Below are 57,546 nucleotides of genomic sequence, written 5' to 3'. Positions count from 1 at the left end.
TCCCCCGTAGCCCTCAAGCCACGGGTGGGGGTCCCCAGCCCAGCGGTAGCTGGGTGGGTACCACCATGACCCCGTCGCCGTATTGGACGTGATGTTAGCCACATGATTGATGCGGCGTCAGCACCTCGTATCGGACAACTGGCCGGATGGCGCAGGGCTCCGCCCCTCCAAGTGGAGGAAGGCGGGGCCCTTTGGCGCCGTACGGGGACCGGATCCGCGTCAGCCTTCCGAGGTCAGCGCCTTGGTCACTTGACGCGCCTGGTTGTCCAGGCCCCGGGCGTTGGGGTGGACGAAGGTACAGGCCTCGCCGGTACCGGGGATCTTGCTGCATGCCTCCGAAGGCGGGTCGGTCTGGTCGCCGTCACCCGTGAGGTTGTCACGGATCCCATACATCCACTTCTCGTGCCCGCTCTCGCACACCCCGTGCTCCACGCTGGGGCCGTATACGTCGACGTAGGTCGTGCGTGGCTTGTCCGCGTGCCTTTCGAGCAGGCCGTTGAGGTCGCCTTCGAGCCCGTCCAGCCAGGGCATATCGCCCTTCTTGATGCTGCCGAGCTGGTTCCAGTGCAGGAAACTGCAACCGGAGTTGTCCGGGACGATGGCGGGATAGCCGACGACGGCCACCTTCGCGTGCGGCGCGTGGGCGTGGATCGCCGACATCATGTGGCCGAAGTCGCGGTCGAGCGCGGCGAACTTCTCGTTCAGCCAGCCCTCCCCCGCACCACCGTTGGTGTAGTACTTCGTGCAGGGCGTGGTCTGAAAGGGCTGGGTGATCCCCAGCTCGATGCACTTGGTCACGATGGCCCCGAAGCCGAGGGAGTTACCGCCGATGCCGACGGTCACATAGTCCGTGTCGGGGGACAACGCCTCGATCTGCGGGTCCTGTTCGTCCCAGCCGTCCGGGGGCGGGATCGACGGCGGCCCGTAGATCTTGGAGGGCGGCTGGGGCGCCAGGACCCCGTCGATCACCTCGGCGGCCCCGCAGGTCACATCCGTCAGCTCGAACCCGAGCTGCTCGGCGACCTGGTGGGGGTAGTTGCGCGCGGAGCGGCCACAGCCGTCGCTCGCGTCCCAGGGGCGGACGAACACTCCGGCGCTGTACGAGTCGCCGAGCGCCACGTACTCGGGACGGTCCACCGCATCGGCCGGGGTCCCGGACGCCGGCGGAGCGAGGGCGGATCCCATCAGAGCGAGGGCGGCGACCCCGGCCAGGGCGAGCCGGAAGTGTGCGGGCATGCGAAATCTGGTCATCTGCACGTCCTTGGTGTCCGCGCCACGGCCTGTCCGACTGGCGCTCATCACCGAACGTACCGGAGAATTACGGAGAGTTACCGACCTGGATTTTCAAACCCCACCTTCAGGTGGGCCCGGCGCACAACCGCGCCCCCGCCGCTCGGAGTGAGCGACGGGGGCGCGGTGGGAAGCTGCGAGCGGGTCAGCGCCCGGCGCGGTTGACCGCGGAGACGACGGCCTTCAGCGAGGCACGCGTCGTGTTCGCGTCGATGCCGATGCCCCACAGCACCTTGTCGCCGATCGCGCACTCGATGTACGAGGCGGCCTGCGCGGAGGCGCCCTCGCTCATCGTGTGCTCCTGATAGTCCAGCAGGCGCACATCGATGCCGATGCCCTGGAGGGCGTCGAAGAACGCGGAGATCGGACCGTTGCCGGAGCCCGTCAGGACGGTGTCCTGGCCGTCGACGACCGCCTCGACGGTGAGCGCGTCGATGCCGTCGCGGTCCGTCGTGGTCTGGCCGGTCTTGACCTGGACGCGGCCCCACGGGTTCTCGGGGTTGGGCAGGTACTCGTCCTGGAAGACGGACCAGATGGCGGCCGGGGTGACCTCGCCGCCCTCGGCGTCGGTCTTCTCCTGGATGATCCGGGAGAACTCGATCTGCATCCGGCGCGGCAGGTCCAGCTTGTGGTCGTGCTTCAGGACGTAGGCGATACCGCCCTTGCCGGACTGCGAGTTGACGCGGATGACGGCCTCGTAGGAGCGGCCGACGTCCTTGGGGTCGATGGGCAGGTACGGCACCGCCCACTCGATCTCGTCCACGGTCCTGCCGGCGGCGGCCGCCTCGGCCTCCATGGCGTCGAAGCCCTTCTTGATGGCGTCCTGGTGGGAGCCGGAGAAGGCGGTGTAGACCAGGTCGCCCGCGTAGGGGTGGCGCGGGTGGACCTCCATCTGGTTGCAGTACTCGCTGGTGCGACGGATCTCGTCGATCTGCGAGAAGTCGATCTGCGGGTCGACGCCCTGGGAGAACAGGTTCATGCCCAGCGTCACCAGGTCGACATTGCCGGTGCGCTCGCCCTGCCCGAACAGACAGCCCTCGATACGGTCCGCACCCGCCATGATCGCCAGCTCGGCGGCGGCGACCGCGGTGCCCCGGTCGTTGTGCGGGTGTACGGACAGGCATACGTGCTCGCGCCGGGACAGGTTGCGCGACATCCACTCGAAGCGGTCGGCGTGCGTGGACGGCGTCGAACGCTCGACGGTGGCGGGCAGGTTCAGGATGATCTCGCGGCCCTCCTCGGGCTGCCAGACGTCACAGACCGCCTCGCAGACCTCCAGCGCGAAGTCCAGCTCGGTGTCGGTGAAGATCTCCGGGCTGTACTGGTAGCCGAAGATCGTCTCGTTGCCGAGGATCTTGTCGGCGTACTCCATCACCAGCCGCGTGCCGTCCACCGCGATCTGCTTGACCTGCTCCTTCGAGCCGCGGAAGACGACCCGGCGGAAGGTCGGGGCGGTCGCGTTGTACAGGTGGACGGTGGCGCGGTGGGCACCCCGCAGCGACTCCACCGTCCGCTCGATCAGCTCCTCGCGGGCCTGCGTCAGGACGGAGATCGTCACGTCCTCGGGGATCGCGCCCTCTTCGATGATGGAGCGGACGAACGCGAAGTCCGTCTCCCCGGAGGACGGGAAGCCGACCTCGATCTCCTTGTAGCCCATGCGCACCAGCAGATCGAACATCTCGCGCTTACGGGCCGGCGACATCGGGTCGATCAGCGCCTGGTTGCCGTCCCGCAGGTCGGTCGAGAGCCAGCGGGGCGCGACGGTGATGCGGTTGTCCGGCCACGTGCGGTCGGGGATGTCCACGGCCTCGTAGCGGCCGTACTTGTGGATCGGCATCCCGGAGGGGCGCTGCAGCTGCGTCGCGTTGGTGACCGGGGTACGGCGGCCGACGGCATTGGCTGCGGGGCTCGACGGATTCGTCATGGTGCGTGGGGCTCCTCGTATGTCCGCGGGGTTCCCCTGCTCCGTAGGAGCTCGGGGAAGGCCGACGGGGCGAAATTCGCAACACCGAACTCCGCGGGGAGGGGGTCGGCCTACGACTACAGGCCCTCGCCGCGGCAGCTAAGGAGAAGCAGCCCGAAACGCATGATGCACAGCACCCTAGCTGAGGTACGCCCTGAGTGGCGGGTGCGTATCAGTATGCGGGACCGGACCCGACTTTACGGCCGAAATGCGATGAACCACACATATTCGGGAATCTCGACGGCAGGCAGTGACACCGGGACTACACAGTGCCACCGTTTGTCCATGGACCTCAACGACTCGGCCAAAAAGGCCACCGCCTCCGCCACCCCGAACTCGCCCGTCTTCTGCACGATCATCCCCCCGCACATCCTCGACAATCTGGCCCAGTCCGACGACCCCGCCCGGCACGAGCCCGCCCGCCGCACCCTGGAGCACGACCATGTCCGGCGCACCCTGCGCCGCGAGATCGCCGCCCGCGGCCTCACCCCCGGGGAGCCCGACGCCGGCGCCGACAAGCCCAACCGCACCATCTACGACGCCGAACACCGGGCGCACCTGCCCGGGAAGAAGGTCCGCTCGGAATCCGACGGCCCCTCCCAGGACGCCTCCGTCAACCGCGCGCACGCCGGCCTCGGCGCCACCTTCGAGCTCTACCTCAAGATCTACGGCCGTAAGTCCATCGACGGCGCCGGCCTGCCGCTCAACGCCACCGTCCACTACGGCGAGAAGTACGACAACGCCTTCTGGGACGGCGAGCGGATGGTCTTCGGCGACGGCGACAACGACCTCTTCCGGGACTTCACCATCCCCGTGGACGTCATCGGCCATGAGCTCACGCACGGTGTCACGCAGTACACCGCCAACCTCGACTACCAGGGCCAGTCCGGCGCCCTCAACGAGTCCGTCTCCGATGTCTTCGGCACCCTGATCAAGCAGTACGCCCTCGGCCAGACCGCCGAGCAGGCCGACTGGCTGATCGGCGCCGACCTGCTCGGCCCGAACGTCACCGGCACGGCCCTGCGCTCCATGAAGGCCCCCGGTACGGCGTACGACGACGACGTCCTCGGCAAGGACCCGCAGCCGGCCGCCATGAAGGACTACGTCCACACCACCGACGACAACGGTGGCGTACACATCAACTCCGGCATCCCCAACCACGCCTTCTACCTGTTCGCGACCGCCGTCGGCGGCAAGGCCTGGGAGCGCGCGGGTCAGGTCTGGTACGACGTCCTGACCGGCGGCAACCTCGCCAAGGACGCCCAGTTCGCCGACTTCGCGGCGCTCACCATCGCCGCCGCCCACGCCCGCTTCGGCGCCGGCGAGCACGAGGCGGCGGTGAAGGCCTGGACGCAGGTCGGGATCACCCCGAAGTAGCGGGAGGCACGGCCGGGGCGGGGGCGCGGCCAGGAGGCGCTCCCGCCCCGGGCACGCTTACCGTGGGCCTAGGGGGTAGGAGCCCGTCGTAAGGACGTCGAAGGACGCCGGAGGAGCCCGATATGCGTATTCATGTCCACCGCACCGGTGGCTTCGCCGCCATCGACCGCCGCGCCGAGGTCGACACCTCGGACCGCCCCGACGCCGCCGACTGGCAGACCCTTGCCGAACAGGCCGTCGCCACCGCCCACAGCGAGCCCCCCGTCGGTGTCCCGGACGGCTTCAGCTACCAGATCACGGTCGACGGCCGGACGGTGTACTGCTCCGACCCCCGTCTCACGGACGAGCAGCGCACGCTGATCACACGAGTGATGAAGGAGGGCTCATAGCCCAACTTCCGTTTCACGCCCACCTCTTGACACTGTTACCGCCGGTTACAAAGATCCAGGCATGACTACCGTGCCGGCGTCACCCCTGCCCCGATTCCCCCGCGACTTCGAGTGGGGGGTGTCGACATCCGCCGCGCAGATCGAGGGCGCGGTGGAGGAGGACGGACGGGGGCGGTCCGCCTGGGATGTGTTCGCCGCACAGACGGGGCGGATCAAGGACGGGTCGGACGCCCGGGTGGCGACCGACCACTACCACCGGTACCCGGAGGATGTGGAGCTCCTCAAAGGGCTCGGGGTCGGGGCCTACCGGTTCTCGGTGGCATGGCCGCGGGTGGTGCCGGACGGCAGCGGGGCGGTCAACAAGGCCGGGCTGGACTTCTACGACCGGCTGGTGGACGCGTTGCTGGCGGCGGGGGTCAAGCCGGTGCCGACGCTGTTCCACTGGGATACCCCGCAGGCGCTGGAGGAGCGCGGCGGATGGCTCATACGGGAGACGGCCGAGCATTTCGCGGCGTATGCGGACGTGGTGGCGGGGCGGCTCGGAGACCGGGTGGAGCGCTGGATCACGCTCAATGAGCCGGCCGAACTGACCCTGCTGGGCTACGGGTTGGGGCAGCATGCGCCCGGGCGGGAGTTGCTGTTCGACGCCTTGCCCGCCGCACATCACCAGCTGCTGGGGCACGGTCTGGCCGTGCAGGCGTTGCGGGCCCGCGGGGCCACGAGCATCGGGATGGCCAATTCGCACGGGCCGACCTGGGCGGCTTCGGCAACGGAGGCGGACACGGCGGCGGCGGACCTCTACGACCTGCTGCTCAACCGGTTGTTCGCGGAGCCGGTGCTGCTGGGGCGGTATCCGGACGAGGAGCTGGCCGGGCTGTTGCCGGGGCCGGTGGCGGACGACCTGAAGGTCATTTCGGAGCCGTTGGACTGGTACGGCGTGAATTACTACCAGCCGACGCTGGTGGGAGCCCCGGACCCGGAGGGAGCCGGCACGTCCCACTTCGGGGGGATCCGGCTGCCGGCGGAACTCCCCTTCGCCCCCAGGGAGATCGAAGGGTATCCGCGGACGGATTTCGGATGGCCGGTGGTGCCGGAGGCGCTGACCGAGCTGCTGGTGTCGTTCCGGGAGCGGTACGGCGACAGGCTGCCGCCCGTCGTGATCACCGAGAACGGCTGCTCCTACGAGGGGATCGAGGATGCGGAGCGCATCGCGTATCTCGACGGTCACCTCAAGGCGCTGCACACGGCGATGGCGGCCGGGGTCGATGTGCGGGGGTACTTCGTCTGGTCGCTGCTGGACAACTTCGAATGGGCGGAGGGGTACGCGCGGCGGTTCGGGCTGGTGCATGTGGACTACGCGACCCAGGTGCGTACGCCCAAGGCGTCGTACCACTGGCTGCGGGATGCGCTGCGGGAGCAGGCCCGGGGATGAGCGGTGCAGCGGCTCCGGACGCACTCGCGGAGCCGTCGGAGCGGGTCGGGGGCGGCTGGACCGCCACGCTGTCGCTGGCGAACGGCGCCATCTGGGTCGGGTGGTACGGGCCGCTGCAGATACTGCTGGCCCTACAGGCCGCGGAGCTCGCGCCGCCGGGGATGCCCAAGGAATCGGTGCTGGCGTGGGTGACGGGGATGGGGGCCGTCGTCTCGATGGTCTGCAACCCGTTGTTCGGGGCGCTGTCGGACCGTACGACCTCGCGGTTCGGGCGGCGTACCCCGTGGATCGTGGCGGGCGTGCTGGGCGGGGCCGCCGCCCTGGTGCTGCTGGCAGGCGCAGGCACGGTGCCGGTGATGGCGGTGGGGTGGTGCCTGGTGCAGCTCACCCTCAACGCGGCGTTCGCGGCGATCACCGCGGCCGTGCCCGACCGGGTGCCGCACCGGCAGCGCGGAGCGGTGGGCGGATGGCTGGGGGCCGCGCAGATCCTGGGTGTGGTGGCCGGTACGGGGCTGGCGACGCTTGCCGGCGGGGTGGCCTGGGGGTACGTCGCCTGCGCGGCCTTCGCGGTGCTGGGCACCCTCCCGTACGTGCTGACGCACCGGGACCCGGTGCTGCCGGCCGAGCGGCGGCCGGCGCTGACCGGGCGGGCCTTTCTCGCCGGGTTCTGGATCAGTCCGCGCCGCCATCCCGACCTGGGCTGGGCCTGGCTGACCCGGTTTCTGATCAACCTCGGGAACTCGCTGGCGCTGCTGTATTTGCTGTACTACCTGCGGGATGTGCTGCACCGGCCGGACCCCGGCGGCGGGGTGCTGCTGCTGACCGCGGTCAACGGTGTGACCTTGCTGGGCACGGTCGTCGTCGGAGGGATCTGGTCGGACCGGATCGGGCGACGGCAGCCGTTCGTACGGTGGGCGGGGGTGATCATGACGGGGGCCACGGTGCTGCTGGCCGTATGGCAGACCTGGGCGGGCGCGCTGTGTGCCGCGGCGCTGCTCGGGGTCGGGTTCGGCGTCTTCACCTCCGTCGACTTCGCGCTGATGACGGATGTGCTGCCGGCCGCCGCGCACCGCGGCAAGGACCTCGGCGTCATCAATATCGCCAACTCGCTGCCGCAGGTGGCCGCCCCGGCGCTGGCCGCGCCGATCGTGCAGCACCTCGGCGGCTACCGGGTGCTGTACGGCGTCGCGGCGGCCGTCGGGCTGATGGGGGCGTTGCTCGTACGGAGGATCCGGGGCGTGGCGTGAGGGCCCCCGGGGCCGGGCGCGGAAGCCGGCCGGCCCCTGGAAGCCGAACAGCGGCCGTCCGTCCTCAGAAACCCAGCTTCCGCAGCTGCTTGGGGTCCCGCTGCCAGTCCTTGGCGACCTTGACATGCAGGTCCAGGAAGACCGGCGTACCGAGCAGCGCCTCGATGTGCTTGCGGGACTTGGTGCCGACCTCCTTCAAGCGCTTGCCCTTGGGGCCGATGATGATCCCCTTCTGGCTGGGGCGCTCGATGTAGACATTGGCGTGGATGTCGAGAAGCGGCTTGTCGGCGGGGCGGTCCTCGCGCGGCAGCATCTCCTCGACGACCACCGCGATGGAGTGCGGCAGCTCGTCGCGTACGCCCTCCAGCGCGGCCTCACGGATCAGCTCGGCGACCATGACCTGCTCGGGCTCGTCGGTGAGGTCGCCCTCCGGGTAGAGCGCCGGGCCCTCCGGGAGGAGCGGGACGAGCAGGTCGGCGAGGAGCGACACCTGGGTGTCACCGACCGCCGAGACCGGGATGATCTCGGCCCACTCGATGCCCAGCTCCTTGCCGAGCTGGTCGATGGCGATCAGCTGGGCGGCCAGCGCCTTGGAGTCCACCAGGTCGGTCTTGGTGACGATGGCGACCTTGGGGGTCTTCTTGATCTCGGCCAGCTCGCCGGCGATATAGCGGTCGCCGGGGCCGAGCTTCTGGTCGGCGGGCAGACAGAAGCCGATCACATCGACCTCGGACCAGGTGGTGCGGACGATGTCGTTCAGCCGCTCGCCGAGCAGGGTGCGCGGCTTGTGCAGGCCAGGGGTGTCGACCAGGACCAGCTGGGCCTCGGGGCGGTGCACGATGCCGCGCACCGTGTGACGGGTGGTCTGCGGGCGGTTGGAGGTGATCGCCACCTTCGTACCGACGAGAGCGTTCGTCAGGGTGGACTTGCCCGCGTTGGGGCGACCGACGAAGCACGCGAAGCCGGACCGGTGCGGGGCGGAGGAGTCTGTACGAACGCTCATGGCGCCCATTCTCCCCGATCCCGGCCGCCACTCCGACCACCCGGCCCCGGCCCCGGTCGCGGGCCCCGCAGACGGACCCTGCCGGGGCGGCCCTCCGGTGCCGGGCGGCCGCCCCGTCGCCGCCGTACGGCTACCGCGCGGGGTTACGCGTCGCCCGCCGGGACGGTGCTGCGCAGGGTGCCGTCGAGGCCGGCTACCAGGACGGGCGTCGCGGGGCCGCCGAGGTCCCGTACGGCCGCGCGGTCCGCGTCGGAGGCGCGCTCGGCTTCGGTGACCACGGCCGCGGCCTCCAGCGACGTGGCGCCGCTGGCGACGGCCATCGCGACGGCCGTCTGCACTGCGCTGAGCTGCAGCGAGTCCAGGGCGACGGTGCCGGCGACATAGGTGCGGCCGGTCTCGTCGCGTACGGCGGCGCCCTCGGGCACACCGTTGCGGGCCCGCGCCGAGCGCGCGAGCGTGATGATCTTGCGGTCTTCGGGGTCCAGCGGTGCGGCTTCGCTCATACGGGCGAGCATATGCGGGCCCTCGGGGGACGGGGGGCAAGGGGCGGGCGAGGGGCGGTCACCCCGCCACCGAGTACATGCCCCCGCGCCGGCCCTCCGGCGAGGTGAGCCACTCCAGCTTCGCCGCGGTGTCCGTCTCCGGGCGCGGGTTGTGCAGCACGATGTTCAGGTCGGGCCGGACCGGGATCCGCAGCTGGGTGGTCTCGAAGAGCAGCGCGCCGACCAGCGGATGGTCCATCTCCTTGTGGAGCTGGCCGCCGTCCTGCACATCGCCGCGCGCCCACAGCCCGGCGAACTCCGCGCTGAGCGAGGCGGTCTCGCGGACGACCGTCTCGAAGCCCTCGTCACCGGGCCGCGCCGAGCAGGCGGCACGGAACTGCGCGACGACCAGCGGCGCGTTCGCCTCCCAACTGGCGGCCCGCGCACGGTAGACGGGGTCGGTGAAGAACGCGATCAGGCAGTTCAGCGAGGTGCCCGGGCGGCCGTGGCCCAGGACCAGATGCGCCGACTCGTTGTAGGCGATGGTGTTCCAGTACGGGTCCATGATGTGCGCCGGGAACGGCATCCAGGCGTCGATCAGCCGCTGCAGGCCCGCGCACACATCCGTCAGCCCCAGGCCCGGGTCCTCGGCGTCCTGCCGCAGCGGCGGGTTCAGCCCCGCCAGGACGTACAGATGCCGTCGCTCGGCGCCGCTGAGCCGCAGTACCCGGGCGACCGAGTCCAGGACCTGCGGCGAGACGGTGATGTCGCGGCCCTGCTCCAGCCACTGGTACCAGGACGCGCCGACCCCGGCGAGAACGGCGACCTCCTCGCGGCGCAGCCCCGGCGTACGGCGGCGGCCGCCGTCGGGCAGGCCCGCCTCGGCCGGGGTGACCCGGGCCCGGCGGCTCATCAGGAAGTCACGCAGCTCCTGTCGTCGGCGTGAGGTGTCCTGGACGGCAGCGTTCGAGGCAGCATTCGAGACCACGTTTCTCCCCCTGTCGGCGTGGCTGGTGGTGCGGACACCACGATAAGTTCCCGCTCCCCACGCCGTATTCCGGGGCCGCAAGCTCTTTGCATGCCGATAACCGACACCTCACTTGGCCCCGATACACAGACGGGCGCGCCGGTCGCCGCCCCCGCCGCCGCACCGGTCGCCGCGCCCGCCGCGCGGATGACCCCGCGCGCCAAGCTCATCCTGCTGCTGCTGTGCGCGGCGCAGTTCATCACCGCGCTGGACTTCTCCATCTTGAATGTGGCGCTGCCCGTGCTCGGCAAGGACCTGGGCATGGACCAGGCCGATCTGCAGTGGGCGGTCACCGCTTTCGCGCTGCCGTCCGGCGGCTTTCTGCTGCTGTTCGGCCGGATCGCCGATCTCTTCGGGCGGCGCAAGCTGTTCCTCGTCGGGCTCGCACTGTTCACCGCGGCCTCGGTACTGGCCGCGCTGGCGTGGTCCCCGGCGGCCTTCCTGGCCGGGCGCGCAGTCCAGGGTCTGGGTGCGGCGATCATCGTGCCCACCGGGATGTCGCTGCTGACCACCACCTTCGCCGAGGGGCCGCAGCGCGAACGCGCGCTGGGCATCAGCGGCACCGTGCTCTCGATGGGCTTCACCATCGGCATGGTGCTGGGCGGGGTGATGACGGACGGGCTGGGCTGGCGCTCGACCATGGGCCTGCTGTCCGTGGCCGGGGTGGCCGTACTGGCCGCGGCGCCGGCGCTGCTGACCGAATCCAGGCATCCGGAGCGGCCGCGGATCGATGTGCCCGGCGCGGTCACCGTCACCGGCGGACTGCTGTCGCTGATCTACGCCCTGTCGACCGCCGCCGAGCAGGGCTTCGGCCACCCGGACGTCATCGTGACGCTGGTCGTGGGCCTGGCGCTGCTGGTCGCGTTCGTCGTCGTCGAGTCACGGGCCGACCAGCCGCTGGTGTCGCTGCCGATGCTGCGCCGCCGTACGGTCGCCTGGGGCAATCTGGCGGGCCTGACGACCTTCTCGATGATGAGCACCGTCATCTTCCTGCTGACGCTCTACCTCCAGGAAGTGCTGCGGCTGTCCGCCTTCCAGACCGGGCTGGTCTTCGGTGTGCAGGGCGTGGTCTCGGCATTCGCCGGCGTCGTCGCCCCGAAGGTCATCGGCCGGCTCGGCGCCCGCCGCACCCTGCTCATCGGGCTGCTGCTCCAGGCCGGTTTCACGGCCACGCTGCTGGGCCTGGGCACCGACACCGGCATGTGGCTGGCCCTGGTCGGGGTGACCTTCGCCAGCCTCGGCCACCTGTGGGCGATCATCTCGTACGGCGTGACCGCCACCTCCGGCGTCCCGGACGCGGAGCAGGGTCTGGCCACCGGCCTGGTCACCAGCTCGCAGCAGGTGGGCATCACCATCGGAATTCCGCTGCTGAGCGCGGTCGCCTCGGCCCATATCGCGGCGCTGCGGGCGGACGGCAGCGGCTTCGCGGCCGCCACGCTCGGTGGCATCAAGCTGAGCCTGGGCCTGGACGCGGCACTGGTCGCGGTGGTCGCGGTGCTGGTGGCGGCCGGGCTGCGGACGGCTCGTGGGACGCGCCGCGGCTGAGCTGCCACGGCGGAGGAAGAGCGTGGGTGGTTGCCCCGGTCCCCCGTGGCCGGGGCAACCTGCGCCGCAAGATTTCTCTCACGCATGGCAGTCGCCTTTCGGAAACCACCTGAAGATCCTTCCACGGCGCGCACCACAGAATCCAGTTCCACCGGAAATGGCTTGCAGAACATTTCTGCTGCACTGGAGATAAGTAGCTGCGCACACAACACGACAGCGAGAAATATTCCCGATTCCGTGCGGAACTACCGGGGAATTACCCGGGGAATTCCTTTGGGAGTTCAGCCGGCGGAGCGGCCGCCCGTCGACGGCTCCTCGGACTCGCCCGCGCTCGTTGTCCGCACCGGCTCGCACAGCACCGTCACGATCTTGTTGCGGCGGCCGGCCGGCGATTCGGCGGTCAGCCGCAGCGCCTTCAGATCCGGGTCGGAAGCGTCGTCGGAGAGGTCGACCTCGGCGGTGGCACCGGCGATCGGGACCCGGCCGAGGAGCTTGGCGAGCAGTCCGCCGACCGTCTCCACGTCCTCGTCGTCCAGCTCGGTCAGGCCGTACAGCTCGCCCAGGTCACCGATGTCCAGCCGGGCGGTGACGCGATAGCGGCCGTCGCCGAGATCCTCGACGGGCGGGAGTTCGCGGTCGTATTCGTCGGTGATCTCGCCGACGATCTCCTCAAGGATGTCCTCGATGGTGACAATGCCGGCCGTGCCGCCGTATTCGTCGATGACCACCGCGACATGATTGCGGTCCTGCTGCATTTCGCGCAGCAGATCACCGGCGTTCTTGGTGTCGGGGACGAAGACGGCGGGGCGCATGGCCGTGGAGACCAGCTCGTTCTCGGCGTCGCGGTTGATGTGAACCTTCCGCGCCAGGTCCTTGAGGTAGACGATGCCGACGATGTCGTCCTCGTTCTCACCGGTCACCGGGATACGGGAGAAGCCGGAGCGCAGTGCGAGGGTCAGCGCCTGACGGATGGTCTTGAAGCGCTCGACGGCGACCAGGTCCGTACGCGGCACCATCACCTCACGGACGAGGGTGTCGCCGAGCTGGAAGACGGAGTGCACCATCCGGCGCTCCTCGTCCTCGATCAGCGACTCCTTCTCCGCGAGGTCGACCAGCGAGCGCAGTTCGGCCTCGGAGGCGAACGGGCCCTTGCGGAAGCCCTTGCCGGGGGTGAGGGCGTTGCCGATGAGGATCAGCAGCTGGGGAATGGGGCCCATGATGCGGGCCAGCGGCAGCAGCACATAGGCGGCCGCGGTGGCGGTGTTCAGCGGATGCTGGCGGCCGATCGTCCGCGGCGAGACGCCGACGGCGACATAGGAGACCAGCACCATCACGGCGGTGGCGACGGTCAGCGCCTGCCAGGTCTTATCGAACGAGCGCAGACAGGCGTAGGTGACCAGGACGCCCGCGGCCATCTCGCAGCCCACCCGCACCAGCAGCGCCACGTTGAGATAGCGGGTGGGGTCGGCGGCGACCGCGGCGAGCTTGGCGCTGCCGCGGCGGCCGGACCGGACGGCTTCCTCGGCGCGGAAGCTGGTCGTACGGGCCAGACCGGCCTCCGCACAGGCGGCGAGCCAGGCGATCACGACGAGCAGGACCGCGACCGCGATCAGCTGGGTGGTCATGGCGGCGCCGCCCGTCAGGTGACGGTGGGGGCCGGTGACGGGCCGGTCAGGCCCCGCTCGGCGCGCCAGCCGTCGATGATCGCCGCCTGCAGACCGAACATCTCGGCCTTCTCGTCCGGCTCCTCGTGGTCATAGCCGAGGAGGTGCAGCACACCGTGAACGGTCAGCAGCTGGAGCTCCTCGTCCATGCTGTGCCCGGTCGGGGCCTCCTCGCCCTGCTTCTTGGCGACCTCCGGGCACAGCACGATGTCACCGAGGAGCCCCTGCGGGGGCTCCTCGTCGTCCTTGGCCGGCGGACGCAGCTCGTCCATCGGGAAGGACATGACATCGGTCGGTCCGGGCAGGTCCATCCACTGGATGTGGAGCTGCTCCATGGCCTCGGCGTCCACGACGATGACGGACAGCTCGGAGAGCGGGTGGATACGCATCCGGGCCACGGCGTAGCGGGCGACGTCCAGGATTGCCTGCTCGTCGATGTCCGTGCCGGACTCGTTGTTGACGTCGATGGACATGAGGGCGTTGCTTCTCGCTTCTCGGTGCTTGCTCGATGGGTGGGTGGCGCCTGCCGGCCGTGCGCCCGGCCGGCCGTGACCTCACGGCCGGCGGGACTCACTTGCCGTTGCGGCTGTCGTACTTCTCGTAGGCGTCGACAATACGGCCGACCAGCTTGTGCCGGACCACGTCCTGGCTGGTGAGCAGGGAGAAGTGCACATCTTCGACGCCGTCCAGGATCTCCCGGACCTGGCGCAGACCGCTCTTCGTGCCGCCCGGGAGGTCGACCTGGGTGACATCGCCGGTGACGACGATCTTCGAATCGAAGCCGAGGCGGGTGAGGAACATCTTCATCTGCTCGGCGCTGGTGTTCTGCGCCTCGTCGAGAATGATGAACGCGTCATTGAGCGTCCGGCCGCGCATATAGGCCAGCGGCGCGACCTCGATCGTGCCCGCGGCCATCAGGCGCGGGATGGAGTCGGGGTCGAGCATGTCGTGCAGCGCGTCGTAGAGCGGGCGCAGATACGGGTCGATCTTCTCGTAGAGGGTGCCGGGCAGGAAGCCCAGCCGCTCGCCGGCCTCGACCGCGGGACGGGTCAGGATGATCCGGTTGACCTGCTTGGCCTGCAGCGCCTGCACGGCCTTGGCCATGGCGAGATAGGTCTTGCCGGTGCCCGCCGGGCCGATGCCGAAGACGACGGTGTGCTTGTCGATCGCGTCGACATAGCGCTTCTGGTTGAGGGTCTTGGGACGGATCGTCCGGCCACGGTTGGAGAGGATGTTCTGGGTGAGCACCTCGGCGGGCGTCTCGCTCACCGCGCCCTCGCCGTCCTCCGCCGCGCGCAGCATGGCGATGGAGCGTTCCACTGCGTCCTCCGTCATCGGTTGTCCGGTGCGGAGCACCAGCATCATCTCGTCGAAAAGGCGCTGGACGAGGGCGACTTCGCGGGCGTCGCCGACAGCGCTGACTTCGTTGCCCCGGACATGGATGTCGGTCGCCGGGAAGGCTTTTTCGATCACGCGCAGAAGCGAGTCTCCGGAGCCCAGGACCGTCACCATCGGGTGCTTGGCCGGAACGGTGAACTGGGCGCGCGCCTGCGGTTGCGTAGGTGTCTGAGTCATAGGGCGGCTCGGTGGCCTGCTCAACCCCCATCCTTTGCTCATCAGAGGTGCCGGCAGCACTCGACTCCTTGGGATACAAGAGTACGACGGGGCACTGACAAGCCCGAGGGCTTTTCCGCGGGGGCGGGGCAGCCGGCCGCAGCGGGACCGTGCCGGTGCAGCTCAGGCCGGGCGCCGGAAGCCGATCGTGGGGACCGCGCGGGCCAGCGGGGCGGGCCGGTAGGCCGCCGGCAGCACCTGGTCCAGGAAGGCGTACTGCCGGCGCAGCACGCCCGGGGCACCCGCTTCGTACGCCCTTACCTGCTGCCACCAGGCGGCGATCTCCGCCCACCCCGGCGCGGACAGCGAACCGCCGAATTCCTGCACGGACAGCGCGGCGCTCAGCCCCGCGAAGGCCAGCCGGTCGGCGAGCGGCCAGTCGGCCAGCGTGCCGGTGACGAATCCGGCGACGAAGACATCGCCGGCGCCGGTCGGGTCCAGCGCCTCCACGGCGATGGCCGGCACCTCGGCGCTCTCGCCACTGCGCCCGTCCACCGCATAAGCCCCCTCCGCGCCCAACGTGACGACCGCGAGCGGCACCAGGTCGGCGAGCTTGTGGGCGGCGGCGCGCGGGCAGTCCGTGCGGGTGTAGCGCATCGCCTCCTCGGCGTTGGGCAGGAACGCCTCGCAGTGTTCGAGATCGGCGAGGTCGGCGGGGTCCCAGCGGCCGCTGTCGTCCCAGCCGACATCCGCGAAGATGCGGCTGCCGCGGCTCGCCGCGCAGCCCAGCCAGCCCTCCCGCCGGCCCGGTACGAGCGAGGCGATGCAGGCGCGGGACGGCGGCGGGCAGCCCGGGGCGTGCTTGCCGTCGAAAGCGAAATCGGGCGGCGGCGCCTCATGGCCGTGCGAGACCATCGTGCGCTCGCCCTCGTACGCCATGGAGACGGTGACCGGGGAGTGCCAGCCGGGGACGGTGCGTGACAGCGCCAGGTCGATGCCCTCGCCCTGCTCCAGCGCCTCCCAGCAGTACTCGCCGTACATGTCGTCGCCGAAGGCCGCGGCAAGAGAGGTGCGCAGCCCGAGCCGGGCCAGCGCGGTGGCCATATTGGCGACGCCGCCGGGGCTGGAGCCCATACCGCGGGCCCAGGATTCGGTGCCGCGGACCGGCGCGGAATCCAGGCCGGTGAAGATGATGTCCAGGAAGACCGTGCCGGTGAGATAGACATCGGTGCGCGGATCGCCGTCGGCGCGCACCTCGGCGAGCGGATCCAGGGCCGGTGGCACTGCGGCCGGGCCCGCGGGCGGATGGACATCGCGTCGGCTGCTCACCGTGCTCGCCCCTCTCGTATCGGCACGTGCCGCCAGTGTGCCTGATGCTGCGGTACGTTCCGCCCCATGAGGCTCACGATTCTCGGCGGTGGCGGTTTCCGGGTGCCGCTGGTCTACCGCGCGCTGCTGGACGACCCGGCAGGCTCCGTCTCCGAGGTGGTGCTGCACGACACCGATCCGCGCCGGGTGGCGGTGATCGCCGATGTGCTGACGCGGCTGGCGCAGGGGCATCCGGCGCCGGTGCCCGTACGGGTCGCGAAGGGGCTGGACGATGCGCTGGCCGGCGCCGACTTCGTCTTCTCGGCGATACGTGTGGGCGGTACGGCCGGCCGGATCCGCGACGAACGGATCCCGCTCGCCGAGGGCGTGCTCGGCCAGGAGACGGTCGGCGCGGGCGGTGTCCTCTACGGCCTGCGGACGATCCCGGTGGCGCTGCACATCGCCGAGCGGGTCGCGGCGCTCGCCCCGGGCGCCTGGGTCATCAACTTCACCAACCCCGCGGGCATGGTCACCGAGGCGATGTCCCAGGTGCTCGGCGACCGTGTCATCGGGATCTGCGATTCACCCGTGGGGCTGGTGCGCCGGGCGGCGCGGGCGGCCGGCGCGGACCCGGCGGCCTTCGCGGACGGCCGGCTCGGCTACGACTACGTGGGGCTCAACCACCTCGGCTGGCTGCGGTCGTTGACGCTGGAGGGCACCGAGCTGCTGCCGGGGCTGCTCGCCGACGACGCGGCGCTGGGCTCCTTCGAGGAGGGCCGGCTGTTCGGCGCGGACTGGCTGCGCATCCTGGGCGCGCTCCCGAACGAGTATCTGCACTACTACTACTTCCGCCGCGAAACCCTCGACTCCGTACGGGACACCCCCGAGACCCGCGGCGAGTTCCTCGACCAGCAGCAGGGCGGCTTCTTCGAGCGGGCCGCGGCGGCCGGCGGCCCGGACGCGGCGTACGCGCTGTGGGAGCGGACCCGCCTGGAGCGCGAACAGACGTATATGGCGCACAGCCGGGAGGCCAGCGGCGGCTGGCAGCGCGACAGCCACGACCTGGAGGGCGGTGGCTACGACCGGGTGGCGCTGGCCCTGATGCACGCCATCGTGGGCGACAGCGGCACCCGGCTGATCCTCAACGTCCGCAACGGCACGACGGTGCCGCAGCTGGCGCCGGACGCGATCGTGGAGACGGTGTGCGAGGTGGGCGCGCACGGCGCCCGTCCGCTGCCGTGTGCGCCGCTGCGCGAGGACCAGTTGGGGCTGATGTTGCAGGTCAAAGCGGTGGAGCGGGCGGCGGTGGAGGCCGCGACGTTCAAGGACCGGGGCGCCGCGCTGCGGGCGCTGGCGCTGCATCCGCTGGTGGACTCCCCCGCGGTGGCCGCCCGCATTCTGGAGCGGGCGGCCGACGAGGCGTGAGACCGGGCCGGCGGGAGCCGGGCCCCCGTCCCTGCCCGGTTGCTGCCGCTCAGTGGCCGCGCTTGAGCCACTCGTCCAGGTGCGGCGCCTCCTCCCCGATCGTCGTCGGATCGCCGTGTCCGGTGCGTACCACCGTCTCCGGCGGCAGGGTCAGCAGCCGGTCCCGGATCGAGGCGACGATCGTCGGGAAGTCCGAGAAGGACCGGCCGGTGGCACCCGGGCCGCCCTGGAAGAGGGTGTCGCCGGTGAAGACGGTGCCCAGGTCGGGGGCGTAGAGGCAGACTGCGCCGGGCGCATGGCCCGGGGTGTGCAGCACGGTCAGATCCGTACCGGCAATGGTCAGGACCTGCCCCTCCGCCAACTCCGCGTCCGGCGCCGTGTCCGGGTGGGTCTGCTTCCACAACGGCAGGTCTGCGGGGTGCAGATGGATCCGGGCGCCGGTGCGGTTGGCCAGCGCCGGGGCGGCGTCGATGTGGTCGTTGTGGGCATGGGTGCAGATGATCGCGCGCAGCGTCCGGCCGTCGAGGGCCTGGAGGATGGCGTCGGCGTCATGGGCGGCGTCGATGACGATCGCCTCTTCGTCATCGCCGACGATCCATACGTTGTTGTCGACGTCCCAGGTGCCGCCGTCGAGCGAGAAGGTTCCGGAGGTGACCAGGTGGTCGATGCGGGCCGCCATCAGAACGTCACCACCGAACGCAGGACATCGCCCGCATGCATCCGCTCGAAGGCCTGCTCCACGTCCTCGATGCCGATGGTCTCGGTGACGAAGGCGCCGAGGTCGATGCGCCCCTGCTGGTGGAGATCGATCAGCATCGGGAAGTCGCGGGAGGGCAGACAGTCGCCGTACCAGGAGGACTTGAGGGCGCCGCCGCGGCCGAAGACGTCCAGCAGGGGAAGTTCCAGGGTCATCTCCGGGGTGGGGACGCCCACCAGGACGACGGTCCCGGCCAGGTCGCGGGCGTAGAACGCCTGCTTGTACGTCTCGGGGCGGCCGACCGCGTCGATGACGACATCCGCGCCGAAGCCGCCGGTCAGCTCGCGGATCGCCTCGACGGGGTCGGTGGTGCGGGAGTTGAGGGTGTGGGTGGCGCCCATGGAGCGCGCGGTCTCCAGCTTGCGGTCGTCGATGTCCACCGCGATGATCTTGGCCGCACCGGCCAGCCGGGCACCCACCACGGCCGCATCACCGACGCCGCCGCAGCCGATCACGGCCACCGAGTCGCCCCGCCCGACGCCGCCGGTGTTGAGGGCGGCGCCGATGCCCGCCATCACCCCGCAGCCCAGCAGCCCCGCCACCGCGGGCGAGACCTCCGGGTCGACCTTGGTGCACTGACCGGCGGCGACCAGCGTCTTGTCGGCGAAGGCGCCGATGCCGAGCGCGGGGCTCAGCTCGGTGCCGTCCTTCAGCGTCATCTTCTGCTGCGCGTTGTGCGTATCGAAGCAGTACTGGGGACGCCCGCGCAGACATGCCCGGCACTGTCCGCACACCGCCCGCCAGTTGAGGACGACGAAGTCGCCCGGCGCCACCTCCGTGACCCCGGCACCGACCGACTCCACCACCCCGGCCGCCTCGTGGCCGAGCAGGAACGGGAAGTCGTCGTTGATGCCGCCCTGCTTGTAGTGCAGATCGGTGTGGCACACCCCGCACGCCTGGATCTTCACCACGGCCTCGCCGGGACCCGGATCCGGCACCAGGATGGTCTCCACCCGGACCGGTTCGTTCTTCCCCGGCGCAATGACGCCGCGCACTTCCTGTGCCATCGGAACAGCCCCTTTCAAAGATCACGTACGGGACCACTGTGGCGCACTGCCACTAGCCGTGCCTCACCGTACGCGGGCGGGGCGACCGCGCACAGGACCCAGGCCGGGTCCATGATCTCCGCTGCCCGGTCGCCGGCCGCGCGCCCGCTCGATGCGCCCGCCGCCGCGGATCAGCGCGACGCCGAGGGCCTCGGGGGCGGGCCCGCCCCGGGGTCACCAGCGCGGAACGGTGGGGGCGGTCCAGTGCGGGTCGGCGAGGCGCATGGCGGCGGCGTCGTCGCGGTCGCGGTGGCTGCCGTCGTCGGCCAGCCAGCGGCGGTGCAGCGTGGCGAGCCGCTCGTGGTCGAGTTCGACGCCGAGGCCGGGGGCGTCGCCGACGTCCAGCCCGCCGTCGCGGAAGGTGAGCCGCTCGGTGAGGACGTCCTCGGTCTGCCAGGGGTAGTGGCTGTCGCAGGCGTGGTCGAGGTGGGGCACGGTCGCCGCAACCTGGGTCATCGCGGCGAGGCTGATGCCCAGATGGGTGTTGGAGTGCATGGACAGGCCGACGCCGAAGGTGCGGCAGACGGCGGCGAGTTCACGGGTGTTGCGCAGCCCGCCCCAGTAGTGGTGGTCGCAGAGCACGACCTGGACGGCGCCGCGGGTGAAGGCCCCGGCGATCTCGTCGAAGGTCGTGACGCACATATTGGTGGCGAGCGGGAGCGGTGTGGCGGCGGCCACCTCCGCCATCCGGTCCGTGCCGCTCGCCGGGTCCTCCAGGTATTCCAGGACGCCTCGCAGCTGGTCCGCAACCGTCAGCGAAGTCGCCACCGTCCAGGCGCCGTTCGGGTCGAGCCGCAGCGGCTGTCCGGGGAACGCGGCGGCCAGCGCCTTGACCGCCGCCACCTCCTGCGCGGGTTCGAAGACCCCGCCCTTGAGCTTGAAGGACGTGAAGCCGTAGGTGTCGGCGAACCGGCGGGCCTGGGCGACGACGCCGGCCGGGTCGAGCGCCGCGCCCCAGTCGTCGCGCTCGCCGCGGCCGCCCGGGTGCTCGGCCCACCGGTAGAAGAGATAGGCGCTGTACTCCACGCGGTCGCGGACCTTGCCGCCGAGAAGGGCATGAACCGGCAGTCCGGTGGCCCGGCCCCAGGCGTCGAGGCAGGCGACCTCGAAACCGGAGAGGACGGAGAGGCGCAGCTTGTCGGCGGTCTGTACGCCGCGCAGCCCCCCGACGTCCACGGCGTCGGCACCGGTCGCGGCCGGCGAGTCACCGCACACCTCGGCGGCGAGGGCGGGCAGCCCGTTCAGATCCGTGACCGACCGGCCGATCAGCGCAGCGGCCAACGGGCGGGCCAGATCAAGGTACTTGGTGTCCCCGTAGGTCTCGCCGAGCCCGGTGGCGCCGCCCTCGGTGATCAGCTCGATGATCAGCCGGGGGGTGTACGGCTGATGTACTCCCTGGGTGTTCAGCAGCGGCGGATCGGCCACCAGGATCGGGGTGAGCCGGACCTCGGTGATGGTGAGGCCGTGCTTGGAGTCGGTCATCCGGGGCTCCTACGAGGTCGAGGGCGCTGGTTCCCTGCGCCTGTGCGCGTGTGCCACTGTCCCGCTGTTTTCATATGTAGATGGTGTCTACAAATGCAGAAGGAGGTTACGGAGCGCGCTTCCCGGCCGTCAATACCCGCGACCGCACCGGCACAGGGTCGCGACGGGCCCGCCCCGCCGAGCCTTTACCAACCGTTGAATCTGCGCGCGTAGATACAGAAATGAGGCTCTGTTAGACCTACCTGAGTCCACACTCATGCCAGTTGAAGGAGCCGCGCATGCCCCGTCCCGCCCTCTCCCGCCGCGCCCGCCTCGGCGCCACAACGGTCGCCGCCGTCGTCGCCGGTACCGCCGTGTTCGGCATCGGCCAGGCCACCGCCGAACACTCCGTGCCGCGCACCGACAAGGAGATCCCCAACCTCACTCAGGTGCAGGACAAGATCAAGGCGTACTACGGCGACACGGTGACGGCCGACGGAGAGCACTACGCCTCCCCGCAGAGCAACTACGCCCGCCAGGTCCGCGGCATCGAGGCCAAGGCCCGCACCTATCTGTCCAAGGCGCTCGCGCGGCACTCCAAGGACGGCAAGCAGGCCAGGCCCGCCATCGTCCTCGACATGGACGACACCACCCTGCTCACCTACAACTACGAGCTCCAGGTGGGCTTCCACTTCACCCCGGAGAGCCAGGACAAGTACCTCGCGAACACCGACATGGACCCGGTCTTCGGCATGGACCGGCTCGTCAACTGGGCGCACGACAAGGGCGCCGAGGTCTTCTTCATCACCGGCCGCAAGGAGGCGCAGCGCGACTGGAGCGTGCGCAACCTCAAGAACGTCGGCTACGGCGTGCCGCTGGACCGCACGCACGTCTACCTGAAGGACAAGGAGCACCCGCCGGCGTACCTGCCCTGCGGTGCCACCTGCACGACCGTCGAGTACAAGTCGGGCACCCGCAAGCACATCGAGTCCCTCGGCTACAACATCGTCGCCAACTTCGGGGACCAGTACAGCGATCTGAACGGCGGCGCCGGCGACCGGACGTTCAAGCTGCCGAACCCGATGTACTTCCTTCCGTAGCCGGAGCCCGTAGCCGCAGCCCGTACGCCGGGCGCTCAGCGCCGTTTGGGCAGGGGCACGCGCAGCAGGTCCTGGGCGATGGTCAGTTCGCCGGTGTAGCCCGCTGCGCGTGCCTGCCGCTCGAACTCCATCGGGTCGGCGTAGCGCTGCGAGAAGTGCGTCAGCACAAGATGCCGTACGCCCGCCTTGGCAGCCACTTCCGCGGCCTGCCCGGCGGTCAAGTGGCCGTGGTCCACCGCCAGTTGGATGTCCTCGTCCAGGAACGTCGACTCGATGACGAGCATGTCCACCCCCTCCGCGAGCGCATGCACGCCCTCGCACAGCCGGGTGTCCATGACGAACGCGAACCGCTGGCCGGGGCGCTCCTCGCTCACCTCGTCGAGGGTGACGCCGTTCAGCTCGCCGAGCCGCTGGAGCCGCCCGATGTCCGGCCCGGTGATGCCGTGTGCCGCCAGCCGCTCCGGCAGCATCCGCCGCGAGTCCGGCTCCACGAGGCGGTAGCCGTAGGACTCGACGGGGTGCGAGAGCCGGCGCGCCTCCAGGACGTACGACTTCGAGCGGTCCAGCTCACCGTCGACGGCGACCGGCCGCTGGACCAGCCGGACCGTCTCGCGGTACGCGGTGGCATAGCGCAGCCGGTCGAAGAAGTGCTGCCCGCTGGCCGGGTAGTGCGCGGTGATCGGGTGCGGCACCCAGTCCAGGTTGATCCGCTGGATCACCCCGGCCAGGCCCAGCGAGTGGTCACCGTGGAAGTGCGTGACGCAGATCCGGTTGAGGTCGTGGGCCGCGACCCCTGCGCGCAGCATCTGGCGCTGCGTCCCCTCGCCAGGGTCGAAGAGCAGCCCTTGGCCGTCCCACCGCAGCAGATAGCCGTTGTGGTTGCGGTGCCGGGTGGGTACCTGGCTTGCGGTGCCGAGGACGACCAGTTCACGTACGGACACGATCGGTTATCCGGGGGGCCACTGGAGGCCGCGGCCGCCGAGCACGTGCAGATGTGCGTGGAAGACGGTCTGGCCCGCGCCGGCGCCGGTGTTGAAGACGACCCGGTAGCCCCGGTCCTCGACCTTGTCCTCGGCGGCGACCTCGCGGGACTCACGCAGTATGTCGGCGATGACCTGCGGTTCGGCGACGGCGAGGGTCGCGGCGTCCGGGTAGTGCACCTTGGGGATCACCAGAACGTGCGTCGGTGCCTGGGGGTTGATGTCGCGGAACGCGACGGTGGTCTCGGTCTCCCGGACGATGGTCGCCGGCACCTCCCCTGCCACGATCTTGCAGAACAGGCAGTCGGCCTGCGGTTCTCCCGCCACCGGTGGCTCCTCCCGGGTCATCCGTCCTACGCACGGTGCGTACGGCCTCGGATGCTACCGGGCGACCCCGACGGGGCGTTGCAGCGGCCGTGGGCCGGAGGGGCGGCTCCCCGTCCCACCTGCCCGTGCGCCGGGAGGGGCGCCCCGACCCGGCCGGGGGCGGATCGGCAGGGCGCGGGGCCCGAGGATCACTAAGCTGGCCCGCAGAACAGCTTTCGCCCACAACCGGGAGTTATGCACCATGGCAACCACGCGCACCGCCAAGACCCACTGGGAAGGCAACCTCCTGGAGGGCAAGGGCACCGTCGCCCTGGAGTCCTCCAAGGTCGGTACGTACGACGTGAACTGGCCCGCCCGCGCGGAGCAGCCCAACGGCGTCACCAGCCCCGAGGAGCTCATCGCGGCGGCCCACTCCTCCTGCTACTCCATGGCCTTCTCGCACGGCCTGGCGGGCAAGGGCTACACCGTCGCGGCCCTGGACACCCAGGCCGATGTCACCTTCCAGCCCGGTGAGGGCATCACCGCCATCGCGCTGACCGTCAGGGCCAGCGTCCCCGGTCTGTCCGAGGAGGAGTTCCAGGCGGCGGCCCAGGACGCCAAGGCCAACTGCCCGGTGAGCCAGGCGCTGGCGGGCGTCAAGAACATCACGCTGGACGCCGCACTGGTCTGACGGGAGGCCGGCCGGGTCCGGCCCCTGTGTGTGAACGGCGGTGCGCCGACGGGCCTCTGAGGGCCGGTCGGCGCACCGCCGCGTTGTCAGTGGGGCATGCCACGATCTTTTCGTACGGACGGCACAACGCCGCTCCGTGGACGGCCGCACGCCCGCTCCGCGAAGGGATCCACCACGTGACCACCAGCTCCTCCACCGCGCTCCGCCAGGCACTGCGGCTCGCCGGCCCGGACACCGCCGATGCGCTGGCCGAGCGGCTGCGCCCGGAGCTGCTGGCCGCGCTCTCCGACCGGTTCGGGCTGCCGGAAGAGGTCGTGGCCGAGCTGGTCGGACCGGGCGGCGCCTCGCTGCGCGCCGCGATGGCCGCCGACCACGAGGCGTTCCTCCTGCGGGCGGCGGAGACCGGCGACCCGGCGATCGCCCGTGCCCTGTGGGACGCGCGGTACCGCCCCGCCTCGCAGCACCCGCGGCGTGTGAAGGACATCCCGGGCCTGCTGGCGGCGGTTCTGCGCGCCGCCGACCCGTCGGACCCGCGCTGGTACGAGGAGGACGGGCTCGTTCCGCTGCTCCAGGAGGAGGCGACCGGAGTCGAGCTCGCACCGGCGCTGACCGGCCCGTTCCCCGCGCTGATCGCCTACTCCCTGGTCCGGCTGGCGCCGAACCTCCCGCTGCCGGCCGCGCTCGACGCCGGTATCGCCCTGGTGCAACTGGCCGGTGGCGAAGGGCTCGCCGCGTTCGTCCGTGCCGTCGAGGAGGCCCCGGACATCGATCTGGGCCACCCCGGGCTGCTGGATCTGATGCGGTCGGCCGCGGCCGCCGCCGACCCGGAATCCTTCCTGCGCGAGCGCCGGCCGGCCGGCGAGTGGACCGACCCCGCCGCGTTGCAGGCGCTGCTGATGGTCCGGGACGGCCACGGCTCTCCGGCGAAGCCCGACGGCCTCGACTGGGAGCTCGTCCGGCGCGAGCACGCCCGCCTGCCCTTCGGGACGGAGACCCGTCATGGCTCAAGGCATCGGAGCGGCAACCGGCTGCTCGGGCTCATCGGGTGGGAGGGCTGCCCCCACGACCTGGTCATGGAGAGCTTCCGCGAGCACCCGATGATCACCGCGCGGCTCGCCGCCGAGCTGCCCTTCGAGGCGCTGGTGGGGGCCGAGGCGCGGGCGGGCACGCTGCGCTTCGAGGAGGTTCTCGGGCGCGGCATCCGCGAGGGCCGGCTGTCCGTGGACCGCGTCCTGACCGAAGTGACGCCGGCGGCCGAGGTGCTCCGTTCCCTGCCGTACGACCACGAGCCGACCCGCAAGGCCCTCGCCGCCCTGGCCGACCGGCTCGGCACGGACCCGGTCAACTGGCTGACGTGCTACGCGCGGACGGGGCGCGCCCGGGGCAGCGTCGCCGAGCTGATCGCCGACGCCGCCTCGGCCACCTCCCGCAAGAAGCGCAACACCACCTGGCCGCATCCTCTGGAGGCGGTGTTCCCCGCAACCGCCCCCGAGGCGTCCCGGGCCGCGTTCCTCCGCCTCTTCGAGTGCGCCTCCCAGGAGGCGCAGATCGCCGTCGTACCGCACTTCGACGCGCGTGCCGTGCAGCACCTCCTGGTGTACGGCGAGCCGGCCCCGGCCGTCCGGGACGCGGTGGTGGCCGCCCATGGTGTGTCGGCGCCGGTCTCACAGGCCTCCACCGACTCCCTCTCCCCCGAGGAGCTCGCCCACCTCCTCGATCTCGACGAACCGCGGGTGGACGCCGCTCTCTTCCTCCACTGCCGCATCGACCAGCGGGAGCGGGAGCGGATGCTCGCCGGCCGGCTGCGCGGCGGAGGCACCCGTACCGTCCCCGACGAGCTGCTGCGGGCGCTGGACGAGGTCAACCTCGGCCATTACCGGCACTGGCTCGTCGCGGGCCTGGAATCCGGTGACCTGGGCGTGGCCCGCAAGCTCATGGAGCGGCTGAAGCTCCGGATACCGGCGGCCCGGCTGCGGCTGCTGATCGCCGTATGGGAGCGCAGCGGGCCGGACGCGGTGCGCGAGATCCTGGCGATGGACCGGCTCCCGGTCACCCTGCGCCGGCAGACCGAGCAGGCCCTCGATGCCCCCGACGGCCTGGCGCGGCTGCGCGCCCGACTGGCCGCCGAGGAGGACCCGGCCAAGCTGGTGGCGTTCCTCAACAAGACCCCGGCCTACGACGCCGGCCAGCAGCCGCACAAGCTGACCGGCGACGGCATCGTGCTCCCCTGGGCGGCGCTGCGGGAGGCGTACCGGTCCGGCGAGCTGACGCGCGGGCTCCCGGAGGCGCTCGCGGAGCGCGCCGACTGCCCGCGCGAGCTGCTGCTGGAATTCCTGGCCCACACCCCCGAGGACAGTCACTACCACCACTCGTGTATCCAGCCGGCCCTCGACCGCGGCGCGCTCACCCCCGAGGACCTGCTGACCCGCTCGGCCCCCGCGCGAACGGCCCTGTCCCACCTCATACGCGCCCTCGACTCCCCCGGCCGGCAAGAAGACCGGCAGCAGCTCCGGGCGTACGCCGCTGCGCTCACCGATGAGCATCTGGGCACCGACGTCGAGGCCTGGACGGTCTGCCTCCGGCTTCTGCCGACGTTCGCCGGCAGCCTCACGGAGCTGGTCGCGACGGCGGGCGCGATCGTGCGACCGGCCGACTGAGCGGCGGCACGGCCCTTCGGGGCGGTCCCGCGACAGGCTCTTGGACCTATCGGCCATGGTCCGCCCGACAGGCTCTCGGGCCTGTCCGGTGGATCAGTGCCGGACAGGCTCTAGTTCCAGCGCCCCGTGCGCCCCAGCAGGAGGGCCGTCGCCGCGGTGCCTGCCGTGGAGGTGCGCAGGACGGTCGGGCCGAGGCGGTAGGGCTGGGCGCCGGCCTCGGCGAAGGCGGTGAGCTCCTCCGGGGAGACGCCGCCCTCGGGCCCGACGACGAGCACGATGCGGCCGGTGGCGGGGAGTTCGGCGGTGGCGAGCGGGGAGCTGCCTTCCTCGTGGAGGACGGCGGCGAAGTCGGCGTCGGCGAGCAGCGCCGCCACCTGCTTCGTCGTCAGCGGGTCCGCGACCTCGGGGAAGGTCAGCCGGCGCGACTGCTTGCCCGCCTCGCGGGCGGTGGCACGCCATTTGCCCAGCGATTTGGCGGCCCGCTCACCCTTCCACTGGGTGACACAACGCGCCGCCGCCCAGGGCACGATGGCGTCCACACCGGTCTCGGTCATCGTCTCGACGGCCAGCTCGCCCCGGTCGCCCTTGGGCAGCGCCTGGACGACGGTGATCGTGGGGTTCGGCGGCTCCTCGGTGCACAGCTCCGCGACCGCGACGGTGAGCCGGTCCTTGCCCTCCACGGCGGCGACCGAGCCCTGGGCGCCGACGCCGTGGCCGTCCGTCAGCACCACCTCTTCACCGACCCGCAGCCGGCGCACCGACACCGCGTGCCGGCCCTCGGGGCCGTCCAGGGTCAGCGTTCTGCCTGCCCGTACGTCCGCGAGCGAGTCGACGAGGAAGACCGGCGCGGTCATGAGGCGCTGCCGGCGTGAGGGAGGTTCAACGCGGCGCGCGCGGCGTCGAGTTCGGCCGCCAGGACCTCCATGAGCTGCCCGGCGGGCAGCTCCCGCGCCAGCCGGTGCCCCTGCCCCGCCCAGAGGTTCAGGCCCTGCGCGTCGCCCGCCTTGGCCGCGGCCTTGCGCACGGTGGAGGTGAGGTAGTGGACGGCAGGATAGGCGGCGGGCGCGTACGGGCCGTGCTCGCGCATGAAGCGGTTCACCAGCCCGCGGGCCGGCCGCCCGGAGAACGCCCGGGTCAACTCGGTATGGGTGAACAGGGGGTTGGTCAGCGCCTGCTTGTGCAGCGGATTGGCACCCGACTCGGGGGTGGCGAGGAAGGCGGTGCCCAGCTGCGCCATCGACGCCCCGGCGGCCAGCACCGCCGCGATCTGCGCCCCGCGCATCAGTCCGCCCGCGGCGATCACCGGGATCTGCACGGCCTCACGGACCTGGCCGAGCAGCGCCAGCAGCCCCAGCCCCGCGCCGGTCCCGTCCGCATGCGGATCGTCCCGGTGGGTGCCCTGATGGCCGCCCGCCTCCACGCCCTGCACACACACCGCGTCCGCGCCCGACCACTGCGCGGCCTGTGCCTCGGCCGCCGTGGTGACCGTGACGACCGTGTACGTACCGACCTTGGCGAAGGCGTCGAGGACGGCGCGCGAGGGGCAGCCGAAGGTGAAGGACACCACCGGCACCGGGTCTTCCCGCAGGATGGCGAGCTTGGCCTCGTAGCCGTCGTCGGTGGGCCCGTCGGTGTCACCGAGCTCGGTCTCGTACCAGGTGGCCTCGCCCGCGAGCTGCTCACGGTAGACCTCGACGACGGAGCTGTCGGCCAGGGTGGGCTGCGGCATGAAGAGATTGACGCCGAAGGGCCGGTCGGCCAGCCCGCGCAGCTGTTTGATCTCCTGATACATGCCGTCGGCGGTCTTGTAACCGGCGGCAAGGAAGCCGAGACCGCCGGCGCCGCAGACGGCGGCGGCAAGCTCGGGTCCGGAGCCGCCTCCCGCCATCGGGGCCTGCACGATCGGATAGCGGCAGAGATCGGTCGGTGCGGTGGGCATGAGCACATCGTGTCACGCCCACCGCCTCGTCCCGAACCCGGGCGGGCTTGACCTACCGCCCGGTATGGCGTCCTCCCGGGGTCACTCCCCGGGGCCATCGGCGCCCGGTCTACCGCCCGTTGAACGCGTCCTTGAGGCGCGAGAAGAGCCCCTGCTGCCCCGGCTGAAACTGCCCGGTGGGCCGCTCCTCGCCGCGGAGCTTGGCCAGCCGGCGCAGCAGCTCCTCCTGCTCGGGGTCGAGCTTGGACGGCGTCTGCACCTCGACATGGACGATGAGATCGCCACGGCCGCCGCCGCGCAGATGCGTCACCCCGCGCTGGTGCAGCGGGATCGACTGACCGGACTGGGTGCCGGGCCGGACGTCGATCTCCTCCACCCCGTCGAGCGTCTCCAGCGGACACTTCGTGCCCAGTGAGGCCGCCGTCATCGGGATGGTGACCGTGCAGTGCAGATCGTCGCCGCGCCGCTGGAAGACCTGGTGCGGCAGCTCATGGATCTCGACGTAGAGATCGCCGGCGGGGCCGCCGCCGGGGCCGACCTCGCCCTCGCCCGCGAGCTGGATGCGGGTGCCGTTGTCGACACCGGCCGGGATCTTGACCGTCAGGGTGCGGCGGGACCGGATCCGTCCGTCGCCGGCGCACTCGGGGCACGGCGTCGGCACGACCGTGCCGAAGCCCTGGCACTGCGGACACGGCCGGGACGTCATGACCTGGCCGAGGAAGGACCGGGTGACCTGCGAGACCTCACCGCGGCCGCGGCACATGTCACAGGTCTGCGCCGAGGTGCCCGGCGCCGCGCCCTCGCCACTGCACGTCGTACACACGACGGCGGTGTCGACCTGGATGTCCTTGGTGGTGCCGAAGGCCGCTTCGTTCAGCTCGATGTCGAGCCGGATCATGGCGTCCTGGCCACGGCGGGTGCGCGAGCGCGGTCCGCGCTGCGAGGCCGTGCCGAAGAACGCGTCCATGATGTCGGAGAAGTTGCCGAAGCCCGCCCCGAAGCCGCCCGCGCCCGCGCCGCCGCCCGCCTGCGAGAGGGGGTCGCCGCCCAGGTCGTAGACCTGCTTCTTCTGCGGATCCGACAGGACCTCGTAAGCGGCGTTGATCTCCTTGAACCGCTCCTGGGTCTTGGGATCCGGGTTCACGTCCGGGTGCAGCTCGCGCGCCAGCCGACGGAAGGCCTTCTTGATCTGGTCCTGCGAGGCATCGCGGCCGACACCGAGGACCGAGTAGTAATCCGTGGCCACTTACGACTCCGCGAGGATTTGTCCGACGTAACGTGCCACTGCGCGTACCGCTCCCATCGTTCCGGGGTAGTCCATGCGGGTCGGTCCGACCACGCCGAGTTTGGCGACTGCCTCGTCGCCCGAACCGTAGCCGACCGCGACGACCGATGTGGACGTCAGGCCTTCATGGGCATTCTCATGCCCGATACGTACGGTCATGCCCGAGTCCTTGGCCTCCCCGAGCAGCTTGAGCAGCACCACATGCTCCTCAAGAGCCTCCAGCACCGGCCGGATGGTCAGTGGGAAATCGTGACCGAAGCGCGTGAGATTGGCGGTACCGCCGATCATCAGCCGCTCTTCGGTCTCCTCCACCAAAGTCTCCAGCAACACCGACAGCACTGTCGAGACCGTGCCGCGGTCGTCCTGCTCGAAGGACTCCGGGAGATCCTGCACCAACTGCGGAACATCCGCGAACCGGCGCCCCACGACCCGGCTGTTGAGCCGCGCCCGCAGATCTGCCAAGGAGGTCTCACCGAACGGCGTCTGGCAGTCGATGAGCCGCTGCTCGACCCGTCCGGTGTCCGTGATGAGTACGAGCATCACCCGGGCCGGGGCCAGCGCCAGCAGCTCGACATGGCGGACCGTGGACCGCGTCAGGGACGGGTACTGCACGACCGCCACCTGCCGGGTCAGCTGCGCCAGCAGCCGGACCGTGCGGCCGACGACATCGTCGAGGTCGACGGCGCCGTCCAGGAAATTCTGGATCGCCCGCCGCTCGGGGCTGGACAGCGGTTTGACGCCGGCCAGCTTGTCGACGAAGAGGCGATAGCCCTTGTCGGTCGGGATCCGCCCGGCGCTCGTGTGCGGCTGGGCGATGAATCCCTCGTCCTCCAGCGCCGCCATGTCGTTGCGGATGGTGGCCGGGGAGACCCCCAGCTGATGGCGTTCGGTGAGCGCCTTGGAGCCGACCGGCTCCTCCGTTCCGACATAGTCCTGAACGATGGCGCGCAGCACCTCCAGCCTGCGTTCACTGAGCATCCCGCGCACCTCCAGTCCGGCCGTCCTGCCGTCTCGTCTCTTCCTGGCACTCACCCGGGCCGAGTGCCAGACCCGGAGCCAGTGTACGGCCGGGTAGCACGGCCACGGCAAGGGCGGCCGCGCGGAGCACTCACCCGATGACCGTGTTCGGTCGATCTGTCGGGCAACGCTATCGCGATGGAGCTAGCGTCTCGGTATGCACACTGCTTGGGAAGAGGCCGGTTGGGAAGGGCTCGGTGAAGGTGTCGCCAGGCGCCGGATGCCGGGCTGGGACGAGACGATCGGCGTGATCGCCGGTGCCACCGGCGTCATGATCGTCGATACCGGGGCGACCATCCGCGACGGCGCGGATCTGCGCCGCGCGATCCGCGGCGTGCTCGGCCGGGAAGTGACGCATGTCGCGCTCACCCATCCGCACTTCGATCATGTGCTGGGCACCGCCGCCTTCGCGGGCGTCGAGGTGTTCGGCGCGGCCGGCCTCGGTGATCTGCTGCGCCGCGGCAAGGACGAGCTGCGGCACGACGCGATGCGGCACGGCGTCGACCGGGACGCCGCAGCCGAGGCCGCCGATCTGCTCGTCGCCCCGCACCACCACGTACACGGCCAGCTGACCGTCGAGCTCGGCGACCGGCAGGTGCTGCTCGCCAACGTCGGCCCCGGTCACACCGCCCACGATCTGGCCGTCCTGGTGCCCGGCAAACACGGCGCCCCGGAGATCGTCTTCTGCGGTGACCTGGTGGAGGAGTCCGGCGAGCCCAGCGCGGGCCCGGACGCGCTGCCGCAGCAGTGGCCCGCCGCTCTGGACCGGCTGCTCGCCCTCGGAGGCGAGGACGCGGTGTACGTCCCCGGCCACGGCGCCGTGGTGGACGCCCGCTTCGTCCGCGCCCAGCGCAACGCCCTCGCCACCCGCTTCGGCGTCACCCCTTCCTGAACCCCCTCCTGCCCCCGCCCCCGACCCGGACAGACAGGCCCCCATGCACAGCAAGCGCTACAGCCCCGACCTCACCCCTGCCTGGAAGAAGCAGCGCCCCGCCCCCGAGGTACCGGCCGACCCCGACCTGGTCGTCGAGGAGGTCGGCTCGGGCTTCTGCGGCGCCGTGATCCGCTGCGAGAAGACGGCCGAGGGCCCGACGGTCACCCTGGAGGACCGCTTCGGCAAGCACCGCGTCTTCCCGATGACTCCGCGCGGCTTCCTCCTGGAGGGCAAGGTGGTCACCCTCGTACGCCCGCAGAACCGGCCGGCGCCGAGCGGTCCGGCCCGTACGGCGTCCGGCTCACTCGCCGTCCCCGGCGCCCGCGCCCGGGTCGCACGCGCCGGGCGCATCTATGTGGAAGGCCGGCACGACGCCGAACTGGTCGAGCGGGTGTGGGGCGACGATCTGCGCATCGAGGGCGTCGTCGTGGAGTACCTGGAGGGCATCGACGACCTCCCGGCGATCGTCCGCAGCTTCTCCCCCGGCCCGGACGCCCGCCTCGGCGTCCTCGTCGACCATCTCGTGCCCGGCTCGAAGGAGTCCCGTATCGCCGCCGAGGTGACCGGTGATCATGCGCTGGTCGTCGGCCACCCGTACATCGACGTCTGGGAGGCGGTGAAGCCGTCCTCGGTCGGGATTCCCGCCTGGCCGACCGTTCCGCACGGCCAGGACTGGAAGACGGGGGTGTGCCGGGCGCTGGGCTGGCCGGAGAACACGGGCGCGGCCTGGCAGCGGATCCTGTCGTGTGTGCGGTCATATAAAGATCTGGAGCCGCAACTCCTCGGGCGGGTCGAGGAGTTGATCGACTTTGTTACGGCCGGCGGTGGCGCCTGACGTCGGCGAGGGTCCGGAACTCGCTGGTGTCGAGCACGAAATCCAGCTGATCCAACGGCACGGGGTCGCCAAACTTGTAGATCGACTGCGACCGATAGTCGGCGGTCTCCCCCGTGCCAATGGGCCCGGTGAGCAGGACGCAGTGGGCCACGATGGGATCGATGATCAGGTAGATGGGAAGCTTGCCTGCCGCGTAAATCGAGCGCTTGATGACATAGTCATGATCAACGCTGGTCTTGGAGACAACCTCGACGACCATTCTGATCACCTCGGGCGGCATCAACCGCCCGGAGTCCGGTCCGGATCCGCGTTCCACCAGCACGAGGTCTGGCTGGGGCTCGCTTGACTCTTGCGGAAGCGCGACATCCTGGGTTTGCAGACGCCGCCACTTCTTCCTCGGAAATTGGTCCACGACAGCTTCCACGATGTCGTTGTGGACCACATCCGGCCCCGCCATCATCACGATATTCCCCCGGAGGAGCTCGATCTTGATGCCCTCGGGAACGTCAAGATTCTCGAAGAGCTTCATCATCCGGCGTTCATCCACAGCGGTCATCTCCGTGGCCTCCGTTTCCCGTCGCCGTATATACGGCACAGGCTAGGAACAGCCTAGGCGGGGCCGCAGGCCCATCGCATCGGTTCACTCGTTCGAGAATCAGTCCACCAGATCCCGCACCACGGCGTCAGCAAGCAGCCGCCCGCGGAGTGTCAGTACCGCCCGGCCCTCCTCGTAAGGCCCGGCCTCCAGCAGCCCCTCCCCCAGCGCCCGCTCCGCGGCCCGCGCCCCCGCCGGGGCCAGCAGGTCCAGCGGGCAACCCTCCGACAGCCGCAGCTCCAGCAGGATCCGTTCGACGCGGCGGTCCTCGTCCGCCAGGAGCTCACGGCCGGCGCCCGGGGAGCGTCCTTCGGTGAGGGCCTGGGCGTAGGCGCCGGGGTGCTTGACGTTCCACCAGCGGACGCCGCCTACGTGGCTGTGGGCGCCGGGGCCCGCGCCCCACCAGTCGGCGCCGGTCCAGTACAGCTCGTTGTGGCGGCAGCGGGCGGCCTCGGTGGTGGCCCAGTTGGAGACCTCGTACCAGGTGAAACCGGCCGCGGCGAGGCGTTCGTCGGCGATGAGATAGCGGTCGGCGTGCACATCGTCGTCGGTCATCGGGACCTCGCCGCGGCGGATCCGGCGGGCAAGCTGGGTGCCCTCCTCGACGATCAGGGCGTAGGCGGAGATGTGGTCGGGGCCGGCGCCGAGGGCGGCGTCGAGGGACGCCCGCCAGTCGTCGTCGCTCTCGCCGGGCGTGCCGTAGATCAGATCGAGGTTGACGTGGTCGAAGCCGGCCGCGCGGGCCTCGGCGACGCAGGCCTCGGGGCGGCCCGGGGTGTGCGTACGGTCGAGGATCTTGAGGACGTGCTGCCGCGCGCTCTGCATGCCGAAGGAGACCCGGTTGAAGCCGCCCGCGCGCAGCTCGGAGAGGTAGCGGGGGTCGACGGACTCGGGGTTGGCCTCGGTGGTGATCTCGGCGCCGGGCGCGAGGCCGAATTCCTCGCGGATGGCGGCCAGCATGCGGCCGAGGTCGGCGGCGGGCAGCAGGGTCGGGGTGCCACCGCCGACGAAGACCGTCTCGACCGGGCGCGGGTCGTCGCCCAGCACCTTGCGGGCCAGCCGGATCTCCGCCACGAGGGTGTCGGCGTAGTTGTCGCGGGAGGCCAGGGCGCCGCCGGAGCCGCGCAGCTCGCTCGCGGTGTAGGTGTTGAAGTCGCAGTAGCCGCAGCGGGTCGCGCAGTACGGCACATGCAGATAGAAGCCGAGGGGCCGCCCGGCCGCCCCCGCCAGCGCATGACCGGGCAGCGCCCCGTCCTCGGGCATCGGCTCACCATCAGGCAGTGCGGAAGGCATGGGAACCATTGTCCGTCATGGGAGACGGTTCCGGTTCCGGCCGCCGATGCGCCCTACGCCACCCCGTTCCCCGCGGCCTGGAGGACCAGCAGCGCCAGGTCGTCGTCGGGCGGGGTCGGGTCGAAGGCGTGGACGGTGTGGCGGATGTGGTCGGCGAGGGCGGTGGCGCTCAGGCCGGCGCCGGCGGCGAGGGCCGTGGCCAGACCGTCCTCGTCGTCGAAGAGCCGCCGCCCCGAGCGGCGCTCGGTCACCCCGTCCGTCACACACAGCAGGGTCTCCCCCGGGCAGAGGTCGAACGATTCGCTGACGTACGCCGCGTCCTCGACCACCCCCAGCAGCATCTGCGGCGCCGCGACGACCCGGACCGCGCCGTCCGCGCCCAGCACCAGCGGCAGGGGGTGGCCGGCGCTGGCGAGGGTGCAGCGGGCGCCGCCCAAGCCGTCGGGATGGGGCACGATCTCGCCGTAGAGCAGGGACAGGAAGCGGGCCTGTTCGCCCTCCTCGCGGATCTCCACCGGCGCCTCCGCCCCGGCGCCGGCCGCCGCCACCGCGGCCGCGACCGCCGCGACGGAGTCCGCCGCCTCCCGGGCCATGGTCTTGTTGAGCCGGTCGAGCACCGCCGCGACACCGAAGCCGTCGCGGGCCAGCAGCCGCAGCACCGGCCGGGCCAGCCCGGTCACCGCGGCCGCCTCGGGGCCGCTGCCGCAGACATCGCCGAGCGCGAAGCACCAGCGGCCGTCGCCGGCGTCGAAGAGGTCCCAGAAGTCGCCGCCCGCCCAGGCGCCCTCGCGCGGTTCGTAGACCACCGCCGATTCCACGCCGGGCACCTGCGCCCGGCCGGGGGGCAGCAGCCGGCGCTGCAGGACCTGGCTGATGCGCTCCTGGCGGCTGTACGCGCGGGCGGTGGCCACGGCGCGGGCGACCCGCCGGCACAGGTCCTCGATCAACCCGACCACCTCGTCGGGGAAGCGCAGCAGACCGCCCCGGCCGAGCAGCAGCGTGCCGAGCCGGCGGCCGCCGGCGACCAGGGGGCAGGCCAGGGCCGCGCCCGGGGGCTCGTAGCCGCTCGGTTCCTGCGGCCAGGGCCAGGGGGCCGCGGTGGGTGCGCTGCCGGACGGGAGGCCGCCCGGGAGTTCGGGCGGCTGTTTCTCCAGTGCGGTACGCAGGGAGTCGATCCGGCCCTCGCTGGTGTGCCAGACGCGGGCGAGCCGCTGTTCCTCGCCGGCCTGTGCGATGCCCCGGCCGGGGGCGCCGCCGTCGCCGTCGTAGAGCCATACGGCACACCAGTCGGCGAGCCGCGGCACGATCAACTGGGCGGCGAGCGAGGCGACTTGATCGGCGTCGAGCTGGCCGGAGAGCAGGTCGGAGGCCTCGGCGAGGAAGGAGAGGGCGCCGTTGTCGACCCGGTCGGCGTCGCATTCCTGCCGGGCGGCCCGGCGCGGCGCCGGGGCGAGGAGTTCGGCGGCCCGCAGTCCGCGCTGCAGCAGCCGGTCGTCGAAGGCGAGCTCCGGCTCCCCGCCGCCGTCCGGGGCCTCCACGGGCAGCCGGAACCATACGGTCTTCATGGCCCGGCGGTAGGTGATGCCCCAGGATTCCGCGACCGCACTGATCAGCTGCAGTCCATGGCCGCTGCCTTCGGCCGCGGCGCTCTCGTCGCGGGCGCGGATCGGCTGCGTGGGGTGGCGGTCGGAGACCTCGATGACGACGCCGGCTTCGGGGCACGCGCCCGGCGCGGTTTCCACCTCCGGGCAGAACACCCCGTACGGCTCCTGCTCCGGCGCCGGGTCCAGCCGGCAGCGCAGCTCGACGGCGGTACCCGCGTGCACCACCGCGTTCGTCACCAGCTCGCTGACCAGCAGCACCGCTTCGTCGGCGAGCCGGTCGGTGAGGCCCTCCGCGCCGGGCAGCCTGCGGTCGGCCCAGCAGGTGAACGCGGCCCGGACGAACCGCCGGGCGGCGGCAGCGGCCTGCGGGTCCCCGGGCAGACTGGCCCGCAGGGCACGGGCGGCGGGCCCGGGGGCAGGCCCGGCGGCGGGTCCACCGCGGGACCCTCCCGTCAACGTCGTGCGCGTCGCCGTGACGTTGTCGTCCCGTTGAGACGAAGTGGTCGTCCTCATTGAGCAACTCCCGAGCAACTCCGCTACAGCGCCGGATGCGCCACCGACAGAGTGACAGAACGAGCGCAGCCATAAGCAGTGAGTCACGGAAGTGTGTGGTCACAGCCGTCAATTCGGCTGACGCACCGCGGGAGTTGGCCGACGCGCGAAGGATGCGCCCGGTGAACCTGTATGGACAACTTCAGCGGCAGTCGGGGCTCGCGCAGCAGCCGTGACCGCCCGTACGGGAACAGCGCCGCGGTGCGGACCAACCTGGTCCGCACCGTGGGCGCCACGGCGCGCCTATGCCTCGCGCGCTCCCGCGTACATCTCCTCCAGCAGATCCTTGAACGCCCGCTCCACCACCGGCCGCTTGATCTTGAGGCTGGGGGTCACCTCACCGTGCTCGATGTCCAGGTCACGCGGGAGCAGCCGGAACTTGCGGATCTGCTGCCAGCGCTGCAAGCCTTCGTTGACCCGCTCGACATAGCCGTCGATCAGCTCACGGGTCCGGTCGGTGGCGACGACCTCGGCGTAGGTCTTGCCCTCCAGACCGTGCTCCTTCGCCCAGCCCATGATCGTCGGCTCGTCGAGGGCGATCAGCGCAGTGCAGAAGTTCCGGTTGGCGCCGTGCACCAGCACATTGGAGACGAACGGACAGACCGCCTTGAACTGGCCCTCCACCTCGGCCGGCGCGATGTACTTCCCACCCGAGGTCTTGATCAGGTCCTTCTTGCGGTCGGTGATCCGCAGATAGCCGTCCGGGGACAGCTCGCCGATGTCGCCGGTGTGGAACCAGCCGTCCTCCTCCAGGACTTCGGCGGTCTTGTCCGGCAGGCCGTGGTAGCCCTGCATGATGCCGGGGCCGCGCAGCAGGATCTCGCCGTCCTCGGCGATCCGGACCTCGGTGCCGGGCAGCGGCTTGCCGACCGTTCCGGTCCGGTAGGCCTCGCCGGGGTTGATGAAGCTGGCGGCGCTGGACTCCGTCAGGCCGTAGCCCTCCAGGATGTGGATGCCGGCGCCGGAGAAGAAGTAGCCGATCTCCGGAGAGAGCGCGGCCGAGCCGGAGACGGCGGCGCGCAGCCGGCCGCCGAACGCGTCCCGCAGCTTGGCGTAGACGAGCGCATCGGCGACCTTGTGCTTGGCGCCGAGCACGAAGGGCACCGAGGCGTTGCCGGTGCGCCGGAAGTTGTCCTGCGAGACCTTGGCGTACTCGCGGGCCACCTCTGCCGCCCACTGGAAGATCTTGTACTTGGCCCCGCCGCCCTGCCGGGCCTTGGCCGCGACGCCGTTGTAGACCTTCTCGAAGATCCGCGGCACGGCCGCCATGTACGTGGGGCGGACGACCGGCAGATTCTCGATGATCTTGTCGACCCGGCCGTCGACGGCGATGACCTGGCCGGTAGCGATCTGCCCCGCGGTGAGCACCTTGCCGAAGACATGCGCCAGCGGGAGCCACAGATACTGCACATCGTCCTCGGTGACCAGCCCGGTCGCCTGGATCGCGCGGGCCATGTACGCCCAGCAGTCGTGCGGCAGCCGTACGCCCTTGGGGCGGCCGGTGGTCCCGGAGGTGTAGATCAGCGTCGCCAGCTGGTCGGCGCGCAGCGCGGCGACCCGCTCCTTGACGCACTCCGGGTGCTTCTCCAGATGGGCGGTGCCGCGCTTCTCCAGCTCGGCGAGGGTGAGCACAAAGCCCTCGGGGTCGTCCTCCGCGGGCTCGGCGTCCGCCTCGTCGATCACGACGACATGCGCCAGTTCGGGCAGCTCCGCGCGCCGCTCACGCGCCTTGGCGAGCTGACCGGCGTCCTCCGCGATCAGCACCCGGCTGCCGGAGTCCGCCAGGATGTACGCGGTCTCCTCGGCGTTGGTGCTGGGGTAGACCGTGGTGGTGGCGGCGCCGGAGCACAGCACACCGAGGTCGGCCAGGATCCATTCGACGCGGGTGTTGGCGGCCAGCGCCACCCGCTCCTCGGGCCGTACGCCGAGCGCGATGAGCCCGGCGGCCACGGCGTAGACGCGGTCCGCGGCCTGGGCCCAGGTGATCGCCTTCCAGTCGTCCGGCCCCTGGCCCGTGGGGGTACCCCCCTGGTCGAGCGAAGCCGAGACCAGGGGGGAGGGCGGGACCGGATAGCGATAGGCCTCGATATCGGGCGTGGCCGCGACCCGCTCCAGGAAGAGGTTTGCCACCGAAGGCGGCCGGCTTTCGATCAGCGTGTGGATGTCCGTCACGGCGTCCTCCGGGGCCCGCTTCGTTGCTGGTGACTCGCGAGTAACCTTGAGCAGTGATCAGACTAGAGCGCGTTGCGCCGACGCGTAAGGGGCTACGGCCGACTGGTTCACGATGTGACCAGTGCGATAGGTGTACGTAGCACGCGCAAAGCCCGATAGCGAGCCGCGCCGATCACCCCACACCAGACCACACGGGGCGGGCGCGGACCGGGGCATCGCGGAGCGCCACGCTCCGCATTCATTCCGATGCGTGCGCGCGCCGCCGCGCCACGCTCCGGGCAAGCGACAGGGCGCCGGCCCCCTGGGGGACCGGCGCCCTGTCGGCTCACCGCTCGGCGTACTGCCTCTTACTGCTTCTTACCGCTTCTTGCTGCTTCTTGCTGCTTCTTACTTCTTCGCCTTCGCGTCACCGTCGGAGTCCGAGGACAGCACCGCGATGAAGGCGTCCTGCGGGACCTCCACGCTGCCGACCATCTTCATCCGCTTCTTGCCTTCCTTCTGCTTCTCCAGCAGCTTCCGCTTACGGGAGATGTCACCGCCGTAGCACTTGGCGAGGACGTCCTTGCGGATGGCGCGGACCGTCTCACGGGCGATGACCCGGCTGCCGATGGCGGCCTGGATCGGCACCTCGAAGCTCTGCCGCGGGATCAGCTCACGCAGCTTGGCGACCAGCCGCACGCCGTACGCGTACGCCTTGTCCTTGTGCGTGATGGCGGAGAACGCGTCGACCTTGTCCCCGTGCAGCAGGATGTCGACCTTGACCAGGTCGGCGGCCTGCTCGCCGGTGGGCTCGTAGTCCAGCGAGGCGTAGCCACGGGTCTTGGACTTGAGCTGGTCGAAGAAGTCGAAGACGACCTCGGCGAGCGGCAGGGTGTAGCGGATCTCGACCCGGTCCTCGGAGAGGTAGTCCATGCCGAGCAGGTTGCCGCGGCGGTTCTGGCACAGCTCCATGATCGCGCCGATGAACTCGCTGGGCGCCAGGACCGTGGCCCGTACGACCGGCTCGTGCACCTTGTCGATCTTGCCCGTCGGGAACTCGCTCGGGTTGGTGACCTCGTGCTCGGCGCCGTCCTCCATCTCCACGCGGTAGACCACGTTCGGAGCGGTGGCGATCAGATCGAGGCCGAACTCGCGCTCCAGACGCTCGCGGATGACCTCCAGGTGCAGCAGACCCAGGAAGCCGACGCGGAAGCCGAAGCCCAGGGCCGCGGAGGTCTCCGGTTCGTAGACCAGCGCGGCGTCGTTGAGCTGCAGCTTGTCCAGGGCGTCACGCAGCTCCGGGTAGTCCGAGCCGTCCAGCGGGTACAGGCCCGAGAACACCATCGGCTTGGGGTCCTTGTAGCCGCCCAGCGGCACCTCGGCACCCTTGCTGAGCTGGGTGATCGTGTCACCGACCTTGGACTGCCGGACGTCCTTCACACCGGTGATGAGGTAACCCACCTCGCCGACGGACAGCCCGTCCGCCGACTTCATCTCGGGCGAATTCGTACCGATCTCCAGCAGCTCGTGCGCCGCACCCGTGGACATCATCTTGATGCGCTCACGCTTGCTGAGCGTGCCGTCGACGACCTTCACGTACGTCACGACACCGCGGTAGGCGTCGTAGACCGAGTCGAAGATCATCGCGCGGGCAGGGGCGTCCTTGACGCCGACCGGGGCCGGCACCTCGCGGACGACCTTGTCCAGCAGCTCGGGCACGCCGACGCCGGTCTTGGCGGAGACCCTCAGCACGTCCTCGGGCTCGCAGCCGACCAGATTCGCCAGCTCGGCGGCGAACTTCTCGGGCTGCGCGGCCGGCAGGTCGATCTTGTTGAGGACGGGGATGATCGTGAGGTCGTTCTCCATCGCCAGGTAGAGGTTGGCGAGGGTCTGGGCCTCGATGCCCTGAGCGGCGTCGACGAGGAGAACGCAGCCCTCGCACGCGGCGAGCGAGCGGGAGACCTCGTAGGTGAAGTCGACGTGGCCCGGGGTGTCGATCATGTTGAGGATGTGGGTCGTGCCACTTGCCTCTTCACCCTCGGAAGGGGCCCAGGGCAGCCGGACCGCCTGGGACTTGATCGTGATGCCGCGCTCGCGCTCGATGTCCATGCGGTCGAGATACTGCGCGCGCATCTGCCGCTGGTCGACGACACCGGTGAGCTGGAGCATCCGGTCGGCGAGCGTCGACTTGCCGTGGTCGATGTGCGCGATGATGCAGAAGTTACGGAGGAGGGCCGGATCGGTACGGCTCGGCTCCGGCACGTTCGTAGGGGTCGCGGGCACGCAGGGTCCATTCAGTGAACGCGGGTAGGCGGGACTCGGGTATGTGACGTCTCCCCCCATGGTCCCATGAGCGAGGGACCTGGTCCGGTTTGGGCGGAGCGGGAGGGCTTCGGGCGGGGAGTGGGCAGCTTCGGGCGGCCGGTTTGGGGCGGCGTAGAGCCTGCTGGTAGCCTGGTCCACTGCGCTTCGTGCCCTCTTTGGTGCGCGGCGCAACTCGAAACTCCAACGAACCTGAAAAGGCTCTTTCGTGGCGAACATCAAGTCCCAGATGAAGCGGATCAAGACCAACGAGAAGGCTCGTCAGCGCAACAAGGCTGTCAAGTCCGCTCTGAAGACCTCGATCCGTCGTACCCGTGAGGCCGTGGAGGCCGGTGACCTGCAGAAGGCCACCGTCGCCCAGGCCGAGGCGGCCAAGAAGCTCGACAAGGCCGTCAGCAAGGGTGTCATCCACAAGAACGCCGCCGCCAACAAGAAGTCGGCGCTGGCGAAGAAGGTCGCGGCCCTCAAGGCCTGACCTTCCCCTCCAGATGAAGATCGTCGTCCCGTATGGGGCCTGACCTTCATCCCACCGCAATAGCTGCGGTATCTGTGCACACAGCGCAGTAACTATGAGCTCTGCCGCCAGGGACCCAGCGGCCCCTCTCTCCGCTCCCTGATCGGTGCACCACCGCGCCGCACACGGCCTGCGTTCGCCACGCGGGTGCGGCGCACCCGGCTCACCCGGCGGTCACCGCCGACGAAGCCACAATCGCTTGATATGAAGGCCCCGCCTTGCCCCTTCCCCAGGGGCGGCGGGGTCTTTTGTTGCTGGCAGGGCCTTTTGTTGCTGGTGGGGTCCTTTTTCCTGGCGGGTGTATTGGCGCTGGCGCGGCTGTTTGTTGCTGGCGCGGTTGTTTGTCGCTGGCGGGCCCATTGTTCCAGCGGGGTCTTTTGTCGCTGGCGGGCCCACTGTTCCAGCGGGGTCGTTTGTCGCTGGCGCGGTCGTTTGTTGATGGCGGGCGCGTTGTTCCAGCTGGGTCTTTTGTCGCTGGCGCGGTCGTTTGTTGCCGGGGTGGCGCCTGACAGTGCCAAGGCCCGTCACTACCGCGCCGAAGCCGACCGCCCTTGCCGCAGGCCCGGGTTCACATGCGCCGGTGTCCGCTACGCTGCGGCCATGTCCATCTCGGGGGACCAGAACAATCCCTACCCGCCGCAGCCCAATCCCTACGGCCAGGTGCCCGCACCGCAGAATCCGGTGCCCGCGCAGCAGAACCCGTACGCACAGCCGCCCCCGCCGCAGGCGCCGGGCGGCGGCTACGGCTATCCGGCACCCGGCATACCCGCCCCACCCGTAGGGCCGCCCGGCGCAGCCGGCGGTACGGGCCGGGGCTTGTCCGGCTGGCTCTGGGCGATCGGCGGCGTGGTCGCCGCCTCCGCGATCTGGGGCTCCGTATTGTTCGCCACCGGCGGCTTCTCCTCCGAGCCCAGCCCCGATCTCGCGGGCTACGGCTACACCAGCGATCTGTGCGCGGACACCTCGTTGACCTCCTTCGAGAACGCCCACTACAAGACCAAGGCGAGCACCGGCACAGCCTCGAAGGACGCCAACCCACAGCACAGCGGCGCCCAGCAGAACTCGCTGGACACCATGTGGTGCAACGTCACACTGGAGCAGGAGAACGCGAGCAGCTCCGACTACTCCTCGATCTGGCTCTACAACACCGCCACGCTGCACAAGAAGACCGACCCGGCACCGGAGTTCGCCGACGGCTACCGCTCGTACGAGAAGCAGGACACCTCGGTCGGCTACAAGGTCGAGTCCGTACCGGGCATCGGCGACGAGGCCTACCTGGTCACCCGGAACGACCAGGGCAGCAGTAGCACCGGCTCGTACGTGATCCTCGGCGTCCGGGACGGCTGGATGACGTACCAGTCCACGTGGTCGAGCTACGCGTCGAGCAGCAGCACCGGCAAGCAGCCGACCTCCGCCGAGGTGGCCACGATGCTGAAGACCAGCGCCACGGAGACACTCAAGCGGCTGCAGCGCTCGCGGTAGCGGTAGTGGTGAGGGGTGACGGGTGTGGTGATCGGCCCCACCAAGATCACCGCGACCGAGCCGCCCGGGCAATGGCGACAACGGCCTTCTCCAGGGCGTACCCCGGATCGTCCCCGCCGCCCTTCACTCCCGCATCGGCCGCCGCGACCGCACGCAGCGCCGTCGCCACGCCGTCCGCCGACCAGCCGCGCATCTGCTGGCGTACCCGGTCGATCTTCCAGGGCGGCATGCCGAGGTCGCGGGCGAGGTCGCCGGGGCGGGCGCCGCGCGGGGCGGAAGCCAGTTTGCCGATGGCGCGGACGCCCTGGGCAAGAGCGCTGGTGATCATGACGGGGGCGACGCCGGTCGCGATCGCCCACCGCAGCGCCTCCAGCGCCTCGGCGGCCCGCCCCTCGACCGCACGGTCCGCAACGGTGAAACTCGATGCCTCGGCCCGGCCCGTGTAGTAGCGCGCCACGATGGCCTCGTCGATCGTGCCCTCGACATCGGCCGCCAGCTGCGAACAGGCCGACGCCAGCTCACGCAGATCGCTGCCGATCGCATCGACCAGCGACTGGCAGGCTTCGGGCGTCGCCGAACGCCCGACCGCACGGAACTCGCCCCGCACAAACGCCAGCCGGTCGGCCGGCTTGGTCATCTTCGGGCAGGCCACTTCCCGCGCCCCGGCCTTACGGGCAGCGTCCAGCAGGCCCTTCCCCTTGGCGCCGCCCGCATGCATCAGCACCAGCGTGATCTCCTCGGCGGGCGAGCCGAGATACGCCTTGACGTCCTTGATGGTGTCTGCGGACAGATCCTGGGCCGCCCGCACCACCACAACCTTGCGCTCGGCGAAGAGCGAGGGGCTGGTCAGCTCGGCCAGGGTGCCGGGCTGGAGCTGATCGGGGGTGAGGTCGCGCACATCGGTGTCCGCGTCGGCCGCGCGGGCAGCCGCCACCACCTGCTGCATCGCACGATCCAGCAGCAGGTCTTCCTGGCCCACCGCGATCGTCACGGGGGCAAGCGGGTCGTCGTTAGCTGTCTTCCTGGCCATCGCGACCCAGCATCCCACGCCCCACTGACAACGCCGCCCGGCCCACTCCCCCGACCGTTCCCCTCACAGCTCCCCGGCCGGCTCTCCGGCCCGCTCCCCGGCCGGCTCTCCGGCCCGCTCTCCGGCCCGCTCTCCGGCCCGCTCTCCGGCCCGCTCTCCGGCCCAGGGTCCGCCCCTCCCCACCCGACAGCATCCCCATCCCCTACCGGACAATGGTCAGGTGAATGATGCTGCTGCCCCCCACCGACGAGACACACGACAGGCACCCCCCGAACGACAGCTGCGGCCCGTACGACACGTACTGGTCCTGCCCGACCGCGACGCGGCGGAAGAGGTGGCCGAGGCCCTGACCGAACGCTTCGGTGTCACCGAGGAACCCCAGCTCGTACGGGACGCCCTGGCCGGTGAGGACGACGCCGAGGACGCACAGTGGCTCGTGGTGGTCGAGGACCCGGACGCCACCCATGACCCGGCGCTGCTGGACGGTCTGGCCGCGGAGTACGAGGGCTGGCGCGAGGCCGACTAGACACCGCCCAGAGACCACAGGTCCATGGGCCACAAGCCCATCGAACCCAGACCGCAGGCCGCACGCCGGGGGCCGGGGGCCGGGGATCAAGGATCGGGGATCGGGGATCAGGGATCGGGGATCGGGGATCAGGGATCGGAAGCCGAGACGCTACGGCTGGGCGCCCACCCCACGCGCCCGGAGATCCGCGCCGGCGGCCGCCACCTCGGGCTCCCGCTCCAGCGCAATCCCGAAGTGTTCCTGGTAGGCGGCGAGGACCTCGTCCTCACCCACCTGACGCTCCTCACGCGCCCCGTCCGCCCCGGTGATCACCAACGTACGGCCGGAGAGCGTGACCCGGCCGGTCTCCGTCAGCCGTGAGCACACCAGGGACTGTGTGAAGTGCGACGTGGGCGAGGTCCGGTTCCACCAGCAGCCGACCTCGAACTCCGCGAACGCACGCGGACGTTGCTCAAGACGGTACTGCGGGACACCGCCCCTCAGGACATCAAGATCACCTTCCGTCGTCTCCACAATCTGGAACACACCGCCCGGATCGGTCTGCTCGGCACGGCTGTCCAACCGCAGCGGAAAGTGGCTGTTCCTGCCGAACCCGACGTCCGCCAGCCACGGCCCGCTCGGCGTATGAACCCGCAGCGCAAGGTGGTCGTACGGAATGCCGAGCCCGTTGGGGCCGAACACGCGGGCGGACAGCATCTCGACCTCATAGCCGAGGGCGCCCAGCAACAGGGCGAAAGCGCCGTTGAGCTCATAACAGAACCCACCACGCCGGGCACCGACGATCTTGTCCAGCAACGACTGCTCCGCGAGCACGATCTCCTCACCCAGGTGGATGGAGAGGTTCTCGAAGGGGACGGTGCGCAAATGACTCAGGTGCAGCGCACGCAGCCCGTCGGCATCGGGAGAGGCGGGGCGGGCGGCGCCCATACGGTCGAGGTAGGCGTTGGCGGCAGCGGTGTCCATCAAGTGTGTTTCCTCTCCGAAGCGAACCAGCGGCGGGTGCGTTCCGCCGCCGATGCCGGTGTACCGGCGATGACGTCGGCAATGGTCTGTGCGGCCAGCTCACGGCGCCAGGCCAGCTCGGCCTTGCGCATCGCCGTGGAGATGCCGCAGGGCCGACCGAACTCCCTGCCGGACGCCTCGGCCCCGGCCCCCTGCTGACGGATCTCGGTACAACGAAAGGCATCGTCGGTGCCCTCGATCGCAGCGACCACATCCATGAGGGTGATCCGCTCCGGCGGCCGCGCCAAACGGAAGCCGCCCCGCGCCCCGGGCGTCGAACTCAGGATCCCGGCCCGGACCAGCGCTTGCAGCCGCTTGTTCAAGTAGGCCGCCGGCAACTCGAACGAAGCCGCCAGCCGAGCGGTGGACACCGGCCCTTCCCCATCGAGCCAGGCCAACGTCACACAACAGTGCAGGCCCCACTCGACGCCTTCACTCATCCTCATAATCTGGAGTCTACAGATCCTGATTCCTCCACCCCACCCATTTCACCGGAACCTATGTCGTTCGCCTGGCCTATGCGGTTCACCGGACCTATGCGGTTCACCTGGCCTGTCCCATTCACAGACCTCTCTGGTCCACCTGACCGATCTGGCCCGCCCCGCCGCTATCGCGCACCCGGTTCATTCGGGCCATAGGGCGACTGGGAGGCGGAGACCGGCCCCAGGACCACGCCGAGGGCGCCGCCGGCCGACCGATGAGCGGTAGGGGCGAGATTCGGCTGACGAGGCCGGAAGACGACTGATGAACCTCTGGTGACGGGCTGTCGAAGGGCTCTCGGGGCGGGGTGGGCGTCCTTAAGGTGCTGGCATCCTGCTGTCCGTTCACCTGTGCGAGGTTGCCGTGGCTCTGCCGGACACCGAGACGATCCTGACCGCGGCCGGGCTTGTGGCGACGGCTGTCGTCTGGGCCGTTGAGCGGTTCCTGCCGGGCCGTAAGCGGATCGGCTACCGCGTGCAGATGGACACGGCGATCGGGATGAATCCCCAAGACGCCCACAGTCTGGTGCAGTTGCGGCTGCTGCGGCAGGACCAGGAGATCAACGATGCGACGCTGGCGCTGTTGCGGTTCGAGAACGACGGTGGCAAGGACATCGTCCGGCAGGACTATCAGGAGCCGCTGACGGTCGAGTTCGTCGGCCGTACGGTCATCGGGGTCGAGGTGCCGGACGCCAATCCGACGGATCTGGTGGGCATGCTGACCCGCAACGGCGGCGGGCTGCGGCACGACGGGGGACGGCTGTTCATCCCCAAAGTGCCGCTGAACAAGCGGAATCACTTCAAGCTGCTGGTGCTCCTGTCGGGTCCCGGAACCGGCTCCGGCCCCGAGGGTGGACGCACCGGCAGCGCAGCCGGATCGGTGACCGTAGGCGGGTTCATCAGCGGCGGGCGGATCCGGCGCAACGCCCAGCGTTGGGGGCCGCGCAAGCTCAGCCTCGCGCTGGGCGGCACCTTCATCGTTCTGCTGGGACTGCTCGGCGGGCTGCTGCTCAGCGGCCGGGTGATGCCGGTGCCCGGTGAATGCGCCGCCGGGCGACTGACCATCGACGGATCCACGGCGTTCGCGCCGCCGATGCGGGAGATCGCCCGGCAGTACCGGGCCCGCTGCGCGGGCGCCGAGATCACCGTCTTGGGGAGCGGAAGCCTGTCCGGCCTGGGCAATCTCAACCGGGAGGGCAAACCGGCGACCGCCGAGGGCCCCGGCTTCATCGCCGTATCGGATGTGCCGGCGCCGTCCCTCTACCGGCGGCTGGAGGGCGACCGGGTCGGCGTCATCGTGCTCAGTGTCGTGGCCAACGAGAAGGCCAGCATCGACGACCTCACCTCCGAGGAGATCCGCAAGATCTACGACGGGACGTACACCAACTGGAAGCAGTTGCACGGCAATGACCTGCCGATCCGCCTCGTCAGCCGGGACGCCGCATCGGGCACCCGCCGGGCGTTCGAGACATCCGTGCTGCACCGCTCGGAGCCGGGCGTCGTGTCGTCCTACGACTGCGGCGACAAGGACCGCGATGAACAGGCACGCCTGACGCGCTGCGAGGTGAACAGCACCAAAAGCCTGCTGGACGCGGTGGACCGGGTGCCGGGAGCGATCGGTTACGCCGAGCTCTATGCGGCGGCGCAACGGCAGCACGTCGTCAGCGTCCGGCTGAACGGGCACGAGCCGGACATCGAGTGGGGACAGCAACGCGATTACCCCTTCTGGACGGTGGAGTACCTCTACACGTACGGGCGGCCCGAAGACGGCTCACTGACCGCGAAGTTCCTGGCGTTCATGGACTCCGACACGGCGAAGAACATCATGCGGATGTACAAGCACGTGCCGTGCGCCGACCGGCAGAGCCTGCCGGGCGCCGTCTGCCGGCCGTGAGGCGGGGAGGGGGGACTCCGGAGCGGCGGCCGCCGGCCCGGCGAGACCTGCGTCTTCGACCGCTGAGCAGGCGGGCTTCGGCCCGGCGGCCGCCGGTGATCGTCGCGGACAGCCTGGCCGGGGTGCCCAGGACCGCGATGGACCCGTCGGTGTCCGTGCGCAGCACCCGGGCGCCCTGGGCGCGCAGCGCCTCGATGGTGCGCGGCGCCGGATGGCCGTACGGGTTGTCGGCGCCGCAGGAGATCAGCGCCAGGCGCGGTGCCAGCCGGCGTATCAGCGGTGGGTCCTGGTAGGCGGATCCGTGGTGCGCCACCTTGAGGACATCGACGGTGGCCAGCTCCGGGTGAGCCGCCAACAACGCTTGCTGGGCAGGTGGTTCGAGGTCTCCGAGCAGGAGGAGGGTCAGCCCGCCGGTACGGACGAGCAGGGTGACGCTGGCGTCGTTGGGACCGTCAGGGCCGGGTAGGGCGGGCGGAGCGGGCGGCCAGAGGACTTCCCAGGTGAGGGGGCCCAGGTGGCGCCGCTCCCCCGGGGCGGCGCGGACGAGCGGAATCCGTGCGGCCGCGGCCGTGTTGCGTACGAACTGCGCCTGTCCCGGCGGGTCCTGAAGTGTCGTGGTCTCGATCGCACCGACCGTACGGCCGCGGAGCACGCCGGGGAGCCCGTCCACGTGATCGGCGTGGAAGTGGGTGAGCACGAGGAGCGGGATGCGGTGGATTCCCAGGTCGGTGAGGCAGCGGTCGATGGCGCGGGGCTCGGGGCCGGTGTCCACCACCAGCGCCGTACCGTCGCCGGCTGCCAGCACCAGGCCGTCGCCCTGCCCCACGTCGCAGACCACCGCCCGCCAGCCGGGCGGCGGCCAGCCGGTGAGGACGCGGGTGAAAGGGGCCGGGCGGCAGACCGCCAGGATCACCGCCAGCGCGCAGAGCACACACAGCCAAGGGCGACGCAGCACTCTGCGGCCTACCGTCACCAGCGCCACCGTGGCGGCCGCCAGCACCAGCCCGCCCGCCCAGCCGCCGGGCCAGCCGAACTCCGCTCCCGGTAGCGCCGCTCCCGTACGGGCGACGCCGGCGATCCACTCGGTGGGCCAGCCCGCGCACCACGCCAGCGCCCGGGCGACCGGCAGCGCGAGCGGGGCGGCGGCGAGGGCCGCGAAACCGAGGACCGTCGCGGGGGCCACGGCCAGTTCGGCCAGCAGATTGCAGGGCACGGCCACCAGGCCCACCCGGGCCGCGAGGACGGCGACGACAGGCGCACAGACCGCCTGGGCGGCGGCGGCAGCAGCGATCACCTCGGCGAGGCGGGCTGGCACCCGGCGCCGCTGGAGGGCCGCGCTCCATCGCGGCGCGAGCAGCAGCAGCGCGCCGGTGGCCAGGACGGAGAGCAGAAAGCCGTAACTACGGGCGAGCCAGGGGTCGTAGAGGACCAGCAGCAGGACCGCGGCGGCGAGTGCGGGGAGCAGCGCGCGACGGCGGCCGGTGCCGATCGCGAGCAGCGTGATCAGGCCGCAGGCGGCGGCTCGCAGCACGCTCGGGTCCGGGCGGCACACGACGACGAAGGCGAGGGCGAGCACGCCGCCGATGACGGCGGTGCCGCGCAGCGACAGCCTCAGGCGCGGCGCCAGCCCGCGACGCTCGGCGCGCGTCGCGAGATGAGGCGGGCCGATCAGCAGGGCGAGCACGATCGTCAGGTTGGAGCCGGACACGGCGAGCAGATGCGTCAGATCGGTGGCGCGGAAGGCGTCGTCCAGGTCCGGTGGCACACGGGAGGTGTCGCCGACGACGAGGCCGGGCAGCAGCGCGCGGGCGTCGGGAGGGAGCCCTTCGGTGGCCTCCCGGAGGCCCGTACGCAGGCTTCCCGCCAGCCGCTGAAGGGTGGACGGCGCACCGATCTTGTCCGGCGGCGCATCGTCGGTGACCCGCAGGACGGCGGCGACGTGGTCTGTCGGCGAGAGCGGTGGCGCGGCGCGGGCCACGAGGCGAATACGGGTGGATGGCAGCAGCCCGCGCCATGCTGCCAGCGGACCGTTGCTCGCATGGGCGTGGTGGGCAGATCCCGACTCGGGTGGAGGAGTGACGGCTGGGTTTTGCGGGGCGGTCATCGGGGGCGGTGGGGCGACGGCTGGGCCATGCGGGGCGGTCACCACGGGCGATGGGGCGACGGCTGGGCCGTGCGGAGCGGTCACCAGGGACGGTGGGGCGACGGCTGGGCCTTGCCGGGCGGTCACGGTGGGCGGTGGGGCGACGGGCCGGTTGTGTGAGGCGTCGGTCGCGGTCAGCGGTGTGACAGCAGTGGTGCGTGAGGCGGCTCCCGGGATCTGCGAGGGCGCGCCACGGCGCTCCGACCGGTCGCGTCCGCCGCCCTCGTCGCCCCCACCACGCTGCTGTACGACGACCAGCACGGGGGTACGCACGGCGGTCACCGCACCGTCCGGCGCCATGACGCGGATGGCCTCGGCGGTGAACACCAGTGCCGGGGGCGTCCGTTGGGAGCCGCGCACCTTGGGCCGGGTCAGCCGCGGATCGCCGGTCACCTCCAGCTCTGCCGTGACCCGCGCGTAGGTGCGGGCCGATGCCGGCAGCGGCCCGCGCCGCACATCCGCCGCATGCAGCGCCGCGGACGCGGCCCCCGCCGCGGCACAGAGCAGCACCGCGGCCAGGGCGACGAACGCTCCTGCGGACCACAGTCGCGGAGATCGGGGACGGGGCAGCCCCGCTCCCCTGGCCAGGCCGGTGTCAGGCCGCGGCTCGACATCCGGTGGTTCACCACCCGGTACCTCGACACCCGGTACCTCGACGCCGGGCGGTTCATCCGCCCCCGGCGCTCGCTCCGCACTGCGACGGGCTACGGCCACCCGTAACGCGAGCGCCGCGAGCACCACGGCCACTCCGCAGGCCACCGCCACTCCGCCACCGGGTGCGCCCAGGCAGATCGCCGCGGCTGCCCAGGCCGCCAGTGCGGGCGCGACCAGTCGCAGATCGGCCGGGCCGTCCTGGCGAGGGTCCGAGGCGCCGTGCGACGACGCCGCCGTGGCGTGCACCGTGGCGCGAGGGCCGGTCATGGCTCCACCAGGGGGCGCAGATCGGCGAAGCGGCGATCACCGATGCCGGTCACCTGGCGGAGCTGTTCCACCGAGGTGAACCCGCCGTGCTGGGTGCGGAATTCGATGATGTGGCGCGCCAGGACGGGCCCCACTCCGGGGAGGGCGTCGAGCTGCTGCTCCGTCGCCGTATTGAGGCTCACCGGCCCGCTCGGCCCGCCTCCGGCACCCGGTGACCCACTGCCGGCCGTGCCACCCCCCACATCACCGGAACCAGCACCGCCCCCGGTCCCGGCACCCTCCGCGCCGACCACGATCTGTTCGCCATCGGTCAGCAGGCGCGCCCGGTTCAGCCCACGAGTGCTCGCCCCGCGCAGCACACCACCCGCGGCCCGCAGCGCATCGAATACCCGCGACCCCGGCGGCATCCGGTGGATTCCAGGGTTCCGGACCTTGCCCGCGACATCGACGACCAGTTGTCGCCCCGCGCCGCCCGGCGGGCCACTCGCCAGCACCGTGGAGGACGAGGACGAGGACGAGGACGATGACGGCAGCGACGGCGACCGCGGGTCGGGTCCGGAACCGGGGCCGGGCGCCGATACGGACCGTTCGGCGGCCGGAGCACGTACCGGCTCGGGGCGCCCGGCCCAGAAATGCTGCACGGCGAACCCCACGGCCACCACGAGCACCAACACCAGAGCAGCGAGCGCCTTCGGGTCGGTGCCGCACCGTAACTGCACCCATAGCGGCAGCCGTTCGCGCACCGCGAGCCACGCCCGCTCCCCACGGCGCGGGCCCGGTGGATCGTGCCCAGGAGGTGGCGGCTCGGCCCCCGCGGTCGCCGCCGCGTCGCCGAAGATCGCCGCGACCCGGGCCCGTACGCGCTCGCGCTCCCACTCCCGCCGCTCCGCCGCACCGGACGGAGCCGTCAGGCCGAGTGGCCCCGGTAGATCCGATGGACCCGACAAGCGTGGTGGGCCCGACAAGCCCGATGGACCCGGTAGGCCCGAGGGGACAGACACCGGCGAGACCGAAGCAACCGCCGACGGCGACGCCAATGGCGATGCTGATGCCGACGCCAATGCCGACAACGACGCCGACACCGATGAATCCAACCAAGCGGATCGAGAAGAGTTCATAGCGATTGACGCTAAGCACTCCCCGCAGATCTCGCTGAGCGGCCTCAAAGTCGGTGGACAGCACCCCAGTTGTGGATAACTTTGTCACCCACAGGGCGCTCCACCGCCCCGCTCACCTCGGCGAAACCACAGCCCCCAGCAGCCCCGGCCCCGTGTGCGCGCCGATCACCGCGCCGACCTCGCTCACATGCAGCTCGTTCAGCCCCGGCACCCGCTCCCGGAGCCGCTGGGCCAGCGCGTCCGCGCGCTCCGCCGCCGCGAGATGGTGGACCGCGATATCGACCTGGCTCTCGCCCGCCCGCTCCGCGGCGATCTCTTCGAGGCGGGCGATGGCCTTGGAGGCCGTACGGACCTTCTCCAGCAGTTCGATCCGCCCGTCGGCCAGTTGAAGGATCGGTTTGACGGCGAGCGCGGAGCCGAGCAGCGCCTGGGCCGCGCCGATGCGGCCGCCGCGGCGCAGATAGTCGAGGGTGTCGACGTAGAAGTAGGCGGAGGTGCCCGCGGCGCGCTTCTCCGCTGCGGCGACCGCTTCGTCCACGTCCCCGCCGGCCTCCGCCGTCTCCGCGGCGGCGAGGGCGCAGAAACCGAGGGCCATCGCGACCATGCCGGTGTCCACGACGTGTACGGGTACCGGGGCATCCTTGGCCGCCAGCACCGCCGCGTCGTAGGTGCCGGAGAACTCCGAGGAGAGATGGAGCGAGACGATGCCGGTCGCGCCGGCCGCCGCGACCGCGCGATAGGTTTCCGCGAACACCGTGGGGCTGGGCCGGGAGGTTGTCACGGGCCGGCGCTTCTGGAGCGCCTGGGCAAGGGATCTCGCGGAGATCTCGGTGCCCTCTTCCAGGGCCTGGTCCCCCAGGACGACGGTCAGCGGCACGGCCGTGATGTGGTGGCGCTCGATGGCCGCCCGCGGCAAGTAGGCCGTGGAATCGGTGACGATCGCGACATGGCGGGACATGACTGGGAGGTTATCCGGGGATCCGGATACCGCACAGTGCGGGTCCCTCCCCAAGATCTTCCAGGTTTCACCAAGGCTCTGCCAAGAGCCCACCCGCCGGCATCGTCATTGCCCCCAGCCAGCCCGTCACCGCTCTTCTACATGCTCACGTAGTCGTCGTGCCCTCCGTACGCGGGGCCTTCTGCCACGGATACGACGGCTGGGTGCGGGGGTCCCGGGCGGTGATCGCCTGCGGGGCGTCGGGGTCCGGGCCCCAGGAGTTTCCGCCGTCTGCGGTATCCGAAGCCGGGCCGGGCCGGGCGTCGGTGCCCAAGGGGCCGCCCGAGGGACCGCCCGAGGGACCGCCCCCGGCCCCCGCTTCGTCGTGCGTCCAATGCCGCAGCGCCCCCGCCTCGACATCGATCTGGTCGCTCAGCGCCTCAAGATCGTCTTCCGCGAACTTCCGCGCCCGGTCGCGCGCCGCCCAGCGCAGCGACTCCGCCGAGTGCGTGATCCGCTCCATGCGCTCCCGGAGCTCCGGGAGGCGGGCGGCGATGGTGGCCCGGTCGGGCTCCCGTTCCAGGCGCTTGAGCTCGTCGTCCAGCTCGTGGCCATGGGCGCTCAGGCGCTCGAAGAGGCCGATCGCCTCGCTGAGGGAGGCGTCCTCCGGGGAGCCGGTGTGGAGCACGTCCTGGGTCGCGCGCATGGACGTACGCAGTGACAGCCGCAGCTGCGCCAGTTCGCCGACCACGCCGGGCTGGGCAAACTGCCGGGCCCGGAGGGTGGTGTCCTCGACGGTCCGGCGGGCCTGGGCGACCGTACGGTCCACACCGCGCTTGGCCGCCTTCACGGCCTTGACCGTCAGGAACACCCCGGCCAGGACGAACAGAACGAAGAGCAGCCCGAAGATGGCGACAGCAGCTTCCATGGGCTCTCCCCAGACGTGTCGGCGGCGCCGGTTCCTCGCCCGCGCCCTGTACCTCCACGGTAAACGGCTCGGGCAGGTCACGGGTTCCGAATGAACCCCCAACCTGCCCGTAGGGGAAACCACCTATAGCGCGCCAGGCGCCCCGGGCGCCAGGACAACCGCCCGGCGCCCCGGCACCTACACGGCCACCTACGCCGGCACGATGTTCACCAGCTTCGGCGCCCGGACGATCACCTTCCGGATGCCCGCGCCGTTCAGCGCCGCGACCACGGCCGGCTCAGCCAGTGCGGTCGCCTCCAGGTCCGCGTCGGAGATCGACGGGGCGACCTCCAGGCGGGCCTTGACCTTGCCCTTGATCTGCACGACGCAGGTCACGGTCTCGTCCACGACGTACGCCGGGTCGGCCACCGGGAAGTCCGCGTGGACCACGGTGTCGGTGTGGCCCAGCTTGCGCCACAGCTCCTCGGCGATATGCGGCGCCAGCGGGGCGACCAGCAGCACCAGCTGCTCCGCGACCGCCCGCGGGACCGGGCCGCCCGTCTTGGTCAGGTGGTTGTTCAGCTCGGTCACCTTGGCGATGGCGGTGTTGAAGCGCAGGTTCGCCATGTCCTGGGTGACACCGTCGATGGCCTTGTGCAGGGCACGCAGGGTGGCCTCGTCCGCCTCGGCGTCGACGACGGTGACCTCACCGGTCGCCTCGTCGACGACGTTGCGCCACAGGCGCTGCAGCAGACGGTACTGGCCGACGACCGCACGGGTGTCCCACGGGCGCGACACATCCAGCGGGCCCATCGCCATCTCGTACAGGCGCAGGGTGTCCGCGCCGTACTCGGCACAGATCTCGTCGGGGGTGACGGCGTTCTTCAGGGACTTGCCCATCTTGCCCAGAACGCGGCTGACCTTCTGGCCCTTGTAGGAGTAGGCGCCGTCGCGCTCATGGACCTCGGCGGCCGGGACGGCGATGCCGCGGCTGTCCCGGTAGACGAAGGCCTGGATCATGCCCTGGTTGTACAGCTTGTGGAACGGCTCGGAGGACGAGACATGGCCCAGGTCGTGCAGCACCTTGGACCAGAAGCGGGCGTACAGCAGGTGCAGTACGGCGTGCTCGGCGCCGCCCACGTACAGGTCGACGCCACCGGCCGGCTGACCCTCGCGCGGCCCCATCCAGTACTGCTCGATGGCGGGGTCGACCAGCGCGTCGTTGTTGTCCGGGTCCAGGTAGCGCATCTCGTACCAGCACGAACCCGCCCAGTTGGGCATGGTGTTGGTCTCGCGGCGGTAGCGCTTGACGCCGTTGCCGTCGCCCAGGTCCAGGTCGACATGGACCCAGTCCTCGTTGCGGGACAGCGGGGTCTCGGGCTGGGTGTCGGCGTCGTCCGGGTCGAAGGTGCGCGGGGAGTAGTCCTCGACCTCGGGCAGCTCCAGCGGCAGCATCGATTCGGGCAGCGCATGCGCGACGCCGTCCTCGCCGTAGACGATCGGGAACGGCTCGCCCCAGTAGCGCTGCCGGCTGAACAGCCAGTCACGCAGACGGAAGTTGACGGTGCCCTCGCCGATGCCCTGGTCGGCCAGCCATTCGGTGATCTTCGCCTTGGCCTCGGTCACGCCCAGGCCGTCCAGCGAAATCGTCACGGCGGACGAGTTGACGATCTTGGCGTCGTACGAGGAGAAGGCGTCGTCCCAGGTCGAGGCGTCCGTGCCACGGTCGTCGGACGGCTCGACGACACAGCGCATCGGCAGCTCGAAGGCGCGGGCGAAGGCGAAGTCGCGGGAGTCGTGTGCCGGGACGGCCATGATCGCGCCGGTGCCGTAGCCCATCAGGACGTAGTCGGCGATGAAGACCGGGATCCGCTCGCCGCTGACCGGGTTGGTCGCGTAGGTGCCGGTGAAGACGCCGGTCTTGTCCTTGGCCTCGGCCTGCCGCTCGACGTCCGACTTGGAGGCGGCCTGCTTGCGGTACGCGGCGACGGCGTCGGCCGGGGTGGCGTGGCCGCCGGTCCACACCTCGTGGGTGCCCTCGGGCCAGGCGTCCGGGACGATGCTTCCGGTGCCGTTCTCCGCGCCGGCGACCAGCGGGTGCTCGGGCGCCAGCACCATGTACGTGGCGCCGAACAGGGTGTCCTGGCGGGTGGTGAAGACGGTGATCTTGTCGTCGCCCACCGGGAAGTCGACCCGGGCGCCCTCGGAGCGGCCGATCCAGTTGCGCTGCTGCAGCTTGATGGCCTCCGGCCAGTCCAGCGCGTCCAGGTCGTTCAGCAGCCGGTCGGCGTAGGCGGTGATGCGCATGTTCCACTGGCGCAGCTTGGACTTGAAGACGGGGTAGTTGCCGCGCTCGGAGCGGCCCTCGGCGGTGACCTCCTCGTTGGCCAGCACCGTGCCCAGACCGGGGCACCAGTTGACCGGCGCGTCCGAGGCGTACGCCAGGCGGTACTCGCCCAGGACGTTGGCCCGCTCGATGTCGCTCAGCTCGGCCCAGGCCCGCCCGTCGGGGGTCTGGCGGGTGCCGGCCTCGAACTGGGCGATCAGGGTGTCGATCGGGCGGGCCGCGTCCGCCTCCGGGTCGTACCAGGAGTTGAAGATCTGCAGGAAGATCCACTGGGTCCACTTGTAGTACGCCGGGTCGATCGTCTCGATCGAGCGGCGCTGGTCGTGGCCCAGGCCCAGGCGGCGCAGCTGGCGCCGCATGTTGACGATGTTGGCCTCGGTCGAGACCCGCGGGTGGGTGCCGGTCTGCACCGCGTACTGCTCGGCGGGCAGGCCGAACGCGTCGAAGCCCAGGGTGTGCAGGACGTTGTGGCCCGTCATGCGCTGGTAACGGGCGTAGACGTCGGTGGCGATGAAGCCCAGCGGGTGGCCGACGTGCAGACCGGCGCCCGACGGGTAGGGGAACATGTCCATGATGAACTTCTTGGGGCGGGCCACCAGCTCGGCGTCGCCGGCCAGCGAACCGCTCGCGTTCGGGGCGTGGTACGTCCCGTTCGTCTCCCAGAAGTCCTGCCAGCGTGCCTCGATGTCGGCGGCCAGCTCGGCCGTATAGCGGTGCGGCGCTGCCACCTCGGCGGGGGCACCTCCCGCGCCATGAGCAGCGGGGGAGTTGGTCGTCTCGCTCATCGTCCTCAAAGCTCCATCGATCGTCTCTGCCTGCGGAAACGCGCCCGATTCCCGGCGCGCCGGAAACAAAAAGGCCCCTCGCACAGGAGGGGACGCCGCGCCGATTCCGACGGGGTCTGTCATCCGTCGGTACTGATCAGCGCGGCCCGCTAAGCAGAAGGCGTACGGCACGCATGGCGCCAGGGTACAGCAGGGCGTGCGGGGCCCGCGCGGAGGATTCCCCCGCGCGG

46 protein-coding genes are annotated in these 57,546 nt (G+C 71.0%); 15 read left to right on the top strand and 31 right to left on the bottom strand.

Annotation, left to right across the window (positions count from 1 at the left end; genetic code table 11):
• Positions 1 to 219: 219 nt before the first annotated feature.
• Together DY245_RS10960 and leuA are read right to left on the bottom strand one after the other, a co-directional pair.
• Positions 220 to 1,251 (bottom strand): SGNH/GDSL hydrolase family protein, encoded by a 1,032-nt coding sequence (locus DY245_RS10960; protein ID WP_244942975.1) that lies wholly within the window; start codon positions 1,249 to 1,251, stop codon positions 220 to 222.
• Between the two features lie 184 nt (positions 1,252 to 1,435).
• Positions 1,436 to 3,214 (bottom strand): 2-isopropylmalate synthase, encoded by a 1,779-nt coding sequence (leuA, locus tag DY245_RS10955; RefSeq protein WP_128506095.1) that lies wholly within the window; start codon positions 3,212 to 3,214, stop codon positions 1,436 to 1,438.
• Between the two features lie 324 nt (positions 3,215 to 3,538).
• Here leuA and DY245_RS10950 point away from each other — a divergent pair, with 324 nt between their 5' ends.
• From DY245_RS10950 to DY245_RS10935, 4 genes are all read left to right on the top strand, one after another.
• The gene (locus tag DY245_RS10950; protein ID WP_128506093.1) at positions 3,539 to 4,630 is read left to right on the top strand and encodes a M4 family metallopeptidase; all 1,092 of its coding nucleotides are present in this window, start codon (positions 3,539 to 3,541) and stop codon (positions 4,628 to 4,630) included.
• A 122-nt stretch (positions 4,631 to 4,752) separates the two neighbouring features.
• The gene (locus DY245_RS10945) at positions 4,753 to 5,019 is read left to right on the top strand and encodes a protealysin inhibitor emfourin (protein ID WP_128506091.1); all 267 of its coding nucleotides are present in this window, start codon (positions 4,753 to 4,755) and stop codon (positions 5,017 to 5,019) included.
• Positions 5,020 to 5,080: 61 nt separating this feature from the next.
• Positions 5,081 to 6,451 carry a GH1 family beta-glucosidase gene (locus DY245_RS10940; RefSeq protein ID WP_128506089.1) on the top strand — a complete coding sequence of 457 codons (1,371 nt, stop codon included), beginning with the start codon at positions 5,081 to 5,083 and terminating at the stop codon, positions 6,449 to 6,451.
• The gene (locus DY245_RS10935) at positions 6,448 to 7,698 is read left to right on the top strand and encodes an MFS transporter (protein WP_128506087.1); all 1,251 of its coding nucleotides are present in this window, start codon (positions 6,448 to 6,450) and stop codon (positions 7,696 to 7,698) included. Before DY245_RS10940 ends, DY245_RS10935 begins: the two co-directional genes overlap by 4 nt.
• 64 nt (positions 7,699 to 7,762) lie before the next feature.
• Here the strand turns inward: DY245_RS10935 and era are convergent, their stop codons facing one another.
• The 3 genes from era to DY245_RS10920 form a co-directional block, all read right to left on the bottom strand.
• Positions 7,763 to 8,701: a GTPase Era gene (gene era, locus DY245_RS10930; protein WP_128506085.1), complete on the bottom strand. Its 939-nt coding sequence runs from the start codon at positions 8,699 to 8,701 to the stop codon at positions 7,763 to 7,765.
• Positions 8,702 to 8,844: 143 nt separating this feature from the next.
• Positions 8,845 to 9,204 (bottom strand): cytidine deaminase, encoded by a 360-nt coding sequence (locus tag DY245_RS10925; protein WP_128506083.1) that lies wholly within the window; start codon positions 9,202 to 9,204, stop codon positions 8,845 to 8,847.
• Positions 9,205 to 9,262: 58 nt separating this feature from the next.
• Positions 9,263 to 10,096, bottom strand: coding sequence for a helix-turn-helix transcriptional regulator (locus DY245_RS10920; RefSeq protein WP_128506204.1), 834 nt, complete (start codon positions 10,094 to 10,096; stop codon positions 9,263 to 9,265).
• Between the two features lie 165 nt (positions 10,097 to 10,261).
• On the opposite strand from DY245_RS10920, the gene DY245_RS10915 reads away from it, so the two are divergent.
• Positions 10,262 to 11,755 carry an MFS transporter gene (locus DY245_RS10915; RefSeq protein ID WP_425329366.1) on the top strand — a complete coding sequence of 498 codons (1,494 nt, stop codon included), beginning with the start codon at positions 10,262 to 10,264 and terminating at the stop codon, positions 11,753 to 11,755.
• 281 nt (positions 11,756 to 12,036) lie between these two features.
• Here DY245_RS10915 and DY245_RS10910 read toward each other — a convergent pair whose 3' ends face one another.
• The 4 genes from DY245_RS10910 to DY245_RS10895 form a co-directional block, all read right to left on the bottom strand.
• Positions 12,037 to 13,380 carry a hemolysin family protein gene (locus DY245_RS10910; RefSeq protein WP_128506081.1) on the bottom strand — a complete coding sequence of 448 codons (1,344 nt, stop codon included), beginning with the start codon at positions 13,378 to 13,380 and terminating at the stop codon, positions 12,037 to 12,039.
• Positions 13,381 to 13,394: 14 nt separating this feature from the next.
• A complete protein-coding gene (gene ybeY / locus DY245_RS10905; RefSeq protein WP_128506079.1) occupies positions 13,395 to 13,892 on the bottom strand; it encodes an rRNA maturation RNase YbeY in 498 nt (165 codons plus the stop codon).
• 97 nt (positions 13,893 to 13,989) lie between these two features.
• Positions 13,990 to 14,994 carry a PhoH family protein gene (locus DY245_RS10900; RefSeq protein WP_128506077.1) on the bottom strand — a complete coding sequence of 335 codons (1,005 nt, stop codon included), beginning with the start codon at positions 14,992 to 14,994 and terminating at the stop codon, positions 13,990 to 13,992.
• 162 nt (positions 14,995 to 15,156) lie between these two features.
• Positions 15,157 to 16,302, bottom strand: coding sequence for a carbohydrate kinase family protein (locus DY245_RS10895; protein ID WP_128506075.1), 1,146 nt, complete (start codon positions 16,300 to 16,302; stop codon positions 15,157 to 15,159).
• A gap of 66 nt (positions 16,303 to 16,368) precedes the next feature.
• Here DY245_RS10895 and DY245_RS10890 point away from each other — a divergent pair, with 66 nt between their 5' ends.
• Entirely contained in the window at positions 16,369 to 17,706 is a 1,338-nt protein-coding gene (locus tag DY245_RS10890; RefSeq protein WP_128506073.1) for a family 4 glycosyl hydrolase, read from the top strand.
• Positions 17,707 to 17,755: 49 nt separating this feature from the next.
• Here the strand turns inward: DY245_RS10890 and DY245_RS10885 are convergent, their stop codons facing one another.
• From DY245_RS10885 to DY245_RS10875, 3 genes are all read right to left on the bottom strand, one after another.
• Positions 17,756 to 18,385: an MBL fold metallo-hydrolase gene (locus DY245_RS10885; protein WP_128506071.1), complete on the bottom strand. Its 630-nt coding sequence runs from the start codon at positions 18,383 to 18,385 to the stop codon at positions 17,756 to 17,758.
• Positions 18,385 to 19,470 carry an S-(hydroxymethyl)mycothiol dehydrogenase gene (locus DY245_RS10880; protein ID WP_128506068.1) on the bottom strand — a complete coding sequence of 362 codons (1,086 nt, stop codon included), beginning with the start codon at positions 19,468 to 19,470 and terminating at the stop codon, positions 18,385 to 18,387. Before DY245_RS10880 ends, DY245_RS10885 begins: the two co-directional genes overlap by 1 nt.
• 213 nt (positions 19,471 to 19,683) lie before the next feature.
• The gene (locus tag DY245_RS10875) at positions 19,684 to 20,991 is read right to left on the bottom strand and encodes an enolase C-terminal domain-like protein (protein ID WP_128506066.1); all 1,308 of its coding nucleotides are present in this window, start codon (positions 20,989 to 20,991) and stop codon (positions 19,684 to 19,686) included.
• A gap of 278 nt (positions 20,992 to 21,269) precedes the next feature.
• Here DY245_RS10875 and DY245_RS10870 point away from each other — a divergent pair, with 278 nt between their 5' ends.
• A complete protein-coding gene (locus DY245_RS10870; RefSeq protein WP_128506064.1) occupies positions 21,270 to 22,070 on the top strand; it encodes an HAD family acid phosphatase in 801 nt (266 codons plus the stop codon).
• 35 nt (positions 22,071 to 22,105) lie between these two features.
• On the opposite strand, the gene DY245_RS10865 is transcribed toward DY245_RS10870, so the two are convergent.
• Both DY245_RS10865 and DY245_RS10860 read right to left on the bottom strand, forming a co-directional pair.
• The gene (locus DY245_RS10865) at positions 22,106 to 23,011 is read right to left on the bottom strand and encodes a ribonuclease Z (RefSeq protein WP_128506062.1); all 906 of its coding nucleotides are present in this window, start codon (positions 23,009 to 23,011) and stop codon (positions 22,106 to 22,108) included.
• Positions 23,012 to 23,017: 6 nt separating this feature from the next.
• Positions 23,018 to 23,377, bottom strand: a complete 360-nt coding sequence (locus DY245_RS10860) for a histidine triad nucleotide-binding protein (RefSeq protein WP_128506059.1) — start codon at positions 23,375 to 23,377, stop codon at positions 23,018 to 23,020.
• Between the two features lie 241 nt (positions 23,378 to 23,618).
• Between DY245_RS10860 and DY245_RS10855 the strand changes: the two genes are divergently transcribed.
• Both DY245_RS10855 and DY245_RS10850 read left to right on the top strand, forming a co-directional pair.
• Entirely contained in the window at positions 23,619 to 24,047 is a 429-nt protein-coding gene (locus tag DY245_RS10855) for an OsmC family protein (protein WP_128506056.1), read from the top strand.
• Between the two features lie 176 nt (positions 24,048 to 24,223).
• On the top strand, positions 24,224 to 26,704 hold the full coding sequence (locus DY245_RS10850; RefSeq protein ID WP_128506054.1) for a hypothetical protein: 2,481 nt from the start codon (positions 24,224 to 24,226) through the stop codon (positions 26,702 to 26,704).
• A 110-nt stretch (positions 26,705 to 26,814) separates the two neighbouring features.
• Here DY245_RS10850 and DY245_RS10845 read toward each other — a convergent pair whose 3' ends face one another.
• The 4 genes from DY245_RS10845 to hrcA all read right to left on the bottom strand — a co-directional run bounded on the left by DY245_RS10845 (position 26,815) and on the right by hrcA (position 30,906).
• Positions 26,815 to 27,558, bottom strand: a complete 744-nt coding sequence (locus DY245_RS10845) for a 16S rRNA (uracil(1498)-N(3))-methyltransferase (RefSeq protein ID WP_128506052.1) — start codon at positions 27,556 to 27,558, stop codon at positions 26,815 to 26,817.
• Complete coding sequence (locus DY245_RS10840) at positions 27,555 to 28,643, bottom strand: nitronate monooxygenase (protein ID WP_128506050.1); 1,089 nt, start codon at positions 28,641 to 28,643, stop codon at positions 27,555 to 27,557. The genes DY245_RS10845 and DY245_RS10840 overlap by 4 nt, the downstream gene beginning before the upstream one ends.
• 109 nt (positions 28,644 to 28,752) lie before the next feature.
• Positions 28,753 to 29,889, bottom strand: a complete 1,137-nt coding sequence (dnaJ, locus tag DY245_RS10835) for a molecular chaperone DnaJ (RefSeq protein ID WP_128506048.1) — start codon at positions 29,887 to 29,889, stop codon at positions 28,753 to 28,755.
• Complete coding sequence (gene hrcA, locus DY245_RS10830; RefSeq protein WP_128506046.1) at positions 29,890 to 30,906, bottom strand: heat-inducible transcriptional repressor HrcA; 1,017 nt, start codon at positions 30,904 to 30,906, stop codon at positions 29,890 to 29,892.
• A 196-nt stretch (positions 30,907 to 31,102) separates the two neighbouring features.
• Between hrcA and DY245_RS10825 the strand changes: the two genes are divergently transcribed.
• Together DY245_RS10825 and DY245_RS10820 are read left to right on the top strand one after the other, a co-directional pair.
• Positions 31,103 to 31,837, top strand: coding sequence for an MBL fold metallo-hydrolase (locus tag DY245_RS10825; protein ID WP_128506044.1), 735 nt, complete (start codon positions 31,103 to 31,105; stop codon positions 31,835 to 31,837).
• Between the two features lie 43 nt (positions 31,838 to 31,880).
• Complete coding sequence (locus DY245_RS10820; RefSeq protein ID WP_128506041.1) at positions 31,881 to 32,714, top strand: DUF3097 domain-containing protein; 834 nt, start codon at positions 31,881 to 31,883, stop codon at positions 32,712 to 32,714.
• Here DY245_RS10820 and DY245_RS10815 read toward each other — a convergent pair.
• The 5 genes from DY245_RS10815 to lepA all read right to left on the bottom strand — a co-directional run bounded on the left by DY245_RS10815 (position 32,692) and on the right by lepA (position 41,192).
• Complete coding sequence (locus DY245_RS10815; protein WP_128506039.1) at positions 32,692 to 33,270, bottom strand: Uma2 family endonuclease; 579 nt, start codon at positions 33,268 to 33,270, stop codon at positions 32,692 to 32,694. The genes DY245_RS10820 and DY245_RS10815 overlap by 23 nt on opposite strands.
• A 99-nt stretch (positions 33,271 to 33,369) precedes the next feature.
• Positions 33,370 to 34,602, bottom strand: a complete 1,233-nt coding sequence (gene hemW, locus DY245_RS10810) for a radical SAM family heme chaperone HemW (protein WP_128506037.1) — start codon at positions 34,600 to 34,602, stop codon at positions 33,370 to 33,372.
• 53 nt (positions 34,603 to 34,655) lie between these two features.
• On the bottom strand, positions 34,656 to 36,719 hold the full coding sequence (locus DY245_RS10805; protein WP_128506035.1) for an ATP-binding SpoIIE family protein phosphatase: 2,064 nt from the start codon (positions 36,717 to 36,719) through the stop codon (positions 34,656 to 34,658).
• A gap of 282 nt (positions 36,720 to 37,001) precedes the next feature.
• Entirely contained in the window at positions 37,002 to 38,930 is a 1,929-nt protein-coding gene (locus tag DY245_RS10800) for an AMP-dependent synthetase/ligase (protein WP_128506033.1), read from the bottom strand.
• A gap of 387 nt (positions 38,931 to 39,317) precedes the next feature.
• Complete coding sequence (lepA, locus tag DY245_RS10795; protein WP_128506031.1) at positions 39,318 to 41,192, bottom strand: translation elongation factor 4; 1,875 nt, start codon at positions 41,190 to 41,192, stop codon at positions 39,318 to 39,320.
• A gap of 247 nt (positions 41,193 to 41,439) precedes the next feature.
• Between lepA and rpsT the strand changes: the two genes are divergently transcribed.
• Positions 41,440 to 41,706: a 30S ribosomal protein S20 gene (rpsT, locus tag DY245_RS10790; protein ID WP_128506029.1), complete on the top strand. Its 267-nt coding sequence runs from the start codon at positions 41,440 to 41,442 to the stop codon at positions 41,704 to 41,706.
• A 639-nt stretch (positions 41,707 to 42,345) separates the two neighbouring features.
• Entirely contained in the window at positions 42,346 to 43,227 is an 882-nt protein-coding gene (locus DY245_RS10785; protein ID WP_244942974.1) for a hypothetical protein, read from the top strand.
• Positions 43,228 to 43,273: 46 nt separating this feature from the next.
• On the opposite strand, the gene holA is transcribed toward DY245_RS10785, so the two are convergent.
• Positions 43,274 to 44,257 carry a DNA polymerase III subunit delta gene (holA, locus tag DY245_RS10780; RefSeq protein WP_128506026.1) on the bottom strand — a complete coding sequence of 328 codons (984 nt, stop codon included), beginning with the start codon at positions 44,255 to 44,257 and terminating at the stop codon, positions 43,274 to 43,276.
• A gap of 280 nt (positions 44,258 to 44,537) precedes the next feature.
• Between holA and DY245_RS10775 the strand changes: the two genes are divergently transcribed.
• Positions 44,538 to 44,783, top strand: a complete 246-nt coding sequence (locus tag DY245_RS10775; RefSeq protein WP_128506198.1) for a hypothetical protein — start codon at positions 44,538 to 44,540, stop codon at positions 44,781 to 44,783.
• Positions 44,784 to 44,933: 150 nt separating this feature from the next.
• Here the strand turns inward: DY245_RS10775 and DY245_RS10770 are convergent, their stop codons facing one another.
• Positions 44,934 to 45,746, bottom strand: coding sequence for an arylamine N-acetyltransferase family protein (locus DY245_RS10770; RefSeq protein WP_128506024.1), 813 nt, complete (start codon positions 45,744 to 45,746; stop codon positions 44,934 to 44,936).
• Positions 45,746 to 46,231 (bottom strand): RrF2 family transcriptional regulator, encoded by a 486-nt coding sequence (locus DY245_RS10765; RefSeq protein ID WP_128506022.1) that lies wholly within the window; start codon positions 46,229 to 46,231, stop codon positions 45,746 to 45,748. The genes DY245_RS10770 and DY245_RS10765 overlap by 1 nt, the downstream gene beginning before the upstream one ends.
• Positions 46,232 to 46,628: 397 nt before the next feature.
• Here DY245_RS10765 and DY245_RS10760 point away from each other — a divergent pair, with 397 nt between their 5' ends.
• Positions 46,629 to 48,158 (top strand): substrate-binding domain-containing protein, encoded by a 1,530-nt coding sequence (locus DY245_RS10760; RefSeq protein WP_128506020.1) that lies wholly within the window; start codon positions 46,629 to 46,631, stop codon positions 48,156 to 48,158.
• On the opposite strand, the gene DY245_RS10755 is transcribed toward DY245_RS10760, so the two are convergent.
• The 5 genes from DY245_RS10755 to DY245_RS10735 all read right to left on the bottom strand — a co-directional run bounded on the left by DY245_RS10755 (position 48,088) and on the right by DY245_RS10735 (position 57,316).
• Positions 48,088 to 51,222: a ComEC/Rec2 family competence protein gene (locus DY245_RS10755; protein ID WP_425329365.1), complete on the bottom strand. Its 3,135-nt coding sequence runs from the start codon at positions 51,220 to 51,222 to the stop codon at positions 48,088 to 48,090. The two genes, DY245_RS10760 and DY245_RS10755, sit on opposite strands and share 71 nt — an antisense overlap.
• On the bottom strand, positions 51,219 to 52,169 hold the full coding sequence (locus tag DY245_RS10750) for a ComEA family DNA-binding protein (protein ID WP_244942973.1): 951 nt from the start codon (positions 52,167 to 52,169) through the stop codon (positions 51,219 to 51,221). The genes DY245_RS10755 and DY245_RS10750 overlap by 4 nt, the downstream gene beginning before the upstream one ends.
• A 283-nt stretch (positions 52,170 to 52,452) precedes the next feature.
• On the bottom strand, positions 52,453 to 53,298 hold the full coding sequence (locus DY245_RS10745; protein WP_128506018.1) for a DegV family protein: 846 nt from the start codon (positions 53,296 to 53,298) through the stop codon (positions 52,453 to 52,455).
• A 145-nt stretch (positions 53,299 to 53,443) separates the two neighbouring features.
• The gene (locus DY245_RS10740; RefSeq protein WP_128506016.1) at positions 53,444 to 54,205 is read right to left on the bottom strand and encodes a hypothetical protein; all 762 of its coding nucleotides are present in this window, start codon (positions 54,203 to 54,205) and stop codon (positions 53,444 to 53,446) included.
• Between the two features lie 189 nt (positions 54,206 to 54,394).
• Entirely contained in the window at positions 54,395 to 57,316 is a 2,922-nt protein-coding gene (locus DY245_RS10735) for a leucine--tRNA ligase (protein ID WP_128506014.1), read from the bottom strand.
• Positions 57,317 to 57,546: the final 230 nt, after the last annotated feature.

It is taken from the genome of Streptomyces inhibens, from assembly GCF_003389455.1.
Lineage (GTDB): Bacteria > Actinomycetota > Actinomycetes > Streptomycetales > Streptomycetaceae > Streptomyces > Streptomyces inhibens.
This window is presented reverse-complemented; position numbering and strand designations above follow the sequence as displayed.

Excerpts from the sequence above, each read along its gene's own strand:
- DY245_RS10935 (WP_128506087.1), top strand. The coding sequence starts at position 6,448 with ATGAGCGGTGCAGCGGCTCCGGACGCACTCGCGGAGCCGTCGGAGCGG.
- DY245_RS10770 (WP_128506024.1), bottom strand. The coding sequence starts at position 45,746 with ATGGACACCGCTGCCGCCAACGCCTACCTCGACCGTATGGGCGCCGCC.
- DY245_RS10885 (WP_128506071.1), bottom strand. The coding sequence starts at position 18,385 with ATGGCGGCCCGCATCGACCACCTGGTCACCTCCGGAACCTTCTCGCTC.
- DY245_RS10880 (WP_128506068.1), bottom strand. The coding sequence starts at position 19,470 with ATGGCACAGGAAGTGCGCGGCGTCATTGCGCCGGGGAAGAACGAACCG.
- DY245_RS10870 (WP_128506064.1), top strand. The coding sequence starts at position 21,270 with ATGCCCCGTCCCGCCCTCTCCCGCCGCGCCCGCCTCGGCGCCACAACG.
- leuA (WP_128506095.1), bottom strand. The coding sequence starts at position 3,214 with ATGACGAATCCGTCGAGCCCCGCAGCCAATGCCGTCGGCCGCCGTACC.
- DY245_RS10805 (WP_128506035.1), bottom strand. The coding sequence starts at position 36,719 with ATGAGGACGACCACTTCGTCTCAACGGGACGACAACGTCACGGCGACG.
- DY245_RS10845 (WP_128506052.1), bottom strand. The coding sequence starts at position 27,558 with ATGACCGCGCCGGTCTTCCTCGTCGACTCGCTCGCGGACGTACGGGCA.
- DY245_RS10915 (WP_425329366.1), top strand. The coding sequence starts at position 10,262 with ATGCCGATAACCGACACCTCACTTGGCCCCGATACACAGACGGGCGCG.
- era (WP_128506085.1), bottom strand. The coding sequence starts at position 8,701 with ATGAGCGTTCGTACAGACTCCTCCGCCCCGCACCGGTCCGGCTTCGCG.
- DY245_RS10920 (WP_128506204.1), bottom strand. The coding sequence starts at position 10,096 with ATGAGCCGCCGGGCCCGGGTCACCCCGGCCGAGGCGGGCCTGCCCGAC.
- DY245_RS10910 (WP_128506081.1), bottom strand. The coding sequence starts at position 13,380 with ATGACCACCCAGCTGATCGCGGTCGCGGTCCTGCTCGTCGTGATCGCC.
- DY245_RS10925 (WP_128506083.1), bottom strand. The coding sequence starts at position 9,204 with ATGAGCGAAGCCGCACCGCTGGACCCCGAAGACCGCAAGATCATCACG.
- DY245_RS10820 (WP_128506041.1), top strand. The coding sequence starts at position 31,881 with ATGCACAGCAAGCGCTACAGCCCCGACCTCACCCCTGCCTGGAAGAAG.
- ybeY (WP_128506079.1), bottom strand. The coding sequence starts at position 13,892 with ATGTCCATCGACGTCAACAACGAGTCCGGCACGGACATCGACGAGCAG.
- DY245_RS10735 (WP_128506014.1), bottom strand. The coding sequence starts at position 57,316 with ATGAGCGAGACGACCAACTCCCCCGCTGCTCATGGCGCGGGAGGTGCC.
- DY245_RS10740 (WP_128506016.1), bottom strand. The coding sequence starts at position 54,205 with ATGGAAGCTGCTGTCGCCATCTTCGGGCTGCTCTTCGTTCTGTTCGTC.
- DY245_RS10945 (WP_128506091.1), top strand. The coding sequence starts at position 4,753 with ATGCGTATTCATGTCCACCGCACCGGTGGCTTCGCCGCCATCGACCGC.
- DY245_RS10875 (WP_128506066.1), bottom strand. The coding sequence starts at position 20,991 with ATGACCGACTCCAAGCACGGCCTCACCATCACCGAGGTCCGGCTCACC.
- DY245_RS10785 (WP_244942974.1), top strand. The coding sequence starts at position 42,346 with ATGTCCATCTCGGGGGACCAGAACAATCCCTACCCGCCGCAGCCCAAT.
- DY245_RS10765 (WP_128506022.1), bottom strand. The coding sequence starts at position 46,231 with ATGAGGATGAGTGAAGGCGTCGAGTGGGGCCTGCACTGTTGTGTGACG.
- DY245_RS10950 (WP_128506093.1), top strand. The coding sequence starts at position 3,539 with ATGGACCTCAACGACTCGGCCAAAAAGGCCACCGCCTCCGCCACCCCG.
- hemW (WP_128506037.1), bottom strand. The coding sequence starts at position 34,602 with ATGCCTTCCGCACTGCCTGATGGTGAGCCGATGCCCGAGGACGGGGCG.
- DY245_RS10960 (WP_244942975.1), bottom strand. The coding sequence starts at position 1,251 with ATGACCAGATTTCGCATGCCCGCACACTTCCGGCTCGCCCTGGCCGGG.
- hrcA (WP_128506046.1), bottom strand. The coding sequence starts at position 30,906 with ATGCTCAGTGAACGCAGGCTGGAGGTGCTGCGCGCCATCGTTCAGGAC.
- DY245_RS10840 (WP_128506050.1), bottom strand. The coding sequence starts at position 28,643 with ATGCCCACCGCACCGACCGATCTCTGCCGCTATCCGATCGTGCAGGCC.
- DY245_RS10825 (WP_128506044.1), top strand. The coding sequence starts at position 31,103 with ATGCACACTGCTTGGGAAGAGGCCGGTTGGGAAGGGCTCGGTGAAGGT.
- DY245_RS10890 (WP_128506073.1), top strand. The coding sequence starts at position 16,369 with ATGAGGCTCACGATTCTCGGCGGTGGCGGTTTCCGGGTGCCGCTGGTC.
- DY245_RS10745 (WP_128506018.1), bottom strand. The coding sequence starts at position 53,298 with ATGTCCCGCCATGTCGCGATCGTCACCGATTCCACGGCCTACTTGCCG.
- DY245_RS10755 (WP_425329365.1), bottom strand. The coding sequence starts at position 51,222 with ATGACCGGCCCTCGCGCCACGGTGCACGCCACGGCGGCGTCGTCGCAC.
- DY245_RS10940 (WP_128506089.1), top strand. The coding sequence starts at position 5,081 with ATGACTACCGTGCCGGCGTCACCCCTGCCCCGATTCCCCCGCGACTTC.
- DY245_RS10815 (WP_128506039.1), bottom strand. The coding sequence starts at position 33,270 with ATGACCGCTGTGGATGAACGCCGGATGATGAAGCTCTTCGAGAATCTT.
- DY245_RS10855 (WP_128506056.1), top strand. The coding sequence starts at position 23,619 with ATGGCAACCACGCGCACCGCCAAGACCCACTGGGAAGGCAACCTCCTG.
- DY245_RS10900 (WP_128506077.1), bottom strand. The coding sequence starts at position 14,994 with ATGACTCAGACACCTACGCAACCGCAGGCGCGCGCCCAGTTCACCGTT.
- holA (WP_128506026.1), bottom strand. The coding sequence starts at position 44,257 with ATGGCCAGGAAGACAGCTAACGACGACCCGCTTGCCCCCGTGACGATC.